Consider the following 57,103-nt stretch of genomic DNA (forward strand, 5'->3'; position numbering starts at 1 on the left):
TGCCTGGCATCAAGCCTGGCTTCATGCATGGCATCTGCCATAGCCCACCTCCAAAAAACAGTTCATGCCAGGCTGTATCGCAGCTCATTCGCGCGATGCCCAGGTGGGGGGCTCATGCCGGTTACAGAAGGGCAACGGTAGAAAACCGTTCTACCGCACAACACCGCCGATCGATCGGCGGATCGTGCTCGACACCTCCTGGCTCGCGCGTTGCCGCCCGGTGGTGTCGCTAGAGCATGCATACGAACGCGACTGAGGGGGCGAGTATGATCGTTTCCATCCGAGAGCTTGCCTCGCGCCTTGGTTGACTTCGAGATCCGAAGGCCTCCCGGCATGACATCCTGCGGCGCCACGCGACTGCCGTGACGTGACAGGCCTGCATATTAGAGCCCTACGCCCCGATTTCGGTGGCGTGCTCTGCTACTGGAACGGTAACACTGTCACCATCATCCCTGAGCTGAACAATGACATTGCCAGAGGCGTCCAACGTCATGCGGCTCCCGCGCGGCACAACTAGTGTTGATGATTGCTCATCCAAAAGGGCCGGGCCTTCGATCGATCCTGCAATCCCGAGTTCCGATCGTCGAAGAACTGGGACTTTAACCCAAGCGCGAGTTGCATCATCATACACGGGTCGATAGCGAGATCCCTCCGAGCGAGGAGGGTCTTCCATCCGACCAAGTTTCGCGGGTTCTCGTACTTCTTTCAGGGTTACACGGATGTTCATAATCTCAAGATCAAGATCGGGTATGATATCGCCGAAGATACCTTTATAGGTCTGGATGAACGCAGCGCGAATAGTTTCACGTTCGCTCTCGCTGTAGGGTCCAACGGGCAGTCCTGTTACCAGCTCCGACCCTTGGCCCACAAAGCGAATGTCGGCGCGGCGCTCCATCTGAAGTGTACTGTGCGGAGATCTGGCCTGCGCAATCACGCGCCTTGTGTCGTCTTCCAGGCGCCTGAAGGCTGCTTCGAGTTTCTCGATTTCCATCGATCCCAGCAGGGCGCCAAGCGTTCTCGAGCGATCAACACGCGCGGGTGCAATCAACAAGCCGAGTGCCGACGCGACGCCAGCATTCGGCGGACAGATAACCTGTTTGATGCCGAGACGTCTGGCGACGTCACAACCGTGCATCGGGCCGCCACCGCCCGTCACGATGAGCTTGTACTTAGTTATATCGTGGCCTCGCTCAGCAACATGGACACGCGCGGCGGCTGCCATCGTCTCGTTAACAATGGCCTGAATGCCATTCGCCACTTTGATGAATGGCATCTCTATGGCGTGCCCGACGCCTGTGAGCGCCGCCTCTGCAGCTCCGCGGCGCAAAACCATAGTGCCACCGGCAAAGTTATCAACGTCAATCGCCCCCGAAACAACGTTTGCATCGGTAACCGTTGGCGCAGTTCCGCCGTTCGGGTAGCAGGCGGGGCCAGGTCGCGATCCCGCACTTTGCGGCCCCACCTTGAGCATTCCTAGCTCATCAACATGTGCGATGCTCCCGCCGCCCGCACCGATTTCGATAAGCTCAACAGTCGAGATGTTCACCGGCAATCCGCTTCCTGGGGCGAACCGCTTCTGGCGAGCCGCTTCAAACTGATACGCGATCAGGGGCTCGCCGTTCTCAATCACGCCAAGCTTTGCAGTTGTCCCGCCCATGTCGAAGGCAAGCACATTGTCAAATCCGGAGCGTTTGCCGAAATACGCGGCCACCAATGTGCCAGCAGCCGGCCCCGACTCCAACAGTTCGATCGGCGTACGGCGCGCTTCCTCGATATGCGTCAATCCGCCGTTTGAGAGCATCATGAAAAGTGCTCCTGGTATTCCAAAGGCCTTTAGCTGCACCTCGAGTTCACGCAAATATTTGTCTGCAATGGGCTTGATATACGCGTTCGCGGCGGTCGTTGACGTTCGTTCGTACTCCCGGATTTGTGGGCAGACCTCGGACGAGATCGACAGTTGGACTTGTGGGAAATGCCGCTCGATTAGGCTCTTGGCTCGCAGTTCATTTGTCCCATTGGCATATGAATGCAAGAATGAAACTGCCAGCGAAGTGACGCCCCTGTCGAGCAGCCGGCGTGTTTTTATTAGAAGTTCGTCTTCGTTGAGTGGATGCTGGATGTGCCCGTTGAACAAGGTGCGTTCATTAACTTCAACGCGATCATCCTGCTCAATCAATGGTTTTGGCAATTTCAGAAATAGATCATACAGATCGTATTTAAACTCCCGCTGTAAGTCGAGCGTATCCCTAAAGCCGCTCGTTGTGATCAATCCGGTCCTTGCGCCACGACGCTCGATGAGAGCGTTAGTGAACAACGTTGTCGCATGGACCACGCGACCAATCTGATCGGGATCGGTGCCGCTGGCGTTAACGACCTGCTTTACGCCGGCGAGGGCTCCAATTGTTGGATCATGGGGCGTCGTCAGCTCCTTGTGTGCGACAACGCGACCATCATCAGTGCAATAGAGGACAATGTCGGTGAACGTGCCGCCAATATCGATACCAAGCGAGTACATATCGGATCTAACCCTTCTTATACAAAATCTTTGGCGCCATCGGCTTCGGCCAGCGCTTCCTGAGCGCGGATCGGAACACCAAATCCGCCAGCGCCAGGTGTGCGCAGCAGAACGCGGGCACCAAAGTCGATAGTGTGTTGTATCTTGGGATCAACCCGAACGGTGTTGATCTGGATCTCACCGGCAGCGCCGGGATCGCCGCCTGCTAAGCCATTCGCCACAGCTTCTGGCTTAGTTCGTTCAGCCATAAAGGAAATTATGGTAGGCCCTTTATTTAGATTCTCGAAGAGAAACTCCTGCCCAGCCCCCCCTGTGAACCGACCGCTGCCCGCTGTCCGCGATCGGATTCGGCGGTGGCAAATTCTGATCGGCGCGGTTCGTTCCAGCACCTCGACGGGCGTGGAGGAAATGTTGCTCGGCCAAGACAACACGCTTGCGCCGTCCGAGGCCGCGCTGGCCCCATAGCCTCCGTTCAGGAAGAATAAGTTAGCGAAAGTCTTTCCATCCTCTTTGACGCCGGCCAGGTTTACGCACCAGAGAGGTGAGCCGACGTCGGAGATGACTCTCTCCGGCACGACTTGTGACAGCGCACGCAAGACCATCGCCGGCAGGAAATGTCCGATAAGTGCGCGTGCCCCGCCCGCTGCGGGCGGCTTTGAATTAAGAATTGAGCCAAGAGGTGCATGAATATTGAGCGGTTCCAACGCACCGTCATTGTTTGGCGTGTCGGGCGTAAGAACGGCTTTGATTCCATAGGCAGTGTATGCCGTCGTATAAGCAGCGCAGACGTTGATGGAGCGCTGCACTTGAGGATCTGTACCTCGGTAATCAACCTCGATTTCATCACCATGAACTTTAAGCGCCATCCGCAACACGATGCTATTTTCAAATCCATCGCTGACGGCGGTGGCATGATAGACGCCATCCGGTATTGCGGAAATCGCACGCCGCATCGCGGCTTCCGTCCGACCGCGGATCTGTTGAGACACTTCGGAGAATGAACGGAGCTCCCACTCCTTTAGCAAAGAAATGAGGCGCACCTCCATCAGATGCAGTGCAGAAAACTGCGCATAAAGGTCGCCTACCGTCTGATCTGGCGTACGAACGTTCTGGCGAAGCAGGCTTTCAAATGTGCGGTTCATTCGACCCGCCTCAACCACCTTCATCATTGGGATTTGGAATCCCTCCTCGTACACCTCGCGTGCATCGGCAGAACGGATGCGTCCACCAATGTCAGGAGCGTGCGTGACCGACCCAGCGAACGCAACAATATTGCCATTCAAGAAAATGGGCTTGGCTACCGTGATATCGGGCAGATGGCCGGTGCCAAGCCAGACATCGTTGGTGATCAGGATATCGCCCTCGGAGAGGGTCTCATGTGGAAACTGTTTGAGAAAGCCACGAACCGTCCGCGGAACGGTACCGATAAAGGATGGAATGCTGTTAGCGGGTTGCGCTAACGAGCGTCCTTCGGCATCCATGAGAACGCACGCAAAATCATTAGACTCGCGAACGACGGATGAGAAGGAGGTACGCAGCAGCGTCGTAGCGGCCTCTTCAGTCAGAGAAATCAGCCTTCGCCAAATCAATTCAAGCTGGATTGCATCAAGCACGTGTCAGTCTCCTTGGAGCGCCCGCGGCCTTGCCCTACGGTCTTGCACTCGCCCACGAAGCGCTGCGCGACAGTCGCACCAGCTCGGGCATTCTGCGGGACATTAAGTCAGGCTAAACGCGTCAGCCAATTCTTCTTGCTGCACGCTCTATACGCGGGTGATATAGCATTGGGATTGTTTGGCGGGCACGTCGGCCCGCGAGAGTTGCCTAGCTCGATCCGAAATCCCGCTAGGGGGCTTACTCCGTGCAGTCGCCGCACTTCACGACATGGGGGTCGTTGTGCAGGAACGTTTCCTTCAAGCTACGCGTGAAACGCTGCGACAGCGATGACTTCACAAGATGTCCCGGAAAGATTGCGAACATCTTAACCGAGATTCTCGGCGAAATACGAACAAATCGAACGTTATCGGAAATAAGCGGTTTGATGTAGGGACTTACGACGCCGATGCCAAGGTCGGCGGCGGCGAGCGAACAGAGGATCGCCGAATAGGTGACCTCGATCTCGGACGAGGGTTTCACGCCGTGCTGCGCGAGTGTCTGACGCCACAAATCACTTAGATCGTCTCCACGATTGAGAGTGAGCAGCGTTGCCTCTTGAAAATCAGAGACCGCAACCTCCTTCTTCGAAGCAAGCGGGCTGTTTGCGCAGACCGCACATAGGGCCTCAGATTCGTCACACACCTCGATTTCGAACTCTCCTGTTCGGAAATGAGCTCCGCTCGTCGTCAGGCCAACATCATAAATGCCATTGAGGAGCCCGTCTCTGATCTGCAGCGACCCTCCCGTCTGAAGGTTGATGCTCACACCGGGGCTAGACTGCCGGAATGCCTTCATGATCGTTGGAATAACGCCCATAGCCAGGGACGGAGTGGCAGCGATGCGCAATAGGCCGGTGCCGGATGACCTGATACTTTCAGCGGCTTGCTGTATCGTTTCCAAGCCAAGATAGTGCTTTTGGACGATTTCAAAGAGCATTTTGGCTTCAGGGGTTGGAACCAAACGGCCCCGTCGATAATCGAACAGTCGAAATTTCACAGCGTCTTGCGCTTGCGCCAACAGCCGGCTCACCGACGGTTGCGTTGTATTTAGAATTTCGGCTGCGGCAAGCGTTGTCCCACATTGCATCATAGCCCGAAACGCATCGATCTCGCGGGAACTGAGCGCTCTAGCCATATGCCGCCCAAACAAATTTACATTTTAGATGCATAAGCCCGATTCGAATAAATCAAATGGTATTCTCGGCCATGCGTCAAGTCGTTCGACGGATGAACTTCAGCTCCCACAATAAGAAAGGCCGCGGCGCTTTGTTGCACCGCGGCCCTTTTGTATGCGCATTGAAAGGCTCGACAAAGGCGGCGCGCCACGAGATCTCTTATGGAACGCCTGTAGCTGGACGTTTCGTATTGACGTTTTTGGGATAGCGTAACCCGAGGTTTTCGCGAAGTGTCTTGCCGCGGTAGCTTTTGCGCATAAGTCCGCGTTCCTGGAGCACGGGGACTACCATCGACACAAAATCTTCCAGGCAGGTCGGCATGTAAGGGAACGTTATCATAAACCCATCTCCAGCTTCATTGTCGATCCAACGTTCCATCTCGTCGGCGATCTGGCTTGGAGTGCCACAGAAAATCTCGAATCCGCGTTCGTAGCGCTGTGCAATCTCCCTTAGCGTGAATTTACGCGATCGGATCATGTCCGCAAGTATATTGAAATAACCCTGATGAAGGTTTGAGGAAGTCGGGATCATCTGTTCGGGAACGAGTTCGTCCAGTGGCAGCTTCGACAGGTCGACTTCAAGGTCCGTACTGACATACGCGACCTTGGCTTCAATCGGCATCACACTGTTTAGTAGGCGAAGCTTTTCCTTCGCTTCTGCTTCGGTTGAACCGACCATCGCGCGGAAGCCGGCGAGTACCTTAAGTTCGGAAGGATCACGGCGGTACTTCGCCATCCTGCTTTTGATATCCTTGTAGAGGGACGCAGCCTCCTCAAGAGTTGCGCCCGTTCCGAAGACGACCTCAGCGGTTTCTGCGGCAAATTCCCTACCCACCGAGGACGCGCCCGCCTGGATAATGACGGGTTGCCCCTGCGGAGCACGTGCAATATTGAGTCCGCCTTGTACCTTGAAATGTTTCCCTTCGTATCGAACGTGGTGAAATCGGTTCGGATCGAAGTTCATAGCTCTTGCCTTGTCGAAGATGAAGGCATCATCGTCCCAAGTATCCCAGTAAGCTCGGACCACCTCCAGGGCTTCTCTGGCTCTGGCATAGCGCTCGTCGTGTGGCGGCATCGTCTTATAGCCATAGTTGCGGCATGAATACTGGTTTGCAGTCGTCACAACGTTCCACGCTGCTCGCCCTCCCGAAAGGTGATCGAGCGATGCGAATTGCCGGGCGATATTAAACGGCTCAGTGAAGCTCGCAGATACCGTGGCGCCGAGGCCAAGCTCTTCTGTGCTCGCAGCTAGCGCAGAGAGAAGCGTCAAGGGCTCAAGTACGTTTTGCCCGCGTGGCCATTGCGCCATTGCGTGGAGATTGTCGACATCAACGCCCGGACTGTCCGCTAGAAACATCAGATCGAAGCGGCCTGCTTCACATAGCTTTGCGAGCTCTGTGTAGTACTGAAGACTCAACGCCTTCTTTGGATCCGTATCTGGATGGCGCCACGCGGCACTTGCGCTACCGGCTGCATGTATGAGTGCGGCGAAAGCGATTTCCTTTGCCATTTCGTTCCTCAATTCCTCTCTGGTCGTATGTAGAGATGCTGCGTGTTAATCGAGCACCGCCGAAATGAACTCTTTGGTCCTTGCGCCCTTGGGGTGCATAAGAACCTCTCGGGCAGTGCCTTCTTCTGCGATTTGGCCTTGTTCCATAAAGATCACGCGATCTGCGACCTCGCTCGCAAATCCAAGTTCGTGCGTAACGACCACCATAGTCATGCCGGTGCGTGCCAATTCCTTCATCGCCGCGAGGACTTCGGCAACGAGTTCAGGATCGAGTGCAGATGTCGGCTCGTCGAAGAGCATAAGGCGCGGGTGCATAGCCATAGCCCGCGCGATGGCCACACGTTGTTGCTGGCCGCCAGACAGGCTGGAAGGGTACGCGTTACGCTTCTCGGATAAGCCTACGCGTGCTAGGAGGGCTTCCGCCTCACAAACGACGTCAGCCTTATTGCGCTTTAAGACACGCACGGGTCCCTCAATGACATTGTCAAGAGCAGTCATATGGGGAAAGAGATTAAATCGTTGAAACACCATCGCGGTCTTCGTCCGCTGGCGGGCGAGTTCCGCACCGCCTAGTGGCCGCAATTGCGACCCCACTTGGCGATAGCCCACGATTTCGTCGTCTATCCAGATATGTCCTGAGTCGACGGAAACCAGTTGATTAATACATCTCAAGAGCGTCGTTTTGCCTGAGCCTGATGAGCCGATCAAACACACTACTTCATTGGGCATGACGTCGAGGGAGACGCCGTCCAGAACTTGTAGATTTCCATACCGCTTCTTAACTCTTCTCATTGAGAGCAAAGGCTTGGTCATCGGACCCTCACGACAGATGTTCCCCGCGCGAACCGCCATTCGAGCAGCAACTGAAGCGGCGTGAGAATGGAGACAGCGAGGAGATACCAAGCGCCTGCTACGATCAGTAGCTCAATCACGCGCTGATTGACGAAGTACACGTTCTGTGCGCTGTAAAGTAAATCGGTGTACTGGATCACGCTGGCGAGTGACGTCATTTTTACCATTCCAATAAACTCGTTACCAATCGGCGGAACTATCACGCGCATTGCTTGAGGTAGGACGATTCTCCAGAGCGCGTGTAGACGGGTCATGCCAATCGACTGTGCCGCTTCGTGCTGGCCCGCATCAACCGAGAGGATTCCGGCGCGAATGACCTCCGAGGTATAGGCACCCTGATTGATGCCAAGGCCAAGCAGCGCGGCCCAAAAGGGCGTGATGACATCGACAGTCGGGGCCGTCCACAGACCGGGAATGCCGATGACTGGGATGATTAAGGCTAGATTATACCAAATCAGAAGCTGGAGGATTACCGGCGTCCCGCGAAAGAACCATTGGTAGCCAAATGCGACGATGACTAGGAGCGGATTATCCGACATTCGCATAATCGAGATAGCCAAGCCGAGCGCGACACCGACAATCATCGCCAGCACGGACAAGATCATCGTATGCCAGAAGCCCGCGAGAATTGTAGGCGCCGCTAAGTATTTGGCAACAACGTTCCATTCGATCTGCGCGTTAGCGAAGGCCCTTACAATAAGGACCAACAGACCAAGAACTAGTACGCCCATTATCCAGCGGCCGACGTAACGCGGCGGCACGATCTCGACCAACGACAGATCGGGCCGTGAAAAGAGAGTGGAGGAACCGCTGCTCGATCGTACAGGCTTGTTTGACACCGCGCTCATTTTCGCGGTTCCGAATTTAGATATACTTCCGAAATAGCGAGTTTGCTCAACTGATATCTAGCCAGGATCTTTGCATAAGTGCCGTCCTTAATCATCGCATCCAGAGCGTCGGCGATCGCGTCACGCAGCGCGACATCGCCCTTACGCACACCAATTGCCTTGAATTCTGGCGCGAAGGGCTCGCCGATCGTCTTGTAAAGGCCTTTGGACTCCGCAATCATGTAAGGAACCTCGACGAAGCCCTGCAGTGCTGCATCAATTCGGCCTTGCGTTAGCTGCAGCCGCGTATCTGGCGTTGATTCGGTGCCAATCAACTTCACAGCCGGCATTCCCTTCTGAACGCAGTCCGACTCGCTCTTTGCAAGCATCACTTTGTACCAAACAGTGGACCGAATGGCGCCGGCCCGCTTACCGCAAAGATCGGACAACTCCTTTAGCTGAGAATTGGAAAGTGCGTAGACCTGATAGAAATCCCTGAAGTAATCGACCATCTCCATAATGGAATGACGTTCAGGGAGGTCGCTAAGTCCACCCATGATGATATCGATCCGACCGGTCTGCAGTGACGGGATGTACTGCGCAAATAGCATTTCATTGAATTCGGCCTTGACGCCCAAACGTGCTGCGATTTCCCGGCCAATATCTACATTCATCCCTCTGAATTCGCCCGTCTCCGGATCCTTGAACTGCAGCGGTGGCAATGCATTGCTGAGACCCATGCGCAGGACTCCCGCCGTTTTGACTGCGTCGGGCACCTGGATCTCTGCTGCACTCACTACCCTCCAGGAGGCAATGGAAAGCCCTACAATTGCTGATAGGGCAACAACTTTCGCGATTTGACTGGTGAACCCGTTTACTCGCCACGGTCCCATCTATTTCTCCTCCCTATTGGTAGCCCTTGCCTTCAGGGGCACGTGTTTCACTCGGCCGCGTGCTGTTGAGGGTAGGAAATTAGACCTCAATGACGCGGCACCGACGTCTTCCATTGGCCAGCACGGCAAACCGCGAAGCGTGCTTGGGCTCGACACGGGAAGCTGGGCGGCAGTTTCGCAACTCGTAAAGTGTTGCTTTCCTGCCGCCACAGCTCGACGGTGCTAATTAGCAACGCTAAGGGGCGGGCTATTTTGGATCAAATTCATTCTATCAAGGTCAGTATGCATCCAAGGCATAGGCCGACCCTCAGCACAAAAAATGGCCCATGCTAGGACAAAACGCGCCATCCATTGATTGTGCGTTGCGGGGCCTCGCGAACCGCTGAGCGGCAGTCTCGATGGCGGTCTCCATTATTAGAGCTCCGGAGCGGGAAAGGGAGGTGCTCTTTCCGTGACACCTGCGCGATGGCAACGGCATGGGCGATGTCCTCGGAGTTGAAGTGTATCGAACGCACTTAAAGATGCTTGTCGCCACACGACCGGGCGAGATCTCGGTGACGCGAGCGCGAGATCAGTAAAGAACGGGGCTCAGCCCGCGAACGCGCAATACGCTGGCCTTGGTGGCATGATGGCTAGGGATGAAGAAAGCCAGGGCGTTCTGGAAAGGCGTAGTGGCCAGCGACCGACCAGACGTCAACCACGTAGCGGCGCGCATCGGCATTCTTGTCACGATCAGCCGTTTCACGTGCAGTGCCGCGCGCAGATTGACGTCGAGCAGCGCGTGGATTTCGTCAGACGCAAGGTCTAGGATGTTGCTACGCTGCGACTGACCGGCCTTGTTGACGAGAACGTCGAATGTGGTCGTACGCGCTAGCGCTCCAGGACGTCGAGATCGTTAATCTCGCGCCGACAGCCTCCGCATCCGGCTTGGCCGACAGCCTGGCCAGCGGCCGAACCTCGCGCTAGCGAGTAAATTAGAAGCCCTGAGGGCGGAAGCGGCGCCGAACCGTCGCAGCCCTGACTAACTCTACGCCGCCGGGAGAGCGAAGGAGAATATTGCCCCTCCCTCTGGTGCGTTGACAACAGTCAGTTCGGCACCATGTTCGCGCACGATTCCGTAGCTGATCCAAAGGCCGAGCCCGGTGCCCTCTCCAACGCGCTTGGTCGTAAAGAACGGCTCAAATATGCGACCTATGTTGTGCTGTTCGATCCCGGGCCCGTTATCGGACAAACGAATCAGGATCTCGTTCTGATTGCGGCGAGCCGATATCTTTAGCCGTGGCTCCTGAGTGCCGCGCGTCGCGTCAATTGCGTTTTCGACGAGATTTACGATAACCTGGTGGAGCTGCCCTTCATTCCCGCAAGTCCAAAGATCCGCCTCGATGTCCATGTGAATGTCGAGGCGAACCTGCTTCGTGCGGACTGCCCAGAGCACGGCGGTGTTGATCAGAGGCTCGATGTTGACGCGATCAAACTCCCCGAGCTTGCTGAGGGAAAGCCGGCGTAAGTTTTTTACAATTTCGCTAATGCGCACGGCGCCTTCCATTGTCCCGTCCAGGAGCGGGCCGAGATCCTCTAGAATGGCGTCAATGCGGAGGCTTTTCTTCAAGGCTGCAGCTTCGGAGCTTATCGATGTGCCGTGGACGGCATCAAGGTAGGATGTCAGCGCCGTGCGATAGCGCATCAAGGTGTGCACGTTTCCATAGACGAAGCTGATGGGATTATTAAGTTCGTGAGCGACACCGGCCACCAGTCGGCCGAGACTTGCCATTTTCTCCTGTTCTACCAATTGACGCTGCACTCGCTGTAGCTCCTGATGAGCCGTGTGCAATGCTTCATAGGCTCGGCGAAGCTCGCCGATAGGCCTTCCAGTCAGAACCACGCCAATGAAGCGGCCCCGATGGTCGTGTCGGGGCGAGCTGTTGATTGCGAACAGGTCTGAGCTGCCGCCTTCGGTCAAGAAACGGAGTTCGCCATCCACAACCTCGGACGGGCTCCGAGGCTTGAGGAGCGACATGAGCTTGGCGCCATCGGCAGCGTCAATGATGTCTGCCATCCTCCAGCCGACGATTTCGTCATTGGCGCGGTCAAGCGTGCGCTGTAAAGCGGAATTGACTTGCTGGATCTGGCCTTTCGCGTCGCAAACGATGAGGATATCAGAGACAGATTCGATGACGTTGGTGACAAATGCTTGAGCTTCCTCGAGCTCGGCATTCTTGTGTTCCAGATCGACCTCATAACGCAATAGGTCGGAATAAACCTCATCCATCTTGCGGATGACTTCGATCCAAGCGCCCTCACGCTCGTGGTCGAACTCGATAGCACCGCGATCGCTGATCAACTTGAGCAGCGAGTCGGATCCGTCAGGAGAATGCGTCGCCTTTGCCATTTTTTCTCAAATCATACCTGGACAGCTTGTTCCGCAGGCCTACCCGGGACAGGCCGAGCTCGCTGGCAACCCGGCTGATATTGCCCTCATACTTCTCCAGGGAGTTGATGATAACCGACTTCTCCAGATCCTCCACCCTGTCCTTCAGGCTCGCTGCGCCGTTCAGGTTCTGTATGACCCCCGTGGCGGTCCGCCTGCCGTTGCGCCGGCCGAGCAGCGTGGGAGCCTGCAATTCGTCCGAGTCAGCCAGCACGGCCATACGCTGGATCTCGTTCTGCAGTTCGCGCACGTTCCCTGGCCAAAGGTATTTGACGAAGCCCTCAAGAGCAGCGGAGGCAAAGCGCAGACCTGGCCGGTTGAAGGAAGTCTTGACTTGAGACAGTACTCCTTCTGCGATCAAGGGTATATCCATCGGCCGCTCCCAAAGCGCCGGCATGTGAACCGGGAACGCCGCCAGCCGGTAATAGAGATCACGGCGGAAGCGGCCCGCCTCCACCTCGGCCTCAAGATCCCGATTGGTGGCTGCCACCACACGGACGTCGACTTTCCTTACACGTTGCGCGCCCAGCGGACGGATCTCGCTCTCCTGCAGCACGCGGAGCAGCTTCACCTGAAACGCCGGCGAGGTCTCTCCGATTTCATCAAGGAAGATGGTACCGCCATCGGCAACTTCGAACAGACCGATGCGATCCTGGTAGGCGCCTGTGAAAGCGCCCTTCTTACACCCGAACAACTCGCTTTCGAGGAGCTCGTCAGGCAGCGCCCCACAGTTCTCAACGACGAAAGCCTTACCGGCTCGGGCTGAGCCGTAGTGGATCGCGCGTGCCAGCAGCTCTTTGCCGGTTCCGGATTCGCCCGTGATCAGCACGGAGATGTCGTATTCGGCCGCCCGCCGGCCGAGTTCAATGACCGCATGCATCGGGCTGTCCGGGGCGTGCACAATTCGGTTGAAGTCATAGAGATGCTTAGCTGCGCCGCGCTTGACCGAAACGACCCTCTTGATGTGCTCGGGCGTTGCTTTGACGTCGACCCCTGCGGTCTCTGTCTCCTTCTGAAGCCGATAGAGCTGGACCGCCTCCTTGACAATGTCGATCAGCCGGTCCGGCTGCCAGGGCTTCGTGATGTATTGATAGATGCCCGCCTCATTGAGCCCTGCGATGATGTCGTCCGATTCCGAATAGCCGGAGATGATCATGCGAACCGGATCGGGCCAGAGCTCGCGCACCCGCTTGAGGAAACTGACGCCGGATTCGTGCGGCATGCGCTGATCGCAGATGATGGCGTGGACGATCTCCCCTTCGAGCAGCTTTTCAGCGTCTGCTGCGCTGCCGGCGCAGAGTACCTCAAAATCCTCGTTGAGGACGCGGCGTAGCGCCTCCTGTGACCTGACCTCGTCGTCGACTACCAAAATAGTACCCTGGAAGCTCATATGCGCACCGCCATGCGGGTAGATTTGTCGAGCGCGCGAGGCGACCTATGGGGTGCGATTGTGAGTGGCGTGCGCGACTTCGGCACCTTGTGAATGAAGTTGTAGCGGGCGACGTGGTAACTCGGATCGAATCCGTAGAAATTAAGCCGCATCCGCCGCAGCTCCTCGTCGCGATAGGCCTGCAAGGGCTTGTGGGCTTCGTCCGCTGCGCGACGTCGCTGCTTGTCAGCAAGACGCGTCGCAAAGCGTTCATCCGCCGCCATGCTCGCGGCAAGGCTCATGAGGCGGCCCTCCGCCAGCTCCCCGCCCGACAGAGCACGATCGATGATGCCAAGGCGCCCCGCCTCTGCCACGCCCATCGGCAGGCGGCATTGCGTGATCCGGGTGGCGTTCGCTGCACCCGCGCGGCGCGGCAGCAGATAAGTCCAGTATTCCGAGCCGAAGAGATTGCCTATGTCCTTATAATGTGGATTCAGGACGACCTGATCGCTCGCCCAGACCTCGTCGGCAGCGAGACTTAAAAATACCCCTCCCGCCCCGGCGTTGCCGCGAATGACGGAAACGACGAGCCGATCGGTGGTCTCGATGACAGTGTGCGCAAGATCGTCGATCGCATTGATGTTGCGCCAAGACTCGTCCGCAGCGCTGTCAGCCGCCTCGATCTCGGCGAGGTGAATGCCGTTGGACCAGTAATCACGTCCACCGGTCAGGAGAAGCACCTTGGTTGGGCGGGCCAGCGCAGCTCGGTAGGCGTTCAACAACGCTTCGCAGTCAGAGGTCGCCATGGCGCCATTGTAAAAGGAAAACTGCAACTCGCCGACCTCGCCCTGCTCGCGATATCGTATGGGCGCATAGCCGCAATCGGGTCGGTACGGCAGGCGCATCGCCTGCTCCGCAAAGACCTTTGCTGCGGATCGTTTCAGGCTTTTCGGTACAAGCTGCCGCACATGGCCGATCCAGACGGCACCATCGACCGTGGCCCGGGCCAAGGCTCCATCGCAATGCGCCACAATGGTTCCGGGCACACCGGAGATGCCGCGCGCCTCGTGGGCGTCGAACAGCCTGACATCTTTGAAGAACAAGCTGTCGACCAAGCCCGGCATTCCGTCTGCACTGTGGATCTTGCGCAGGACGGTCTCGCTCGTGTCGTGCTGCCAATCGATCATCCGGTCGGCCTGCCGGCAGGGCCCGCGCACCCGAATGCGGGGATCATCGGCAGGCATCGGCGACGGTGTCGGCTGTCCGGCTTCGATTGCTGCAATGGCTTCGAGCACCGCCGCGACCGCGCACGTCGTGACCTCGTTGCGGTAGATGCTGGATTTAGCCGCGCACCGCATCGGGAAGGTTCTGAAAGCCCAGATCGGACCAGCGTCGAACCCGCCGTCGGCCTGAAGCACAGTCACGCCCCAATTGGAAACACCTTCCAGAATCGCCCAGTCGAGCGCCGCCGGACCGCGGTCGCCGGGCGGACCGGGATGGACGATCAGGCAGCGCACGCTACGCCAGACATCTTCGGGGATTGCGCGCTTGAGGAACGGCGCGATCACCAGATCTGGCTGATACAGCGCCACGCTTTCGCGCGTAACGTCGGGGTGGATATCCAGCTCGACCGAGACCTCGTGGCCGCCCTCCCTGAGCTCGACGTGGAGCCGTTGCGTCAGGCTGTTGAAGGAGTGCGTGAGAAGCAGGATGCGCATGACCGGCCTCAGCAGATCCTCGGCAGTTGTTCGCCCGACAGCCAGTCGACGATCCGGCCACCGCCAAAGCTCGTCGCCATCTGCACGAAATGGTGATCGTCGGCCACGGCCTCGCCGATGTCGGCCGCATCACAGCCGAGCGGATGCGCGCGCATCGTCGCGAGCACGGCAGCGGCCGCCTCCGGGGCCACAATTGCAACCAGCTTGCCTTCGTTGGCCACATAGAGCGGGTCGAGGCCCAGCAGTTCGCAGGCCGCGGCCACGCCCGGCTTCACTGGGATCGCCTCCTCCTGCACACGGAAGCCGAGGCCAGACTGCTGGGCGATCTCGTTGAGCGCGGCGGCTAGCCCGCCGCGGGTCGGATCGCGCATCAGGCGGATGCCCTCTCCGCCTGCGGTGACCATCTTTGCCACGAGATCATGCAGCGAGGCTGAGTCCGAGACGATCTCGGTCTCGAAGGCGAGGTTCTGCCGCTTCGACATGATAGCGACGCCGTGGTCCCCGAGCGTGCCGGAGATCAGGACGCGATCGCCGACGCGAGCCTTCTCGGCGGATAGATCGAGGCCATCGGGTACGACGCCGACGCCGGCGGTCGAGATGAAGAGGCCGTCGGCCTTGCCGCGCTCGACCACCTTGGTATCGCCCGTGATGATATGGACGCCGGCCGCGCGCGCCGCCTCGCCCATAGATTCCGCGATCATCTTCAGGTCGGAGAAGCGAAAGCCCTCCTCGATGATGAAGCTCGCCGAGAGGTAGAGCGGCCGCGCGCCGGCCATGGCGATGTCGTTGACCGTGCCGTGCACGGCGAGCGAGCCGATATTGCCGCCCGGGAAGAATAGCGGCGAGACCACGTAACCGTCGGTCGTCATGACCATGCGTCCGGCTGCGACATCGAAGGCCGACTGGTCATTGCCGCGCGCCAGCCATTCGTTGCCGAAGGCCGAGTGGAAAAGACCCGAGATCAGCTGTGCCATCGCGCGGCCGCCAGAGCCGTGGGACAGGTCTACGCAGCCGTTCTTGATGTCGAGCTTGCGTTGATGGGCCTTCATGATGCCCGCCTCTGCTGATGGTCGCGGAAGCGGCCATAGGTCCAGTGCGCAGCGCAGGCGCCCTCGGACGAGACCATGCAAGACCCTATCGGCGTTTCCGGCGTGCAGACCGTGCCGAACAGCTTGCAATCGACCGGTTTCTTCACGCCGCGCAGGATGGCGCCGCATTCACAGGCCGGATTGTCGGCAACGCGGAGCTCCTTCATGTCGAAGCGCGCTTCGGCATCGTATTTCGCGAAAGCGCGCTTCAGCTTCAGGCCGCTATAGGGTACCTGCCCGAGCCCGCGCCATTCGAACTGGTCGCGCAGCTCGAAAATGTCGGAGACCTCCTCCTTGGCGCGCAGATTGCCGTCACGCTTTACAGCGCGGCTGTACTGGTTCTCGACCTCGTGCCGGTTCTCATTGACCTGCCGCACCAGCATCAGGATCGCCTGCATCATGTCGAGAGGCTCGAAGCCCGAGATCACGACCGGCTTGCCGAATTCTTCCGCGAAGAACTCGTAAGGAGCCGTCCCGATAATAGTCGAGACATGCGCAGGTCCGACAAAGCCGTCGATCTCGACCCGGCCGATGTTGCGAATATCCGGGCTCTCCAAGATGTTCTGCATCGCCGGCGGCGTCAGCACGTGGTTGCAGAAGACGCTGAAATTGGCGAGCTGCTTCTTTTCGGCCAAACGGATCATGACCGCAGTGGGCGGCGTCGTCGTTTCGAAGCCGATGGCGAAGAATACGATCTGGCGCTGCGGATTCTCCTCGGCGATCCTGAGCGCATCGATGGTGGAATAGACCATGCGGATGTCGGCGCCTTTCGCCTTTGCCTTCAGCAACGAGGCGCCTTGCGAGCCCGGCACGCGCATCAGATCGCCATAGACGCAGAAGATGATTTCGGGCCGTTCGGCCAGTCGGATCGCCATGTCGATGCGCCCCGCCGGCAGTACGCAAACCGGGCAACCCGGACCGTGGATCATCCGCACGTTTTTAGGCAGCATGTCCTCCAGGCCATAACGCGAGATCGCATGCGTGTGGCCGCCGCAGAATTCCATGAAGCGATAGGGGCGCTGCGGATCTGCTTCGGACTGGATCGCGTTCGCAAGCCCGAGCGCGATCTCCTTGTCGCGGAACTCGTCGGCATACTTCATGGCATGGCTCCCAGGGCCTCGGCGCTAAGCTCGTGCAGCAATTCCAGCGTCCGTTGCGCCTCTTCCGGATCGATTTTGGTAAGCGCGTAGCCGACATGGATGATCACGTAGTCGCCGATGGCGAGATCCTCGATGAGCGCGACGGAGATCTCCTTGCTGACGCCGTCGATGGACACAATGGCCATGTCGTCAGGCAGGAGCTTTGTCACCTCGGCGGGTATGGCAAGACACATCAGGCGGTTCCTTCTAAGCCTTGGTGTTCGAGAAGTTGCAGCCCCGCGATCCAGGCCTGACCCAGGCTTAGGCCGCCATCATTCGGCGGCAGTTGGCGCGGCAAGAGCGGGGTGAGCCCGGCAGCGATGCAACCGCGCGAAATCCCGGTGCTGAGGCGGGCGTTCAGGAAGCAGCCGCCGCTCAAGGCGACGGTCTCAAGTCCGGTCTCACGAGCCGCTTGGGAGATCCAATCGACGCAAGCGGCAGCGAAGGTGCCGTGAAACAGCCCGGCCCCGTCGGTGGGATCCGGCGCATCGACCACCAGACGGTCGAGCAATGGGAGCAGCGACAGCACGCCATTCTCGATCACCCAGCCGCCGGACACAACGCGCGGCTCGCGGACCCGCGCCTCTAGCTTCATGGCAGCCTCGCCTTCGTAGGTTTGTACGGTGCAGACCCCGAGCAGCCCTGCGGCCGCATCGAACAGCCGGCCGGCGCTGGTCGTCGTGGGCATACCGGGTTGTTCGAGCAGAGCCGATAGGCGCGCGGCCTGCGGCTGTGCCGCAAAGCGAGACGCAATCGCATCGCCGCGCCGAAGCGCGTGCAGCACGCTGGCGGCCATCCGCCACGGCTCGCGCGCGACCCGATCGCCGCCCGGCATCTTCAGCGGCGCCAGATGCCCGAGCCGCCGGAACCGCGCGCCTTCACAGGCAAGCAGTTCGCCCCCCCAATTGCCGCCGTCGCTGCCGTAGCCGAACCCGTCAAGCACTAAGGCAAGCACCGGACCTGCGATGCCATGCTCCGCCATCACCGAGGCCGCATGGGCGTGATGGTGCTGGACCGCGATCAGCCTGGTCCCGCGTGCCTCGGCGAAACGGGTCGATGCCATGTTCGGATGCAAGTCGTGGATCAGGGCGACAGGCTCGACGTCGAGGGTAGACAGCAGATGGTCCACAGTTTCCTCGAAGAATCGGATGCCTTCTGCGGTGTCGAGGTCGCCGATGTGCTGGGAGACAAAGGCCTCGTTGCCGCGCGTCACCGCCACCGTCGACTTCAGCGCTCCGCCGACGGCAAGCAGGGGCGCCACCGAGCGCGCAAGCCGGACAGGCTCCGGGACATAGCCTCGCGCACGCCGAATGAACTGGGGCCGTCCGGCGACCACCGCAGCCAAGGAATCATCGGCGCGGGTGACGATGTCGCGGTCATGCGTGACGATGAGATCGGCGATGCCGGCAAGTCGTTGCTCCGCTTCGCGATTATCGATCAGCAGCGGCTCGCCGCTGAGATTGGCGCTGGTCGCGACAATCGCCCAGCTCTCGCCGACCGGCGCATGCGCCGCATTCAGCGCATCGAAAATCAGGTGGTGAAGCGGTGCGACCGGCAGCATGATGCCGATGCGCGCCAGCTCCGGCGCGATTGACTGCACAAGGCGCCCGCGCGACGTCAGCAACACGATCGGCCGCGGCCGTGACTCGAGCAGCGCAAGTTCGACAGCGTCGGCCTCGGCGAACTCGGCGACTGCCTCCAGCGTACCGACCATGACGGCGAAGGGCTTCTGATCGCGCTGCTTGCGCAGGCGCAGTTGCCGCACGGCCGCATCATTGTGAGCATCGCAGATGAGCTGATAACCGCCGAGGCCCTTGATCGCGACAATCTTGCCGCCCGCGACGGCGGCGGCGATCTCGGCGATGCCATGGCTGAGCCGCGGCCCGCATCGCGGGCACGCAATCGCCTCGGTATGGAAGCGGCGACTGCCGGGGTCAGCATAATCAGCGGCACAGGCTGCGCACATCGCAAAGCGCTTCATTGCGGTGGCCGGACGATCATAGGGCAGCCGCTCGGCGATGGTGTAGCGCGGACCGCAATGCGTGCAGTTGATGAAGGGATAGCGGTGGAATCGGCTTGCCGGATCGAACAGCTCGCTCAGGCATTCCCGGCAAGTCGCGGCGTCCGCGACGATGCGCGTCGACACCCTACCCTGCTCGCTGGTGCGAATCGAGAACTCCTCGGTGGCGGCGGCGCCGATCGGCTGAACCGAGATCTCGTCGATCCTGGCAAGCGGCGGCTTTTCCAGTGGCAGCGCGGCGACGAAATCGGACGCCCGCTCGCCTTCGACTTCGATAAGAACGCCGTTCGGATCGTTGGCGACGAAGCCGCCGAGGCGATAGCGGGTGGCGAGACCATAGACGTAGGGACGAAAGCCGACGCCCTGCACGGCGCCACGCACATGCAGGCGCAGCCGCTGTCCGTCCCGCGCTGTGGCCTTGTCGCTCATCCTCACTCCGCTGCCGTCATCTCGGCCGGCTTCGCCTTCGAAGCCCGCTTGCGGAGCCAGGCATAGAAGGCCAGGAAGCCTTCGCCGGTGCGCGCCGACACCGTCAGCACCTCGATCCTGGGATTGACCCGCCGCGCATATTCGATGGTCCTGGCGAGGTCGAAATCGAGCACGGGCGCAAGATCGATCTTGTTGATCAGCATAAGCGCGGAGGCAGCGAACATGTCCGGATATTTCAGCGGCTTGTCCTCGCCTTCGGTGGTCGAGAACACCACGATCTTGCAGGCTTCACCGAGGTCGAATGCCGCCGGACAGACGAGATTACCGACATTCTCGATGAACACGACCCCACCGTTCAGCCAGGGCAGCCGGTCATAGGCTTCACCGACCATGGCCGCGTCGAGATGGCAGCCCTTTCCGGTGTTGACCTGGATCGCCGGCACGCCGGTTGCGCGGATGCGCTCGGCATCGTTGGAGGTTTGCTGGTCACCCTCGATCACGCCGATCGGGAAACTGTCCTTCAGCTCACTGACGGTGCGGACTAGCAGCGAGGTTTTGCCGGCTCCGGGGCTCGAAACCAAGTTGAAGGCGAGCACGCCGTCGGCACGGAAGCGAGCGCGGTTGTCGGCGGCGAGTCTGTCGTTCTTGCCGAGAATATCGCGTTCGATCTGGATGATGCGATCGCTGCTCATGCCCGCGATCTGTTGGCCGGCGGCGTCTGCACTGCAGTCGAGCAGGCCCGTATCGCCAGGCCCATGATCGTGGCTTCCGTCGTGATGGTGGTGGTGATGGTGACCGGGGCCATGGTGGTGATGATGACCTCCATGAGCGTGCTCGTGATCCTGATTATGATCATGCGTATGTTCGTTGGACGCTTTGCCGTCGCTGCAGCCGCAGACCGTACACATCAGTCGACCTCCAGTTCCTTCACACGCATCTCTTCGCCGCCGGTGACCTGCAATTGATAGCTGCCGCAGGATGGACACGGCTCGTAGCGCTGCTTGATCTCGACGTTTTGCGAGCAGGCCATGCACCAGGCCGTGCCCGGCGTCGCGATGATCTCGAGTCTTGCGCCTTGCGCGATGGTCCGCGCCGCGACGGCCTCGAAGCAGAATTGCATTGCGTCCGGCGCGACATGGCTGAGCGCACCGATCTCTAAACACACCGCCTTCACTCGCAAGAACGAGCGCTTGCGCGCCTCTTCCTCGACGATCCCGATGATGCCCTCGCACAAGGCCATCTCATGCATGGCTGGCCTCGCGGAAGCTGACGCTGAATCCGACGCAGGGGTCGAACGCCCCGACAAGTGTCCGCACCGCGTCTTGGCCCTGCCGGCCGGCGGAGAGGAGCGCGCCCTTGAGGCTTCGCACCAGCGGTCCGCGTTCGTGAAAATTCCACTCGGTCGGAGCGATATATTCGAAGCCGACGATACGTCCTTCCTCATCGAGCTTAACCGCGTGATGGAGCCGGCCTCGGGCGCATTCCACTGCCGCTGCGCCCCGGCGCTCGCCGAGCCGATAGCTCGCAACGACGCCATTATCGGGAGCGTCCCGCCTGGCGTCCAGCCAACAGGTGAGCCGGGCGATCTCGTCGATGCGCGCTCTCACGCGCGCGGCGCCGCTAGCACTTAAGGACAAAATCTGTTCGCGCTGCGCCCGCCGCGCCCAGACGCCCGTTTCCGGAACCTTCCCGCAGAGTTCCGGCGCTTCGGAATAAGCCGTCCCTTCAGCCATGAGGCGCGTCACGATCTCAAGATCGTCAGCGGGGGTCAGAAAGAATTGGTCGGCCGCCGGCAATGACATCACCTCACGATCGCAGCGCGTCAGATAGGTGGAAAGTACGCTGCCTGGCGCCGGAGGCTGGTGTTCACCCGAAACTCCGAGCGCGCGGAGCGCAGCCTTGACGTGTGCAATGACATCGCGGCGCACGGTATCTGGCACGGTTTCAACCGCACCACTGAGAGTGGTGCTCGCCTGTATCATGCTTCGCACTGCGGGTGCGCTCTCCTGATCGAGTTCGAGGCCTGCGACGAACAGGCCGCGTATCAATTCAGTTAAGCGCTCGGCGACAACGGCCGTGAGACGATGCATCGCTATCGGCTTGATCGTCTCCAGCCCCTGCGCCGCCTCGATTGCTGAAAGGAAGGCCACTTGGTGGGCGACCGAGCATAAGGAGAACAGGCGCGGCAGCACAGGGATGAGCGCGCTTGCCGGCTTTCCGGCAAACAGCCTCGTCAGGGGAGGCCGGCTCCGTGGCCGGATAGCAACGTCCGAAATTGTGGTACCAGTGAGCCACACCATTATGTCAATTTCGTTTCGAAAGGGGCGACTCATCCCGGCCGCTCCGTCAAGGTACCGCGCAGGAAGCTCCGACGATCAATCGGGGTCGTCGGTGGTTCGCGCCGGCGGACCGCCTCCTCGCTGTCGGCCGGCAGCATCAGCTCGGCAAGAGCGGCGTCAGCCGTTGCTCGCGCCGATGCCATGTCCGCAAATTGGAACATTGGCGAGAACAGCGAGCAGCTAGCGATGCGGCCCATTTGCACCTCGCTGAGGGTAAATTCGATATCACCGGCTGGAAAGCGAATACGCACGGTCGCGCCCGACCTATCCCCAGCGGCGCTCGCCGGCATCACCACGTTCATGAACCAAGGAGTGACCATGATGCCGACAAACGTTCCCTCGAAGCGACGGAAACCAATGGCCTCAACATCGAGGGCCTCGTTGTAGATTGGCAAATCGCGCATCGCGCGCTCGCCGATCTGGCGATACATTCCTGCCAATAGCTCGCCCCATGTCACCGCGTCGGCGTCGCTGGGAGAGCTTGGCGCGCTGGCAGTCATGTTTCGATCGCCATGAACTTCGATTTCGGGGCGTCGCAGTTGGGGCATCGCCACTCCTCCGGCAGAAGTGAGAACGGTGTGCCGGGTGCGATCTGCGCCACCGCATCACCATCGGCCGGATCATAGACGGTCCAACAGATGCCGCATTCAAGCCGCGCAGCCTCAGTGACGTCTTGGCGCACGCCAAAGTTCTCAAAGGCGCTCATTTGAAATATGCCTCAATGATTTCTTGGAGCCGTTCGGCGGAATCCTCGAAATCTTCGTCTGCAGCAAGCGCAACCGTGGGTACCCCGCCAACTTCCAGCGTGTCGAGGATGATGGTGTCCATGGCGTTGAAAAACTGCACCGACCAGACATTGCGAATGCCAGTCGACAGCACCCGACAGGTGCCATAGCCGCGCGAGACAAGCTGGATCGGCCCGTTCCGAATAGTCTCCTGCAAAAAGCTCATATCCACCGGGCTCATCGGCAACAGAGTGAAATTGATGATCTGCGAGCGGATGCCAGGACGCCAGGCTAGCGCCCGCTCGCGGATCTCGGCGAGCACCGGTAGGACGTTCATGGCGCCTTCAGGGGCCTGTCCGATTTCGAAATCGGCGGCTGTCAGATCGGCTGCTGCGCGTCTGACGATCTCGGGAACAGCGCCTACTTCAATATATTCGGAAGCCGCGTCAGTTTCGATCCTGACACGCCAGATCCCTGCGAGCACCGATTCTTGAATCTGCGCCAGCGATCCGTCCGGCAGCGCTACGACGCCGCCGACCTCCCCCTCGCCGAGAACATCGGCGACGAGCTTGCTTTCGAGATCGTTGAGATTGCCGAGCCGGAACAGTTGCGAGGGTGCGTCCGCCCTTTGACCTGCAATGGCCTCCGCGATGTTGGAGAGCAGCGTGACGGCTTTGGGGCAGTTCTTAGCGAGCTCGACACTGTCTAATGTTGCGAGTCTTGCGAGTGCGCCGGCCGCCGTCAGGCTGCCACTTGAGGCATTGAGACTCTCTTCTCCGATAGGGAACACGCTGACGGGTTGCTCGGCGCCTTCCGGCGCATCCCAGAATCCGACCTTCATAGCTCGACACCTTTTGCGCGATGCTGGGGAACAATGGTAACGGCAATGGCTGCGCTTTGCCCGCGCGGGCGGTCGATCAGCTTAGTGATGCGGTCGACATAGACTGACCAATCCTGGATCTTGGCGATCAGCCCCAGCGTCTCGCCCTTGGCCACGAAGATAAGGGTCGGCTGCACTCGCACCCCGAAACGTTCGCCAAGCGCCTCTTCGGCATGGGGTGCAATGATCGCGGCGCGCAGGCGGCCTCCGAACGCCGTAACCAGCTCAGGCAGCACTACGGCGACATCAATGGCCTCCGGAAAACGGTTGGGATTACCCGCCGATAGCAGCACGGCGACAGCACCGGCTTGGTCGGCATGTTTAAGAAAATGATCGACGGTCGCGACATCGACCTCATTGAGGCCATGCCGACTGAGATCATGCCGTCCTACCTGGAATTCCATTTGACCTCCCAAAACAGACTTATCTTTCTGATCGGGATAGTGTTAGCAAGCTGCGTGCCAGGGACAGTCAGGATTTATGTAGTTGAATTCACTGATCTATTTTCAACGCCATCAAGCCGAGTGGATGCGAATGATAAGCTACTTTCCACTACAAACGAAAGCCTTCTTTCCAGACTAGAAACTTGTCTTCCGGCGAGCACCTCGGCCAGCGGCTGAGGTCAGCCGGCCAAGTCATTCTAGGATGACAACCCGCTTAATCAGTCAGGAGGTGCGCAGGCAATTGCGGTTCGCGGTCGATCAGATCGGCGAAGAAGCAGTCGAAATCGTTGCCGTCGAGCGCTGCACCGAGACCGTCGATGGCAGCCGCAATCAGGCACGCTTCTTCTTTCTCAAGTAGGCGGATCGCCGTGTCGATGTAGACCAGCACGTGGGCACCGGCCGGAGGATGCGAGAGCAGAAGCACGGAGACGCGGCGTTGCTCGCCGCGAAACTCGCACAAAGCCGAAATTCCATCGGTCTCGACGATAGTCATCGGCAGTCCAAGGCACATCCGTCTTCTCCGGCACGCTCCGGCGGTCAGGCCGGCCGCATCTCGTAACTCGCATGGTCGATGTCGTTGGCGAGCAGGCGCTCGGAGTCTGCCAACGGCGTATCGCGCAGCTTCACCTCGATGCCCCACTCGGCCAGAACTTTGCAGGCAAGCTCGATGGCCGGTGCGATCTGATCGCGTACGGACGCCGTCAATGGACCTCCCCAGTCTTCGAGATCGAGCGGTTGGCAGCCGATCAGGACGAGGTGCTTCGGGCAGCGGCCGAGCAGGTCGGCTGCGCTGATCACCTCCTGGAAGCCGGTTTGATGCAGACTCATCTTCTTCGCGCCGGTGAAGCGTGGCACCTCGTCGCCGCGCACGAGCTTCAGCTTGCCTGGCGGCAGACCATAATCGATGGCATCGAACACGAGCAAGCGATCAGCGTCCTCCAGATAGTTGACGAGATAGAGCCCCTGCGTTCCGCCATCGAGAATCGTGACATTATCAGGCACGGCGTAGCGGCGGTGGAAGTCCTCCACCGCGCGCACGCCAAAGCCTTCATCGGCCCACAGGATGTTGCCGATGCCGAGCACCAAGATGTGGTCGTCGTTTGGGGCGTTCAACATCGAGATCGTTCCAGTTTCAGTCACGGAATTGCCGTTCGCCCGAGATCATCGAGGAGATGATACTCTGGCGTGACATGATGTCCTCGCGGATCGCAGCGTAGATGTGTACCATCACGAACACGACCAGCGCCCACATGCCCAGATGATGCCAGGTGTGAACGTCCTGGCTGTTCGGCCAGATCGAGAACACCCAGCCGAACAGTTTGTGCTGCCAGCTATCGATGCCTTCTCCTTCCGAATAGAGCGCAAAGCCGGTCACGATCATGAAGGTCACGAACAACGTGAAGCCCGTGAACATCGCGGTCTGCGCCAGCGGGTTGTGCCCGACATACATCTTCGGCTGACGTTCCAGGAAGGCGTACCAGCGGATCTCGTGCCAGACTTCCTTCCAGAATTGCCGGCGATGCACCGGCAGATAGAAGATCTGCCGGGAATGGTGGTTGCCGGTGAAGGCCCACAGGATACGCGCGAGGAAGAACACCGCGAGCACCTGCCCCGCCGCGAAATGGGCGAAGCGCATATAGCCCATCACGAAGTTGGCCGACGCCTCCCCCTCGACCGCCGGCAGCGGCGTCCCGATCAGAAACCCGGTGACCATCAGGATGATGATCGAGAACGCGTTCACCCAATGGCAGATGCGCACCGGCGCTTCGTAGACATAGACGGTGGGCCGGCCCACCGCATGCTCGCCAGCAGCATCGGCCGCGATCGCCGTCAGGTCCGGCTCGCTTTCCACCGGGGGAGCAATTGCATCCATCATGGCCGCCTCCTACCTGACCTTGACCTTGGCGAGTTCCTGGCCGTCCGGGCTCATGACGTGCGTCGAACAGGCAAGGCACGGATCGAAGGAATGGATCGTGCGCAGGATCTCGAGCGGCTGCTCGGGATTAACCATCGGCGTGTTCATGAGCGAGGCTTCGAACGCGCCGATGTTGCCTTGCGGATCGCGCGGCGAGCCGTTCCAGGTCGTCGGTACCACGCACTGGTAGTTGTCGATCTTGGTTTCCTTGATCTTGATCCAGTGCGCGAGCGCGCCGCGCGGGGCCTCGGTGAAGCCAAAGCCCTTGGCTTCCTTCGGCCAGCTCTCCGGTTTCCACTTGTCGACATTCGCGGTCGAGCTGTCGCCGGCTTTGATATTGGCAACGAGCTTGTCCTGGAAATAGCGCATCTGGCGTCCGGCCCAAACAGATTCGAGCGCGCGCGCCGCGGTGCGGCCGAGCGTCGAGAACAGCGCCGACATTGGTAGATCGAGATCCTTCAGGAATTTGTCGACGGGATCCTTGAACTCCGCCTTGTTCTGCGCATAGCCGACGACCCAGCGCGCGAGCGGGCCGACCTCCATGGCATGTCCCTTCCAGCGCGGCGCCTTGATCCAAGAATATTTGCCGCCTTCGTCGAGCTGTTCGATCGCGGTCTTGGTACCCTTTGCATTGGGTCCGAGTTCGTAGTTCGGCTCCGTGATGCCATCCCAAGGATGAAGGCCCTTGGTTTCGTCGGGATACTTGTACCAGGAGTGGACCACGAACTCCTGGATCTCGTCGGGATTGGCGTGATCGACCGGAAGCACCTCGGAGAGATTGCCGTTGATGATGGCGCCTCGTGGCAGCTTCAGGTTCTTGGCTGAATAGTCGTTGGCATGTTCTGGCACGTCGCCATAGGCGAGCACGTTCTGACCCGAAATGCCTCCACCATAGAGCCAGTCCTTGTAGAACGAACCGATCGCGGCCACGTCAGGCAGGTAGACCATTTCGTTGAATTCCATGATGCGGTCGATGATCGAGGAGATCAGGTTCAACCGCTCCATGTTGATGGCACCGACAGCACCTGTCCCATCTACGTTGATCGGACAGGGCACGCCGCCGACGAGCCAGTTTGGATGCGGATTCTTGCCGCCGAAGATGGTGTGGATCTTGACGATCTCCTTCTGGAAATCGAGCGCCTCCAGATAATGCGCGACCGCCATCAGATTGGCCTCGGGCGGCAATCTGTAGGCTTTGCTGCCCCAATAGCCGTTCTTGAACGGACCGAGCTGTCCGGACTCGACGAACTTCTTGAGCCGGGTCTGCAGATCCTTGAAGTATCCCGGCGAGGACAGCGGCCAGCTCGAGATCGACTGGGCTAGCGTTGATGTCGCGCGCGGATCGGCCGAGAGTGCGGAGACGACGTCGACCCAATCGAGCGCATGCAGGTGATAGAAATGGACGACGTGGTCGTGCACCTGAAGTGCGAGCTGCATCAGGTTGCGAATCGAGTTTGCGTTTTCGGGGATGGTGATCCCAAGCGCGTTCTCGACCGCGCGCACCGAGGTCAGCGCGTGCGTGCCGGTGCAGACGCCGCAGATCCGCTCGGTAAATGCCCACGCATCGCGCGGGTCGCGGTTCTTCAGGATCACCTCGATCCCGCGCCACATCGTGCCGGTCGATACGGCATTGCGGATCACGTTGTCGGCGTCGACATTGACCTCGACCCGCATGTGTCCCTCGATGCGGGTCACGGGATCGACGACGATGCGTTTGCCGGAATTGTCGAGATTGAAGCCGTTGGGAGTCTGGATACCCATGATCGTTTCTACCCTAATGTGTCTTTTGATCAGCTGTTGTGGCCGGCGTCTTCGCGCTTGCTGGCAAGCCGCTTTACCGCAGTGACGGCGGCGTGCGCGGCCACCGCCGCACCCACGGCGCCCGCTGCCGCCATGCCGATCTGATCGGCGTTTTTCTCGATGCCGAACTGCTTGATGTTGGTGAGGCGATCGTAGAACGAGCCCTTGTCCCAAAAGCCGTCCTCTGAGCAGCCGATGCAGCCGTGTCCCGATTGGATGGGGAATGAGACCCCCCCGTTCCAGCGCACGGTTGAGCAGGCGTTATAGGTCGTTGGCCCCTTGCAGCCCATCTTGTAGAGGCAGTAGCCTTTGCGCGCCGCCTCATCGTCCCACTCCTCGACAAACTGGCCGGCGTCGAAATGCGGGCGCCGGTAACACTTGTCGTGGATGCGCTGCGAGTAGAACATCTTAGGCCGGCCCTGGCGGTCGAGCTCGGGCAGCTTGCCGAAGGTGGTGATGAAGGTGACGACGCCGGTCATCACTTCGGCGATCGGGGGGCATCCCGGCACCTTGATGATCGGCTTGTTGGTGATGACCTTGTCGATCGGTGTGGCCTGGGTCGGATTGGGCTTTGCCGCCTGTACGCAGCCCCAGGACGCGCAAGCGCCCCAAGCGATGATCGCCATCGCGTCCTCGGCCATCATCTTCAGCTTTTCGACGAATGGTTTGCCGCCGTCGATACAGAACATGCCGCCCTCGTTGAGCGGCGGATTACCTTCAACGGCCAGAATGTACTGACCTTTATGCTTGGCACGGGTCTCCTCGAGGATCGCTTCCGCCTGATGGCCCGCGGCCGCCATGATCGTGTCATCGTAGTCTAGCGAGATCATCGACAGCACCGCATCCTTCACCAGGGGATGCGCGGAGCGGATGAAGCTCTCGGAGCAGCAGGTGCATTCGAGACCGTGCATCCAGATCACGGGCACACGCGGCTTGGTCTCGAGCGCATTGGCGATGCGGCTCGCCGCCAGCGGGCCGAGGCCGAGGCTCGTCGCGGTCAGGCTGCAGAACTTGTGAAAGCTTCGACGCGTGATGCCTTGCCGCCTGATCACGCTGTAAAATGTTTCCGTCGCCGTGCCCATAAATCCTCCCGCCGTCAGCTTTGGCTTTCAATGACGCTTAGGGACAGCAAGAAGCAGGCCAACTGCGTGGCGCAAAATGAAATTAGAGGAATGTCAAAAGGTTGCGAGATCTGAATTGTGCAAGACGCGAAGATCGAGCGGCACTGCACGAAAGAAGCGGAAACAATTCGATTTGCAGGCGGTAACGAGGTTTACGCCGCCGAGCCCGTTTCAATGCGCAGTGCACACCATGCAAGGATCGAACGAGCGCACGACATGCTGAACCGCAACGGAACGTGCGCCAGCCTCGCCCACATCGGTGCCGACCAGCGCCTGTTCCAGAGGGCCTGCCACGCCGAGGGAATCGCGCGGTGAAAAATTCCAGGTGGTCGGCGCGATGATCTGGTAGCGCTCGATCTTTCCACCGCGCACCGCCACCCAATGCCCGAGGCTGCCGCGCGCGGCCTCGACGAGACCGACATATGCCCCGTCGGGCATCTCCTGCGAGGGAGCACAGAACGGTTCCGAAAGTCGTAGCGCGCGGGTCCACTGCTCCATCGCAAGTGCGATGCGCGCAGTCTCGATCAGCCGGGCGATCACACGGTTGCGGACATTGGTGCCGCTTGGGGCGACGAGATCGGCTATCAGCGCTTGCCCGGCCACGGTCTGGCGCGCAATCGCCCCGACCTCGACCGGCTGGCCCGAAAGCCGCGGCGCCTTGCACCAGCTATAGGCGCCTGCCTTGTCGGGATCAGGTACGGTGTTGCTGTGCGCAGGATCGGAGGAGCAATCCCGCATCCATGCATGGGAAACGTCCTCGCTGATCTGACTCAGCGGCAACGGCTCCACAACCATGTCTGGACCAACAATGCCGCGCGGGAACAGTCCGCAATCGGCGCCTTGATAGGCGCCATAGCTCATCAACACGCCCGGTCCCTTGCCGAGCTCACTGAGCGCGAGGCTGTCGGCAAGCCTGAGGAAATGAGCGAAATCACCGCTGCGCCCCGCGCGCCAGCGGTCGAGCTCGTCTGCGGTCGAGAGCGACAGCATGTTCTCTAGAGTATCGGCGAACACTGTACGTTCAAGGAACGTGCGAAATGAGGTCACGATCGACAACAGCCGTACGCGCTCGCCGAGTTCGATCGCGCGCGTCGCGCCGCCCGGCTGGAAGGCAAGGCTGTGTGGCCATTTGCCAGCAATGATTCCCATAGTCTCGAGCAGCCGCGCCCGCGCCGGCAGCGCATCGCGCGCCGCACTGCCGCGGGTGGCCGCAAAGCGCTCGCGAGTCTCCTGGTACCAATCCTGCGAAGCGTAGGCTTCACGGGCGAAGTCAGGCATGAAGAAGATGTAGAAATGCGTAAGATGATCGGCGGCATTCTCTGCCGCGTGCGCGATATTAGTGGCGAGCAGACCGTTCGGCGCCGCCTCGGTTCCCATCGCATGGCGAAGCGCGGCAGCGGCGGCGACCGACTGCGAGACCGAGCAGATGCCGCAGATGCGCGGCGCCAACACCAGCGCATCAAGCGGTGGCCGCCCCTCCAGAATTTGCTCGAACCCGCGATAGAGCGGCGCCGTCACTTCGGCGCGCTGGACCCGGCCGCTTTCGACGTCGAGGCGGACTTCGAGATCGCCCTCGACGCGGTTGAACGGGCCGATCGTAATCCTCGTCATGGCGTGCGCTTGGCCGTGGTGCGGCCGGGCGGCACCACCACATGATCAGCGGTCGCATTCAGCCTCACGCGCCGCGGAGTCGCCGATTTCGACAACGCCGCGAGCGCGACGAACCAGGCTTTTGGCATGTCGGTCGGCAAGCCGACTGGGATGCCGGCAAGCTTGGCGGTCTCCAGGAAATTCTGCGCGTCTTCGAAGCCAGGTGACGTGCAGGCGATGCAGGCATAACCGCCCTTCGTGCAGGAACCGCCGCCGTTCCAGGAGCGCTGGTTGCAATCGCCGACAGCCTGAGTCGCCTTGCAGCCGAGATGCTCCATGAGGCAGCCGCGCTCGGACATGGTTTCGGCGCTGGCCTTGAACTCATAGAACTCGTTGCGGGAGCAGCCGTGATGAGCAAGATGGTTGGCAACGAATTTCGGTCGGCCATAGGTGTCGAGGTCAGTCGCTGACAAGTCCTTGGACGTCAGTGCCAAAATGGTTTCCATCATCCAGCCCGGATGCGGCGCACAGCCAGCCACATTGATCACCGGCAAGCCGAGCCGGGAGCGGAAGCCTGCGCCGAGCGCGCCGCCAGCATCGGCGCCCTCGAATTGCAGCCCGACCGCGTCGGTTGGATTGGCGCCGGCGGCTGGCACCCCGCCATAGGCGGCACAGCTTCCGACCGCAACGACATAGTCCGCCCGCGGCGCGAGATCTAGCATCCAGTGGTAGATCGAGCGGCCCGTGCCCGCGAGCATGTTGAAGCGGCCGCTATCGTTCGGGCCGCGGGCAACGGAGCCTTCGAGGAGCAGTAGGTCGAGCGGCACCCTGCCCTCGCGCACGGAGTTGAGCACCTCGGCCGCTTCCTCGCCTGTCTCCTCGCTGACCGAGGGATGCCACAGCAGGTTGATGCCGAACTGCCTCAGTTCGTCGAACCAGCCGGAAGAGCCGCTTTCGAGGATCGACATGGTGCAACCGCCGCAGCTCGCGCCTTGCAGCCAGAGCAGGTTGGTCATTCCGTTCGATTGGCTCATCACTTGCCCTCCAGCTCCACCAGCTTCGGCCGACCCGGCTCGAATGGCAAGCCCTCGGCGCGAAGGAACTCAGTCATGATCGCCCGGCGCGCCTTCATGTTTAAGGTGCCTCTGGCGGATCCGGTGCGTGATGATCCAAATTAGACCGACGGCAAATGGTACGAACAATGCTGTCGCGAGTGACGGCTCGACATGCAAGCCGCCGTCATGTGCGCCCTTAGCGAGGTAGCCGAACAGGCTGACGACGTAATAGCCGATCGCCGCCACGGAGAGGCCTTCGACGGTGCTCTGCAGGCGCAATTGCAGCTTGGTGCGCTCGTTCATTGAGCGCAGCAGGTCACGATTCTGCTCCTCCAGTTCCACGTCCACCCGCGTGCGCAGGAGATCGGCGGCGCGCGCTAGCTTGATCGATAAGTTGGCCTGGCGGTCCTCCATCGCGGCGCAGGTGCGCATCGCCGGCGCCATCCGCCGGGCAAGGAAGGACGACCAGGTCGGTCGCCCTCCGATCTCGCTTCCTTCGATCACGCCAAGGCGGGCCTGCACGATGTCGTAATAAGCCCGGCTCGCGCCGAAGCGGAACAGGCTACCCGCTGCGCCGCGCTCCAATGAGGCGGCCAATGCGGTCAGCTCCGTGAGGAGGTGATTGTTGAGCTTGAGGTCCTCGGCGCCCTGCATCTCCTGGAGCACTTCGACCAGCCGCCGCCCAATGTGATCGACCGAGGGCGCGAGCTCGAGCGCGGCCGGCAGGCCGAGCAGCGCCAGCGTGCGATAGGTCTCGATCTCCAGCACGCGCTGCACAAGAGCGCCAAGCCGGCCCGGCGACAGGCCGTCGTTGCAGATGAGAATGCGGACAAAGCCCTGCGCATCCGCACGAAAGTCGGAAGCGACGACCGCAGGGCCGCTGCGGACTGTCGCCATTGCGAGGCTGCTCTTATCAAACAGCTCCTCAGCGCGCGCGACGGCCGCTTCGGTCTGCTCCACCTCGAGCCTCACCGCCACAAGCAGCTGTCCCGTTTGCGGCAGTGCCCGGATCAATGCGGTAAGTTCGTCACCGATGGGAGCGAACGCCAGCGCGGATGCCTCATTACTCCAGATCCAGGTGAAAGTCGTGAATTCGGAATGCTGTTCCCAGCGTAGCGAAACTGCTCCGATTGACACCTGGTGGTGCTTAGCCGACACCTCGGGTGCCGCCAAGCCCTGCGCGGTGCAAAAGCCTACAAAGGCCTGCCGGTCGGCGGCCGCCGCTTCTCCCTGGCCCAAAAAAGCAAATCGCAGCACTGCGAGAGGCGCGGAGAGCCGCGTGAACGGACGCGCATGCACCTCACCCAACACTGCACCGCGTTGCGGGTGCAACGCGAATCCGGCCAGATCCAGACCATGCTCCATCGACGATCCCTAGGATACCGGTTTGCCCACGCGAGGGTGCCGGCTTGTCCGTTGACTAGCGCAGGTCTCTGGCACTTGCGCAATGGTAGTCGCAGGCGTCTCGCATTGCGAGCCAGACTACGCCGCGACGACGTTGGCCATGAAACGGTCAAGCTCCGCGCGCAGGCGGTGGCTCGCCTCGGTTAGTCCGCGCGCTGATTGCAGCACGGCGGAAGCCGCCGAGCCGGTCTCGCTTGCTTCGCGATTGACCTGCTCGAGATTGGATGACACCTGCGCGGTGCCAGAGGCCGCCTGCTGCGCGCTCTGTGCGATCGCCTGTGTCGTCGCGGTCTGCTGGTCGACGGCGGACGCGATCGAACCCGAGATGGCGGAGATATCGCCAATGATGCCGGCGATCGACTTGATCGCGGCAATCGAATCTCCGGTCGCTTGCTGCATACCTTCGACGTGAGAGCCGATCTCCTCCGTCGCACGGGCGGTTTGGCTTGCAAGCGACTTCACCTCGGCTGCGACGACGGCAAAGCCGCGGCCCGCCTCTCCGGCGCGGGCTGCCTCAATGGTGGCATTGAGCGCGAGCAGATTGGTCTGCTCTGCGACCGCTGTAATCAGCTTCACGACATCACCAATCCGGTGCGAGGCTTGCGCGAGCGTCGCGATGCGGGCGTCCGTGCTCTTGGCCTGGGCTACCGCATTACCGGAGATCGCATTCGAGTTGCGGACCTGGGTGCGAATATCATTGATCGACAGCGACAGCTCCTCGGCCGCCGAGGCGACCAAACCAATGCTGCTCGACGATTCTCGCGCGGCGCCGACCACCGCGTTGGTCAGGCCCCCTGTCGCCTCCGCATTGCGTGACAGCGTTGATGCTGCTGCTTCGAGTTGCTGAGCAGAACCCGAAATGCCGTTGACGATGTCACCCACCGCGGCCTCAAAGCCGCCAGCGAATTTAGCGAGCTCAGCGCGCCGCAGCTCGGCCGCCGACCTGTTACGCTCTTCGATCTCCGCAGCTTCGCGTTCGGCGCGCTCAATGGCTTGCCGCTTGAAGCTCTCGACCGCGCCAGCCATCTTGCCGACCTCGTCGTGCCGACCGAGCCCCGGCAGCACGATCTCATAGCGGCCGTTTGCCAGCTCGATCATCGAGCTGCACATCGCGATGACAGGTTTTGCGATACCGCGTCCGATCGCAAAGGAGAGCACGAGGCCAATTGCAATCGAGGCGAGCGCAAGGGCAACCACTACCGATTGACCGTGGATGATTTGCACCGCGGTCTTTTTCTCGGCATCAGCCTGCTCCGCCAAAGCCACTCGCTTCAGAGAGGCGGCCGCCCCGGATAGTCCGTGACGCAGCTTCCACATGTCCGCCATCAAACGATCGATCTCTTGGCCTGCGGCCTCCACTCGGGCGAACCCATCTCGGTAAGACGCGACGAGCTCGTCGAGCGCCTGTCCGCCGACGTCCGGCGAGCGACGCTCTCGCACGATCGCACCTTTAAACCCTTCTATTCTCTGTAAGACGTCCCTCGCGAGGACTTCATCGTGGAGCTTCAATTCTGTCGTTACGAGGCGATCGATCGTATCGAAACGCTCAATGATATTTTCTGCTTGAGCGCCCGGCGCCTTCACCTGATCGAGCGCGGTCCGGATGACGTGCGCCTGTCCGCCCATCGTGGCTGCCGAGCGATCGATCCCGGCGCGCAGCGCCAACACTTTGTTGAAGGAATCGGTATAGGCGCGGTAGGCTTCGAACAGTTCCTTTATCGACTGCTGCCAGCTGAGAGTTGCAGTCTCGGTTTTGGCTGCCGTGATCGTTCGCTCGAGCAAGCGTCGCGCCTCTTCCGCGGCAGCTTCCGCCTCCTTTATGCCCGTCAGGGCGTAATAGCGCGCGTTGCTCTGGTATGCCGAGAGCGAGCTGTCGATTTCGCGCGCATAATCCGATTCCGACATGCTGATACGATAAACGTCGAAGCCGTCGAGGATCGCCTCATAGCCAAACCAGGCGCCCGCCATGGTGCCCGCCGACAGCAGCAGAACGATAGCAAATCCCATCATGATTTTCAGGCGAATTGACAGGTTGGCGATGACTGGCTCGCTTTTCGGCAAGCTCATGGCCGCTGCATTCATCCGGCCCTGTGTCTGGAAGACGCCTGCCCGGCGCGATGCGCCGCCGCGCCGAATGAAGCTCAAATCCATATCGCAAATACCCGGTTCGCTGGAGCTGGAAATGAGCAAACGATGTGCCGTCTCTCCTAATCATCGGTAAATTGCAGCGAGCTGCCGCGCAGCAAGTGTCGTGCGCCGGGTAAGGAAGCTCGCTGCTCATGCAGGGAAAAAGACCGCGAACCCACGTGGATGCAGCGGAAAATAGCAAAGAGGTTCAATAAAGATATGAAAGCAGGATTTCCACCTGCGGTTAAAGCGGGTTTCCAATTCTTCGTTGCGTAGGGCCGCTGAAGCGTGAAGAAAAAAATTGCAGGGCGGTGATTTCGCGCCGGCATGCGCGCGATATTCTCGATGGCATGCGCTGATTCGTTTGTTCGCTGCGTCGAATCACTCTCAATGCAGGAGCATGCGATGACGAAAATCTCGGAGATTCCGGGTACGCTGGACGCCGTCGGCGCCGTCGGCACGGATCGCCAATCAATCTATGTCTATGAGGCACCGGTACGGATCTGGCACTGGTTAAATGCGCTAACGATCTCTCTTCTGGCCGTTACCGGTTATCTAATCGCCTCGCCGCTTCCCTCGATGCCTGGTGAAGCTAGCAATTGGTACACGATGGGCTACATCCGATTTGTTCACTTCGCGTCGGGACAGGTGCTCGCCTTCGCGTTCCTTTATCGCGTCTACTGGGCGTTCGTCGGCAACCAGTATGCCCGCCAGTTGTTCGCGTTTCCGATCTACAACCGGATCTGGCGCTGGGGCCTTTTGTACGAGCTGCGATGGTACCTGTTCCTAGTGCGCTACCCGAAAAAATACGTCGGCCACAATCCTTTGGCCAATACTGCGATGTTCTTGTTCGTGATTGTGATGATCCTGATGATGCTGACCGGATTTGCACTTTACGCTGAGGGCGAAGGTCGCGACAGCTTATGGTATGCGCTGTTCGGCTGGTGGTTCTCGATCTTCCCAAACAGTCAAGACGTGCATACAGTGCACCATCTCGGCCTCTGGTTCATTGTGACTTTCGTCATCCTGCATGTATATGCTGCCGTGCGCGAGGACATCGTGTCGCGTCAGAGCATGCTATCGGCCATTATTACCGGCGAACGGACGTTTCGCGACTCGCGACCTGACTGATATCAGAATGTGCCCGCTAGGGTCACTCGGACGGTCAAGGGTTCGACCGGGTGAAGCACATAGTCCATCACACCAATGGCACAGACTGGCGCAGGGGCGGCATTGGCGGCACAGAGATTGTAAAGTTTGTCCGTCTTCAGCAGGGAGCCATAGGCATAGGTGATCTGGTTCGCCTTGCTGTTGAGGAGGTTGAGCAAATCGAGCTGGAGGCGCCAGCCCTTGTCGGTGCGGTAGCCGATCCGCGCGTTGAAGATGCCGGTAGGTTGCGATCGGAAGGCGTTGTCTTCCGTCAGCGGACTGGAGGCGAGATAGCGCCAACGCAGGGCGCCGAACCAGCCCGTCTTCGCGCCGAGCGAGATGCCGGCGGACGCCATCATGGTCGGTGCGTTAGGGATATAGTTGCCGGGCGCGTTGCCGATCTGCGCGGCGGGATAGCCGGCGAGTGAGGCATAAACCTCCGCCTGGTCGCTGTCGTAACCGCGAAAGCGCGCATGGGTCATCGCGAGATCGGCGTCGACGTCAATCCAAGACCGTGGGCGGTAATGGTTGGTCCATTCGAATCCATAGCGGCGGCTCGCGCGCGCCGTCGTGGTATCGCCGGCATCGCCTGAGAACAGGATCTCGGAATCCTGGTCGAGGACGAAGAGGCTGAGCGAGGTGTCGAGATCCGGGACGATCCTCGAACGCACGCCGACCTCCGCGCCCCTGGTGCGGACCAGCAGCGGCGAGCGCGGCAGCTTTGTCCCGGGATCGCTCGGATCTTCCGTCGTCGTCGCACCCCGCGCGTCGTTCGAGTGCATGCCATAGCCGGCGCCGAAAAAGAACTCGGTCTTGTTAAAGGGACCGACCACGATGCGAAGCTTGGGACTTCCGATCGTAGCGTTGGCATGGCCTGAGTTGTTCGCATCGAACAGCGACGTCACGTCGGCCGCGTAATAGTCCCCGCGCCAACCGACCGTGGTCCTCAGCCAGTCCGAAAAGTGCAACGTACTCTCGGCGTAAGCGCCGATGCTGCCTTCCCCGACCTTATCGCTGCGTACGTTGGACAGGAAACTGCGCCGGTGGGTGTCGGTGAGCGCGAGATCGATGGCGTCGTAACGGGACTGCAGGCCGAAGGTCGTCTGCATCGGCAGCCCAGCGAATGAGCCATCCATCGTCCGTGCGATGTTAGCGCCGGCCATTAGGCGGCCGTCGTGCTGGTGAAATTGGTCGCCGACAACGGGATTGGCCAGGAAATAAGTGAAGTTATTGTAGAGATCGAGCTCGCTCTTGACGACATAAGCGTTCGCCTTCCAGGCCCCGGAATTATCGCTCTGCGCCACGCGCGCCGACAGGGCAAAACGGTTTGCGTTGCCGCCGTCAGTCGGGTCTTCAGATCCAAACCGATCCATCAATCCGTCCGTCATGGCGCGCTGCGGCACCTGATCGGTCGAATTCCATCTGTTGGCGTAAGCCATGCCCGTGACCGACACGCCGTCGGTGGCCGTGCCCTGACTGTAGCGCAAGAGCCCATTGAGCTTGCGGAGGTTGTCCGGGTTGTCCCAGGGGCCGTTGTAGGTCCCAGCCTCGCCGGCGAGGAGCAATGTCCCATCGCCGAGCCTCGTCGAATCCATGCCGAGGAAGCGGCGATATCCAAAGCTGCCGGCGGTCATCTGCGCTAGCCCCTTCACCGTGCGGTCGATCAGGCCGATATGCACGGCGCCGGCCGAGGAGAAGTCGCCTTCATCGGCGAAGTAAGGCCCCTTCTTTACCTCCATGGCGGCGATCGCTTCAGGAATCAGCCAATTGAGGTCGGCATAGCCCTGGCCGTGGGCGTGAGTGCGCATGTTGGCAGGCACATCATCAACATAGATCGCGAGATCCGTGCCATGATCGAGATTATAGCCGCGCAAGAAGTACTGGTTCGCTTTGCCCTCGCCGGAATGCTGCGTCACAATGAGCCCCGGTACAGCTTCGAGCACTTCGCCCGGGCGCATCACGGGCCGCGCGTTGACGTCTTCGCCTGATACTGTGATCTGGCTTGCCATGCTCGACGCGGGAGCCAAGGCCGCGCTGCTCTTGGCCGATACCGCTGAGGCTTGCCCGCCCAGCTGGCTACTGGACCCTATGCCGAGCGCTCGATCCGAGCGTGGCGTTGGAGCTCTTCGCGGTCGCCGTGGGATCTCCTCACGAGTGACTATGACTGCAGGCAAGGTGTAGCTAGTCTGGATATTGTCTCCAGAGCTAGGTTCAGCGTCGATCATGAGGGCGCAGATGCTTAGTGCTGCAATGCTCGTCCAGCGGGCAAAGACGGCAGGCTTCGAGCGGCTCGACAGCATCGCTGCAGCCGCTAAGTCGCGCGTGATGTCGGCAAGGCGGTTCGAGTGGTCTTTCCCTTCCATGCAACGCGATACAGCAGGAGAGATGCTAGCCAGGCGAGAGCGAACAATGACATCACGCCGAAGCCTAAGATGGCTTGTGATCCCTTGAGGCGATCGACGAGGCTCGAAAGGGCACCCGTGAGCTCAAGCTGATCGCTGATCAGGCCAAGCGTTTCCACGCTGCCGATGAACAGCGCAATCGCGACTGAGGCACCTGTGATTGTCAGATTGTACCAAAGCTTTCGGGCCGGATCGACGAAAGCCCAGCGATAAGCGCTGGCCATAAATGCTGAATCCAAGGTATCAACCAGGGACATTCCGGCAGCGAAAAGTGCAGGAAAGACTATGGCCTGCCAGAGCGACAGGCCGCGCGCAGTCTCAGAGGCAGAGAGGGAGAGCAGGCCAATTTCGGTCGCCGTGTCGAAACTTAATCCGAACAGGAATCCGAGCGGATACATGTGCCAGCTTTGCGTCACAATTCGGAAGATCGGGCCGAGCAAATGCGAAAGAAGACCGCTTCCGGCTAGGGGCGCATCGAGTAATTGTGCACCGTAGACGCCGCTGGCCTGCGCTGCACGCATTGTGCGCCACAAGTTTGCGAAGATCGCAAAGTTGACGGCGGCCACGCCGAGCAGGAAGACGGCTGAAACCGAGGTTCCGAGAAGGCCGCCCAAGTTTTTGAGCAAACCCTCTCCGCCGAGGGTCATGACGCCGGCGGCAAGCAGGATCATTGAAGCGAGAACGATCGTGGAATGGCCGAGCGCAAAGTAGAGACCTGCAGTTTCGGAGGCGCGGCCGGCATGCATCAGCTTCCGCACGACATTGTCGATTGCCGCAATATGATCGGCATCCACGGCATGGCGCAGACCGAACACCCAAGCGAGCAGCGCGGTTGCCATTACCGACGGCTGACCGGCGAACAGCGCAACGGCCCAGCCCCAGGCTGCAATGTTGGTCAGCGTCAGCCCTGCCAGCAACAAGACAGTTCTCAACTTAAGGCCTTTCAAGAGGCCACTTCGTGACGTGACCTGCCCCATGCGGCGCCACTCCCCTGGTATGATCTTTTTGTCGAACTCTCATACCCTGAGCAATATTCAGGCCAAGTAAGACCATGGCGTAAAAGGGCGCCAAGCGATTGCACTTGCAAAAGAATCCCTGTCGATAGCGAGTTACGCCTTAAAATAGGCGATGCCGCTCGCAAACTAACTAACCATATTCGGCAAGGTACTTCCCATCCCTGAAGAAACGTATTCGTAGTTCAGCAAAGGCTCGCAAGGGCGCAACTGGCTTGGCCAATGGTCCGCCGTGCTTTGACCGGATTTTCTTCAGCTTTGAGGCTTGAGCGGGCCGCAGCAGAGACTGCTGACAGGTGAATGTGGCTCATCGGTGGTTGCAAAGTTCTCATTTGCCGGCCGCTTCCGCCTCACAGCAGAGTGACGCCAAAAGCAAATACATCGAGAGCTTTTGGGGGGAAGGCGTGTTTTACCAAGGCGAAATCGCGTTCGTGCCTATCGGGCAGCGCGGCCTGAGCGCGGATGGCCATCCCCAGAAGACACTCATCTGTTCGTTCGACAGCCCTCCGACGGTGCGGCAGTCGACGTCCAGCATGGGTAACCGGTCGACGCGCCGAGGCAAAAGCTCCGGGGCCACCTTGGCGGCTTAGGATTGCTCAAATGAAGAGGAGGAAGGCATGAAGTTCAGGACATTGTTGGGCGTGGCCGCTATCCTTGCGCTCACAGGTGTATCGGCTCCTGCCGCTGATAAGGATGCCGCCGACATTGCTGTCGAAGCAGCAAAGAAATATGCGGGCACGACGATCAGTATCGTCTGGGAGGCGGGCCTTCAATCGCTCGACCCGCTCAACTATTCGGGTCCGAAATGGGAGAAGCTCACTGGCATCAAGGTGAAGGTGGTCGAGGTGCCGACCGACCAGATGTTCACCAAGATCATGCAGGATTTCAAGTCGGGCGCCGGGGCCTATGACGCACTGAACGTCATTCCATCCTGGATGCCCGACCTGGCCCGGGCCGGAGCGCTCGAGCCCCTGGACAAATATGTCGACAAGTTCGGCTATCGCGACGAGTTGCAGGACATCGCCGCAGCCTATCGCGACAACCAGATGCAGTATGACGGCAAGATCTTCGGCTTCCCGGACGACGGCGATGTGATGCTGCTCTACTACCGCAAAGACATTTTCGAGGATCCGAAGATGAAGGAGGGGTTCAAGGCCAAGTTCGGCTACGAGCTCGCTCCGCCCAAGGATTGGAAGCAGCTTGACGACATCGGACAGTTCATCACTGACAAGATGGCGCCCAAGGTCTATGGCGCCGGCTTCTTCCGAACTGCGCCTTATCCGCAATACATGTTCCAGGAACGTTTCCGCATGGAGGGCGGCAAGTTCTTCAATGCCGATACGATGAAATCGACGGTGAACAGCGATGTCGGCCTGAAGGTCTTCAAGCAGATGTTGGCCGAGAACAAGTTCATGCCACCAGGCGTGGAGCAATGGAATTTCGTCGACAACTTGGCCGCGTTCCTCCAGGGCACCACCGCCATGACGATCTCCTGGCCCCCTTATGGGCGTTGGGCCGCCGGCTACGGCTCGGGCGAGGAAGCGCTGAAATGGGTACCCAAATCGCAAGTCGCCGGCAAGGTCGGGTATGCGCTCACGCCCCTCGGTCGCCCGGAGCTTGGCGTCGGTTTCGACCTGTCCGTCTCGGCCACGAGCAAGAACAAGGAGGCCGCTTATCTCTTCATCCAATGGCTGAACAGCAAGAAGACCAGCCTTGAGCGCGTGCAGCTCCCCTATACGCTCCGCGATCCCTTCCGCCTGTCGCACTACGCGAGCGAGAAATACCGTGCGCTCTGGCCTGATGCTCCTGCCTATCTCGACACGATCAAGACATCTGGCGAGAAGGGCCTGCTCGATCTCTCCCTGCTGCAGCAGGACAAGTACGACGAGGCGATGACCAAGGCCATTTCGAGCCTCTGGGCCGGCGAAGATCCGAAGACCATTCTCGACCGCATGGCGCAGCAGTTTGATGCCATCACCGAGAAGGTGGGCATTGAAAACCAGAAGGCGGTTTATAAGGTCTGGGCAGCAAAACCAGGCGCTTATCCGCAATAGTTGGCTTGGAGGGCGCGCGGGAGGCACCGCCTCCCGTGCGGCGCGATTCCTGGATTGATGATGACGTTCTCTTTAAGCTTTAATGGCACTGAACATCGCCGCCCGAGCCGGCTCGGGCGTGTGCTCGAGGACCGCCTACCCTATCTCATCGTTGCGCCCGCAATATTGGTTCTTCTCCTCGTCGGCCTCTTTCCCCTCATCTACTCGTTGATCGTGAGCTTCCAGCGCATCACGATGACGGACAATGATACGTCTTTCGCCGGCTTGCTGAACTATGCGGAGTTGTTCAGAGATACCCGTTTGTGGGCATCGCTCGGCCACACCGCGATCATCACAGCAATCGCCCTGCCTCTCGAGCTACTGATCGGCTTCCTGATGGCGCAGCTCTTCATCGACCGCATGCCCGGGCGCCAGCTCTTCGTCGCGCTCTTGGTGCTGCCGACGGTGATCTCTCCGATTGTTGCTGGTGCGACCTGGCGCCTGTTGTTCGACGTCCGCTTTGGTCCCATCGGTGAGATACTCAGCTTTTTCGCCGGCGAACCGATCCGGATCCTGTGGACCGTCAACCCTGCTTACGTCTATCCGGCGATCATCATCTGCGAAGTTTGGCAGTGGTCGCCGTTCATGTTTCTGCTGCTGCTCGCTGCGTTGTCCAATGTCGATCAGTCTCAACTGGAGGCTGCTGAGATCGATGGGGCATCGTATCTGCGCGTGCTTCGCGCGATCATTCTGCCGGCGATCGCGCCCGTGATAGCTGTTGCATGCCTTATCCGCGGCCTCGACCTCGTGCGCATCTTCGACATCATCTGGGCCCTCACCGAAGGCGGGCCGGGCTCGATGACCGAGACGATTTCACTCTACACCTATGTGCAGGGCTTCTCGCAATTCGAAACCAGCTACACCGCCGCGATCTCCTTCCTGGTGATTGCGCTGCTCACTCTCATTACCACGCTTGTCCTCAAGCGCATGGAGATTGCGCGATGAGGCTGATGAAGCTGCCCACCAGGAAGGGGCGCGTTCTGGTGCTACGCTATATCGGCGCCGGCGTCGTCACTTTGCTGTTTCTATTTCCGGTTTATTGGCTGTTTATGATTTCGTTCAAGACGCCGGACGAGATCTATCACGTGCCGCCATTGTGGATGCCTGGGCAGATCCAGTTCTCGAATTATTATGTCCTATTCAAGGATGGTGACGTCATGGCCATCCTGAACAGCCTGATCGTCGCCGGCGTTAGCTCCGCCATTGCCATCATTCTTGGTACCCTATGCGCCTACAGCCTCGCCCGCTTCGGCACGGGTGGCGAGAACCTTGCGATGTGGATCATTTCCCAGCGCATGATCCCGCCGATTGCGGTCGTCTTCCCGATCTTCCTCATCTACGTCTATTTCGGTTTGGTTGACGGCTACTTCGGCCTGATCGTGCTCTATACCGCGTTCAATCTGCCCTATGTCATCTGGATGATGCGGGGTTATATCGTTGATGTTCCGCTCGAGCTGGAGGAAAGCGCCCTCGTCGACGGACTGAACCGATGGCAGGTCATCTGGAAAGTCGTCTTCCCGATGGTGCGCCCGGGGCTCATGGCGACTTCGGTCTTTACTTTCGTGTTCGCCTGGAACGACTTCCTCTTCGCGCTGGTGCTCACGCGTACCGAAGTGATCACTTTTCCGGTCATGCTGACGCACTATTTCGGTGGCCAGTCGAACTTCTGGGCCAAAATCGCGGCGATGTCCGTCCTGGGGACTTTGCCGATCTTCGTCGCAGTTACGGTAATGCAGCGCTATCTCGTGCGCGGCATCTCGCTCGGCGCCGTCAAAGGTTGAGGAGATTAGAGTGGCCGACGTCAAGTTGACCGGAGTGCACAAATACTACGGTAACGTGCATGCCGTTCGGGGACTAGACTTAACCATCAGCGATGGCGAATTCGCTGTGCTCGTGGGTCCGTCAGGCTGCGGCAAGAGCACGCTTTTGCGGACGATCGCCGGTCTCGAAGATCCGGACGACGGCACGATCGCGATTGGCGGCGCTATCGTCAACGATCTGCGTCCGCGCGAACGCAACATTGCGATGGTCTTTCAGAACTACGCACTCTATCCCTATTTAACCGTCAATGAGAATATCGCGTTCGGCCTGCGCGCCCGCAAGACGCCAGAAATCGAGATCAGGAAGCGGGTCAGCGAAGCCGCCGAGATGCTCGGCATCGGCAATCTCCTCCAGCGTTATCCACGTCAGCTCTCCGGTGGACAGCGTCAACGCGTCGCGATCGGACGGGCCATCGTTCGCAAGGCGGATCTTTTCTTGTTTGACGAGCCGCTCTCGAATCTGGACGCCCAATTGCGTGACGAAATGCGAACCGAGATCAAGCGTCTGCATCACGAGATCACCACCACAATGATCTACGTTACACACGATCAGGTCGAGGCGATGACGCTGGCGGATCGTATCGTGCTGCTACGCGATGGAAAAATAGAGCAGCAGGGAGCTCCACTCGAACTGTTCGAGCGGCCGCGAACGGGCTTCGTGGCGGGCTTCCTCGGCTCTCCTTCGATCAATCTCATACCGGCAACCCTGACGGCGATGAATGGCGGGCTTTCTGTCGTTTTCGGTTCCGGAGAGTCCCTGACTGTGCCGCCTGCGAAGGCCACTGCCCTTTCTAGCGTGGCGGGACGTGAGGTCATTGTCGGCATTCGGCCTCAGCATTTCGGCCGAGCCGGCGACGGACCATTGCGCGATGGGGTGGTGCCCTATTCAGCGGTCGCCGATCTCATCCAGCCTACAGGTACTCGTACCTTCACGACCATCAAGATCGGCGGAGTAGACGCAGTCGCGGAGCTGCAAGCACATGATGTTCAGAGCCATGGCGAGCGAATCCAGCTCGCCATCGACCTCAATCGGATGGTGCTGATCGATCCGGCCACAGGCTCGGTCATCGCCTAAGCGCAAGAGTTCGCAAACCCAACAACGGGATGCAGGGGGAAAAGCATGGCATCGAGACTTTTTGCTAGCGGAATCGGAGCGCCCGAGGGGCCAATCTGCCTCCCCGACGGATCGATGTATGTCACGGAGATGTCCGCATCGACGTTGTGCATCACGCGGCTCGATCAGCGAGGCAATCGCAGAGTGGTTCGCGCGACGGGCGGCCGCCCGAACGGACTGACGACGGACGGCCACGGCCGCATCTGGATCGCGGAAGCGGGCCTGCGGGCGCTGATTTGCATCGACCAAGCCGGAAACGAGATCCGGCGCATGCAGGGCGAAGGCGCCGATCGCTTTCTATTTCCGAATGACCTCTGCTTCGGCCCCAACGGACTACTCTACATGACTGATTCAGGCATGGCGGCTGAGGATTTCATCAACGGGCAGGCCTTCGTCGAGGGCTATATGGACCTTGATTGGGACGGCCGCGTCTACGAAATCGATCCCGCGGCCATGAAGGTCCTTCGCGTCCTCGATCGCAAGATCCGATTCACCAACGGGATTGCTTTCGGGCCCGACGACCATCTCTATGCCAACGCATCGTTCACAGGCGAAATCTACCGCTATGACGTACTCGGCAAGCCAATGCCTGAACGTGTTGTTTTCGGCAATGTGCTGCAGCCCGACTCCAATCCTGACTTCAAGGGGCCCGACGGGATGGCTTTTGGCACCGACGGCCGGCTCTATTGCACAGTCTATAATCAGAAGAACGTCACTGTGCTCGACCGCGGCGGCAACGTCGTGGACCGGCTCATGCTGGATGGGCCGCAACCGACAAATTGCGCCTTCACGATTGAAGGCAAGAAGTTGCGCGTGACAGAGGTCGGCAAGGGCCAGGTTGAAGAGCTCGATGTGCCCTGCGAAGGGGTGCCTCTACATCTGCCTAAATTCGGTTAAGGTTGGAAACTCGTTTCCGGTCGGCACGCGGCACTTGGCACAGAGCAACTAGCTGGTGCAGGCCGCAGATGAGTTGGCGGCAGCTCGCGGTCTTAGCATTTCGCGACGGCGCGCCTGGGGCGGATACATACGAGCATGAACAGTTCAAAACAGGAGCTAAGACAAGTGGGGCCGCTGGCTTGCCGAGGATTATGGCCACCGGCCCCGGCGTCAGCTACTTGAAATTGCCCTGCCCCAGGTGCAGTAGCGATAGCTGACAGGCACGAGATGGCCCGGCGGCGGCTCCTCCGCAAATCTCGGCTGCAGTTAACGTAAATGGCAGGGCGCGAGGTGATGTTATGTTTTGTTTTGGTCAGCATGGCGGTGCCGCCAGTTGAAGTGCCGTGATCGTCGCCCACCAGGACGGCCTATGTCGCGGAGCCGCGAACGGAAGTTGGGCAATTACTCGTCCGGCTACGACGCGAGTTGAGTGATTGGTTAGGTCGGAACTCCTTGCGAGCCGTTAGTTGATCGCGAGCGGAGCTCAAACTCTAGCTCTGTCAGCTTTTTGATCAGCTGCTCAATAACCGCCTCGTAATCAGAACGCGTGAGTGAGTTCACGCCACGGGAGGCGAGCTCGTGCTGCAGGATTGTTGCCATCACGGCCTTGACGCTCATAGGACCTCATCTGAAATGATTTCGCATCAAATCTCAAACCAAGGAGACAATCAACAAGGAGGAGGATGGAGCTGGAAGTGTCGCTGCATTCCGATCGATTATCAGCCCCAGGGATGCATACGTACCCAAAAGACTTTGAGCCTGGATATTCGATGCTCCTCCACCAGTTGGCCGATTTGCTGACTCCGCTTCCCGTCTTTGCTTTATGAGCTGGTCAAAAAGCCACCATCAGCTAGCACGAGAGCAGCTCTTGTGGTAATTGCAGTCCATAGGTCCATAGTTTGTTTTTGAAGAGTTTCATTTCGAGGACGATTTGTTCGTGACGATGGTTGCCGTGCTTTGCCAATTTGCATCCGCCGATTGCGTTGATAAGATCGTGACGAGCTCTGCATTCGACAGCACGCTTACTTTCCAGGGCTGCGTTATGAACGGCCAGACAGGGCTGGCCCAGTGGAAAGAAGCGCATCCAATTTACCGCTCAGATACTTGGCATATTCAGCGGCACAAATGCATGCCGGGAGATTACAATATCGCTCACCACAAAGCGTAGAGATCAAAGAAGCTACGCAACGCCCGCCACCGCGGTGTCAGCGAGAGCGTATGCGGTTCATCTAATGTCCCCAGCGCAACGCGCGGACGGGGCTTGCCGGGGCTCTGTTCGCTCGGAAGCATTTGAGCTAAGCCGAGTGGCTACAGGACGAAGAAAGTACAGCGAGAGGCCAGGGTTCCGTTCGCAAATCCTCTTTAATGCGTCGGCCTTGATCCAGAAAAGCTCCAAATCGCTGGCCGCTCGAGCAGATTGCGTGCGGCGGCGTCGATCCACGGCGAACAGCCCAACCTCACCAAAAACCTCTCCTGGATACAAGAGCTTGTCTATTTCGGGAAGCTCGACTTGTCCTGATCCGATGAGATAGAGTGCATCGGCGTGATCCCCTTTCTCGAAGATTGTCTCTCCAGCCTTGATCCGCTGTGTGTGCATGAACGGCTGAAGCCAGTTCGGAGAAAGATCTGTATTAGCGGCGAGCTTGGCGCGGCGTAGTACCAAGACCATGCGGACGAAGTAGGCAGCGTTTAGTGGAAGCAAAATAAAGTGCAGAATCAGCACAGGGTAGATACCGGCGCCAGTGGCATAGACGATGAATGCGAGATTGCTGCAGATGGCGACGGCCCGCAGAGTCAGCATGGTGTGCATGCAGAATGTCACGAGGACGAGCGAAGAGGCCAGATAGCCACAAGCTTCTATCCACGTCATGGCAGCCTACTTTGCTGCTTTAGGCGCAATGAATCACCTGCAAAGCGCGGGCCAAGCGTTCATCAGAAGACGAACGGCTGACGTACCGCCTCAGCCGAGCCGGAGCCTGCTTCGCTCTGTTGGTTATCCAAGGCTGCACGCCGCGCATATGAACCAGTTCACACGCTGATCGGGGCGCTTCGCTTCGCCAGCGTTATAAACTGCTGCCGGTGCCAGCAAGTTCTATCCGCTCGCGTCACTTAAGGTGGCAGCCGATCGCGGTCCGGTCACGGGACCGGATAGTCTTATTTCAGGAAGCCGATAGACAGCCAGGGCACCGCGGCGACGATCAGCGTGCCAATGAGCAGCGCAATCATGTATCCCACGATTGGTCTCATACCGTCGTCCGGGTTAATGCGGCTGATAGCGCAGGCCGCGTAGTAGCCGACCCCAAACGGCGGTGCGAACAGGCCGATGCCCATCGCGAGAACCACGACCATTGCGTAATGGACATCGTGGACCCCAACCTGCCGCGCGATCGGGAACAGGAGCGGACCGAACAAGACGATGGCTGGGATCCCCTCCAGCACGCTGCCTAGAATCACGAAAGTTACGATCGTCACCGCTAGGAAGACGGGGACACCGCCGGGAAGGCTGGTCATGAACTTGGCAAGCGAGGCTGAAAATCCCGACTGGGTCAGCGCCCAGGCCATTCCTGTCGCGGCGCCGATGATGAGCAGAATCGCGCCCGACAGGGAGGCCGTCTCGACCAGCATAGGATAGATGCGTCGCCAGTCGAACTGGCGGTAAATGAGGAGACCGGCGCAGGCCGAGTACAAGATGCCGATGGTCGAGACCTCCGTTGCCGTTGCAACGCCTTCGACGACGGCGGTCCGGATCACGAAAGGCAAGGCGATCGCAGGAAGAGCAATGACAAAGGCTCGGCCGATCTCCCGCCCAGTCGCCCTTTTGACGTGAGAGAGGTCCTCGCGCCGGTAGCGCCACCACACGATCGCCCCGAGCATAACTGCGAGCACCACGCCCGGGAGCAATCCGCCGGTGAATAGCGCGGAGATCGACACGCCCGTCACCGAGCCGATCGTGATCAGAACCAGCGACGGCGGAATCGTTTCGGTTTGCGCCCCCGTGGCGGCCAGCAACGCAACGAGGTCGCCGGGTTTGGCGCCACGCTGCCGCATCTCGGGAAACAGCACAGGGGCCACGGCCGCCATATCTGCCGCCTTGGACCCTGAGATACCGGAGACCAGATACATAGCCCCGACCAGGACGTAGTGCAGCCCGCCGCGGACGTGGCCGAGGAGACTTGCGAGGAAACCGACCATTGCGCGAGCCATGCCCGTCATCTCGATCAGCAGGCCCAGGAAGACGAAAAGAGGCACGGCGAGCAGGATCAGATGGCTCATCCCTTCATCCATCCGCCCGATCATCACTACGTCCGGCGTGCTCGTCGTAAGCGTGAGATAACCCACGGTGGCGAGACCGAATGCAAAGGCAATCGGAACGGCGGCAAAGACCATCGCACCGACAACAAAGACGAAGAAGATCAGAAGGTTCAGATTGCCGAGCGGCTTAAAAACCGGCGCGAGCAGCACGAACGCAAGGATGAGACCGGCGACGATCGCTAGAGAGGCCAACAAGCTGCGTAGATTGGCAATTCGGCAGAGCCGGAGGGCCGCGGCGATCAGCATCAGCCCAATTCCGATCGGTAGCGCCGCCGCACGCCAAGTGTTGATGATCTCCAGCGCCGGCGTGGTGACGAAGGCCTCGTCGGCGGCAAATTCATAGGCCGGCCAAACGACGAGCAAAAGAAACGCCAGCGAGGCTGCGGCCGCCACCACGTCCAAAAACGCACGCACCTGGGCACTGAGCACGCCGACGATGGCTGTCATACGCATGTGCTCGCCGCGCTGGAAAGCAATGACGGAGCCGAGCATGGCAAGCCAAAGGAAGAGAATACCGGCGAGTTCGTCGGACCAGACGATGGGGGAGCGGAATACGTATCTGCCTACGATTCCTGCGGCCAGGATTGCGACTTCGGCCAGGACGAGTAGCGCGGCTGGGACCGCGACGAGGTGGCCCAACATCGTGTTCGCTGTTACCGCCCAATGTCGGGGACCCCGTTCAGTCGAGGCGGTCGCTCCACCGTCATCAGCATGTGGAGCGTGGCTCACGCTGCTCATGACAGCTGACCCGCCGCTTTTTCGAGCTGCGACCACGCCTCCTCGCCGAATTTGCCCTTCCAGTCGGAGTAGAAGCTAGTCTTGGACAAGGCTTGTCGGAAGGCGGCGCGATCGACTTCGATAAATTTGAGACCTTTGGCCGACAGATCGGTGCGCAAGGACTGGCTGAGCTTTGCGATATCAGCCCGCTGATCGACGGCGGAGCGATCTAGTTCGCGGGTCACGACCTCCTGAACATCCTTCGGTAAGCGCTCGAATGCGCGCTTGTTGGCGAGGATCCAGTATCCGTCCCAAACGTGCCCGGTCAGGCTGCACGTGCTTTGCACTTCGTAGAGGCGGGCGGTTGCAATGATCGGCAACGGATTCTCCTGGCCGTCCACGACTTTGGTCTGTAACGCGGAGTAGACCTCGTTGAAGTTAATAGGCGTCGGGCCGGCTCCAAGCGCCTTGAAAAGCGAGGTCAAAAGCGGCGCCGGGGGGACGCGGATCTGGAAATTCTTTAGATCGTCAGGGCTGCGGATCTCACGTCCGGAAGAAGTCACCTGACGAAAGCCGTTATCCCACGCTTTGGAAACCGCCATGATCGGAGTTTTGGCAATCTGCGTCCGGATGTAGGTTCCGAGATCTCCGTCCATAGCTTTCCAAACGCTATCGTAGTCAGTAAACGCGAAGCCGGTGTTCACCAGGCCCGCACTTGGGACCAGGGTGGCGAGGATCGAAGAGGACTGATTAAAGAATTCGACGCCGCCGCTGCGGACCTGGGTCATGAGCTCGGTGTCGGACCCGAGCTGGTTGGCCGGAAACAGCCTGATCTCGAGCCGGCCACTGGTAGCCTCTAGAATGCGTTGGATGGCTTCCTGCGCGCGGACGTTCACCGGATGCGTCGGATCCTGGCCGGTTGCAAATTTATAAACGAATTCGGCCGCAGATGCCGGTCGAGTGAGAATTGCGCAGAGAGGTACGGCCGTTGCAGCTTTCAACAGGGAACGCCGGCTGATATCTCTGCGTTTCGATACGCTCATGTCTTCCTCCTCGTTCTATTTACCTAGCGGTGGCGATCTCAGCGCAGGCGGCGCAGCCGTTCCGCTCATTCGTGTGCCCGCGTCTTGAGTGCCGGCATTTGGGCAAAAGCCAGCGTTCGCCGCTGCAAGGTGCGGCGGGCAACGTTGAGTACAGCTTGTTGGACCTCAGCCCAGCGGCGCTAAAGCCACTGTTTGATTTGCCTTGCGACCTCTGCGGTGGAAATCCCGTAACGGTCGTGCAGCGTTGGAAGCGCGCCGGCGTCGAGAAATTCGTCCGGCAATGCGATCTGGCGGAAAGGCGGATGTGCCCCAGAACGCAAGAGGAGTGCGGCAATTGCTTCGCCGAGGCCACCAATGGTCGTGTGATTTTCGGCAACGACGACAAGCCGTGCCGGCTTGCTGGCCTCACGCAGGATAGTCTCTGCGTCGAGGGGCTTGATGGTTGGAACATGCAGCACCGCTGCATCCACGCGGTCATCCTTCAAAGCTTGGACGGCCTCGAGTGCCCGCATGGTCATGATGCCGGACGAGATGATCAGGACGTCCTTGCCATCACGGATCAGCTTGGCCTTTCCAAGCTCGAACTTATAGTCGTATTCATCCAGAACGACAGGCACCTGGCCGCGCAGCAGGCGCATGTAGACTGGACCTTGATGCGCGGCTATGGCTGGCACCACCTGCTCGATTTCACTGGCATCGCAGGGGTCGATCACCGTCATATTTGGCATGGCCCGAAACAACGCGAGATCCTCGGCGGCTTGATGACTTGGGCCATAGCCCGAGGTCAGGCCGGGCAAGGCGCAGACGATTTTCACGTTGCGGTCTTCCTCCGCAATGGTCTGATGAATGAAATCGTAGGCGCGCCGCGATGCGAACACGGCATATGTCGTCGCAAAGGGCATGAAGCCCTCTGCGGCGAGTCCGGAGGCTGCTCCGAACAAAAGTTGCTCGGCCATGCCCATCTGGTAATAGCGGTCTGGAAATTCCTTGGCGAAGATGTGCAGGTCGGTGTATTTGCCGAGATCGGCGGTCATGCCGACCACCTCTGGCCGGCTCCGTGCCAGTTCGACGAGTGCATGTCCGAACGGCGCTGGCTTCGTCTTTTGGCCCTCGGCCGCAATCGAGGCGATCATGGCAGAGGTGGTTAGGCGCGGCTTGCCCGCTTGCGGTGCTGATCTGACGGTCTTCATGCCTGCCTCCCGGCTTCCAGCGCGGCAAGGGCAAGTTGCCATTCGTGCTGCTCGACGCGAATGAAATGGTTCTTCTCGCGCTGCTCGAGGAAAGGAACGCCCTTCCCCATGAGGGTGTCGGCGACGATCATTCGCGGCTTCGGCTCGGGATGCGACTTTGCACGGTCGAATGCTGCGAGCACGGCATCGAGATCATTGCCATCGATACGTTGTACGAACCAGCCGAATGCCTGGAGCTTGTCGACCAAGGGTTCGAAGGCCATGACTTGCGTCGAGGGACCGTCGGCCTGCTGGTTGTTGACATCGACAATGCCGATCAGGTTGTCCAGCTTGTAGTGGGCCGCCGACTGGATGGCCTCCCACACGGAGCCCTCGTCGAGCTCGCCGTCGGAGAACAAGGTGTATACCCGCGCCTCGGACCTTTTGCGTTTGAGGCCAAGGCCCATGCCGACAGCAATGCTGAGCCCGAGGCCGAGCGAGCCACCCGACATTTCCATTCCGGGCGTGTAGGAGGCCATGCCCGACATTGGCAAGCGGCTCTCGTCACTGCCATAGGTCTCAAGCTCTTCCTCGGGGACGATCCCCGCTTCTATCAAAGCCGCATAAAGCGCAATAGCGTAGTGCCCGTTTGAGAGCAGGAAGCGATCGCGTTCCTCCCAGGTCGGATCCTCCGGCCGATAGCGCATCGCGTGAAAGTAAGCCACGGCGAGAACGTCGGAGATATCGAGCGCCTGAGCGATATAGCCTTGGCCCTGAACTTCCCCCATGCGCAGCGCATTGCGGCGAATGTTATAGGCGCGGTCCGCCAGCTTGGGCGTGTTGGTCAACGTTTTGGTCGGCGCTTCCATCGATCTGGACCTTCTCTTGCTGGCTCAGTGGATGAGCATGCCGCCATTGACGTCGATCACGGCACCAGTGACGTACGCGGAGAGATCGGAGGCCAGAAAAGTGTAGATGCCGGCGACATCTTCTGCGGTGCCGAGACGATTGAGTGGAATGCCTTCCAGAATTTTCGCACGCATTTCATCAGTCAGCTTGCCGGCCGTGATATCGGTGCCGATCAGGCCAGGCGTGACGCAGTTGACGCGGATGTTGTCAGGACCGAACTCGCGAGCCATGGCCTTGGCTAAACCAAGAACGCCGGCTTTCGCTGCCGAATAGTGTGGTCCCCCAAAAATTCCGCCGCCACGCTGGGCCGACACCGACGACATGCATGCGATCGATCCGGACTTCCGCGCACGCATATGCGGGATCACGGCCTGGGAGAGGAAGAGAACGCCTTTGAGATTGACGTCTTGAATGCGATCCCAATCGGCGGCTGATATGTCCAGGAGCTTCACCGGCTGGGTAATGCCGGCATTGTTGATCAGTATATCGATACCACCGAATGCCTCGACCGCGCTTGCAACTGCCCGCTCGCAGGACGATTTGTCAGCGACGTCGCAGCGCAAACCGAGGTGTTCCTTGCCAAGAGTGGCTGCTGCCCCTGCCGCGGCTCCGGCATCGATATCGAGGATTGCGACCCGAGCGCCCTCGGAGGCAAACCGCCGGGCGGTGGCGAGCCCGATCCCCCGCGGCGAGGCCGCGCCCGAAATGATGGCTGTCTTCCCGCTGAGCAGCATCAGTTCCTCCCGCAAATTGTTTTCCTTGACAATGCTAGGAATGACCCTCGCTCTCCGCGCCGACAAGCGCACAGTTGTCATGGGTCGATGAATCTGGTTCACTTATGCGATGCTCTCGAATGTTCCGATATCGGCAATTCGCGCCTTTGAGGCGGCGGCCCGCACCGGATCGTTTCGCGATGCGGCGAATGAGCTTCACCTGACGCCAAGTGCAGTCAGTCATGCAATCCGTAAGCTGGAGGACACGCTCCGGACCGTTCTCTTCGAGCGCAGTGCACGCGCGGTGCGGCTCACGCCGGCCGGCGAGAACCTGATGCGACATACCGGCGCTGCATTCGATCAGCTCCGCCGCGGCTTGGAGGAAGTCGCTGCTCGTGGTCCGCAGTTGGTGCGGGTTCACTCCGCTCCGAGCTTTGCAGCGCAATGGCTAACGCCACGACTGGCGCAGTTTCTTGCAGCCCATCCGAAGCTAGAAGTTCGCTTGGCTGCCAGCACAGACTATGCGCGTTTCAGTAACGATGATTTCGATGTCGACATCGTTTACGGTCCGCCGAGGGCGGAGGGCGTCGAGATTGTTCCTCTGCCAGAGGAAACAGTCACTCCCCTATGCTCCCGGAAGCTTGCAAAATCAATCAAGAAGCCGATCGACCTCCTGGATCAGACATTGATCCGTTCAGACGTGAAGCAAGTTCAATGGCATCAGTGGTTCGCCGCCAATGGATTGGAAGCTCCAGCGATTCACGGCATGAGATTCGATCGAAGTTTCCTGGCGATTGCAACCGCCGCCGAAGGACTGGGAGTAGCCTTGGAATCAACGCTTCTAGCGGAGCGCGAATTGGCTAGCGGACGACTGGTTGCTCCATTGGCCGGCCGCGCAACCGATATTCGATACGTCGGTCACAGGCTAATTTATCCGCGCGCCAGCCGGCAACGCTCGGCGGTGCGCGCTTTTGCCGATTGGATCGTCGCCCAGCTCGGAGGCGAAGCTAGCCTTTCCTCCCAGTAAGTATCGCTCGTTGCCGCGATGGTTTGGCTATCCGAAAAAGTGAGGATGGGCCTCGTCAGAACGGCCATGCGCGGTGGCTTATCGCAACAATTGTGTGACTGCGAGAGGGACGAGCAAAGACGTAACCAGCGCGTTCAGGCTCATCGCAATCCCCGAGAACACGCCCGCAACCTCGTCCACCTGAAACGCTCGCGCGGTACCAATGCCGTGCGCGGCGATGCCCGCGGCAAAACCACGCGCACGAAAATCAATGATACCACTCCAATTCATCAATGGCGTGACAATGATCGCTCCCATGATCCCCGTGAGGATCACCGCGACGGCGGTCAGAGAAGGGTCGGCGTGCAGTGTTTCGCTGATCCCCATTGCGACCGCGGCTGTCACGGACTTAGGCGCAAGGGACAGTACAACATCGCGCGGCAAGCCTGCAGCTTTCGCAAGCAGCACAATCGACGCGGCCGCTGTGACCGAGCCCACAACGAGGGCTGCCAGCATTGGCACGATCGAGGCAAGGACGATCCTGCGGTTCTCGTAGAGCGGGATAGCGAGCGCGACTGTGGCTGGGCCGAGCAAGAAATGTACGAACTGCGCTCCGCTAAAATAGACCGGATATGGCGTGCTGGTCACGAACAGAAACACGCCGATGATCCAGACCGCGTGGAGAACAGGATTGGCGAGCGGATGTCGGTGGAGGGCAAGCGACAGCGCTTCCGAGACTGCATAAACCAGTAAGGTGATCGTCAGCCAAAGCAGAGGCGATTGCGACAGATAGACCCAGAGCGAGAATGCATGGTCCTTCATGGCGCCTCATGACCGAACAGCCGGCTGACCAGGCGAAACGTTAGCACGGTCGCGAGAAGGGTCACTACGACGGAAAGGGCAAGAATCAACACAATTGCTATCCCATGAGCATAAATGAGATCGAGTTTTTCCACGACACCCACGCCGGCCGGGACAAACAGGAGAGACAGATTGTTGAGCAGCCCCCTGCTGGCAGTCTCAACGCCGCCGTTTCGCAGCGGTCCTTGAGCGATGATTGCGAAACGGTCACGGACGAGCAGCAAAATCAACAGCAGCAGGAGCCCGACGACCGGACCAGGCAGCAGCAGGCCGAACCCGCGCGTAATGGCCTCTCCGATCAATTGGCAGAGGAGGATAAGACCGAGACTTGCCAGCATGGGGCACCTGAGTAGCACTTTCACACGAGGAGAAGCTGCCGGAAGCTCAATTTTGTTGATTCTTGAGACCGGCGCTGCCCTCCTGCGCTGCAAAAAAGATAACGATTGATAGCCATCTCGATTTGCCGATGGAGCGTCATCGCGGCTGAACACCGGGGCTTGCCTACGACCGGAAGGGTAACTTTGATTCCTGCATCGACAAAGGTCTTTCTCAAGCTTTCCCTCTGCGCGTCGGACATTGGTGTGTCGCTGTACTCCTCGATCCGCCAGATGATCGCCGTGGAGACGCACACCCGCTGGGCCACTTCCTTGACGGACCAGTTCAACAGGCCGCGGGCGGCACGCAGATGCCTGCCGCTGAGGCCCTCATGCCAGCGATACAGCCCGTCTGCTCGCTGCAAGCGGCATTCGACTAAAAAGGCTGTGCGGTTTCGACCGAAACCGCCCATCCGCGCAGAGCTGCCTCGTGGTCGTCAGGCAATGTAAGCTCCTGGCCGGAGTTGCAGCCGGGCTTGGAGCATCTCGTGCACGACCATGCGTAGAGCCTCGCCGCAGTCCGGATCGACATCAAGATGGCTCGACAGACGTTTCAGGGCGAACGGACTGTTCTAGCAGACAGCAACGCGTACGTTGTTTGTCGCGCCTATTTGTCCGAATGGGAGGCCAAAGACCACGACGGCCAAGTCGCCGGACCGCACATAGCCTTCCCGTTGCGCTGCCACGGCCGCGATCCGGGTTATTTCTTCATGGCCGGAGGGATCGCTGGCCACGACACTATGGACGCCCCACAACAGGCACATGCGTCGCGCCACAATGTCGTCTGGCGTCAGAGCAAGAACGGGGATCGGTGGTCGTTTGCGCGAAATGCGGGCTGCGGTCGTCCCGCTCGCCGTGAAGCCGATGATGGCTTTGGCCTCGATCGTGGCGGCAAGATCTGCGCCTGCCGCTGCGACAGCGTGTGGAGGGGTAATCTCTTCGTCGACTTGCGCAGCCCTGATCAAGGAGCGATAGAGACGATGTTGCTCCGTACTCCGGATGATACGATCCATCATGGCGACGGCTTCGGCCGGATAAGCGCCGTTTGCCGTTTCGGCTGATAGCATCACAGCATCGGCTCCATCATAGATGGCGGTCGCAACATCGGAGGCTTCCGCGCGCGTCGGCGTCGGCGCTGCCACCATGGAATCAAGCATTTGGGTTGCGACGATCACGGGCTTTGCGGCCATTCGGCAAGCACGAATGAGCTCTTTTTGTCGGCCAGGCACGTTTTCCGGGGGAATCTCGACCCCAAGATCGCCGCGGGCGACCATGAGGGCGTCGGACAATTTGATGATATCATCGATGTGATCAAGCGCCATTGGCGTTTCGATTTTGGCGACGAGGCCGGCTGCCTCACCGATTAGAGCTCGTGCCTCAATCAGGTCTGAAGGCTTCTGAACAAAGGACAAGGCAACCCAGTCGACGCCCAGCTCTAGGCCGAAGACGAGATCGTCAC

General features: G+C 59.9%; 51 protein-coding genes and 1 pseudogene (1 of these 52 cut by a window edge). 8 read left to right on the forward strand and 44 right to left on the reverse strand.

The features are described 5' to 3' along the window. Positions 1–391: 391 nt before the first annotated feature. The 31 genes and pseudogenes from RPS27_RS02070 to RPS27_RS02215 all read right to left on the reverse strand — a co-directional run bounded on the left by RPS27_RS02070 (position 392) and on the right by RPS27_RS02215 (position 35,076). Positions 392–2,515: a hydantoinase/oxoprolinase family protein gene (locus RPS27_RS02070; RefSeq protein WP_128929537.1), complete on the reverse strand. Its 2,124-nt coding sequence runs from the start codon at positions 2,513–2,515 to the stop codon at positions 392–394. A gap of 17 nt (positions 2,516–2,532) precedes the next feature. Further along, on the reverse strand, positions 2,533–4,128 hold the full coding sequence (locus RPS27_RS02075; protein ID WP_128929536.1) for a hydantoinase B/oxoprolinase family protein: 1,596 nt from the start codon (positions 4,126–4,128) through the stop codon (positions 2,533–2,535). Positions 4,129–4,366: 238 nt separating this feature from the next. Continuing rightward, positions 4,367–5,302 carry a LysR substrate-binding domain-containing protein gene (locus RPS27_RS02080; RefSeq protein ID WP_128929535.1) on the reverse strand — a complete coding sequence of 312 codons (936 nt, stop codon included), beginning with the start codon at positions 5,300–5,302 and terminating at the stop codon, positions 4,367–4,369. Positions 5,303–5,501: 199 nt separating this feature from the next. Further along, positions 5,502–6,851, reverse strand: coding sequence for an LLM class flavin-dependent oxidoreductase (locus RPS27_RS02085; RefSeq protein ID WP_128929534.1), 1,350 nt, complete (start codon positions 6,849–6,851; stop codon positions 5,502–5,504). 45 nt (positions 6,852–6,896) lie between these two features. After that, the gene (locus tag RPS27_RS02090) at positions 6,897–7,664 is read right to left on the reverse strand and encodes an amino acid ABC transporter ATP-binding protein (RefSeq protein WP_128929533.1); all 768 of its coding nucleotides are present in this window, start codon (positions 7,662–7,664) and stop codon (positions 6,897–6,899) included. Continuing rightward, a complete protein-coding gene (locus tag RPS27_RS02095; protein WP_128955168.1) occupies positions 7,661–8,551 on the reverse strand; it encodes an amino acid ABC transporter permease in 891 nt (296 codons plus the stop codon). Before RPS27_RS02095 ends, RPS27_RS02090 begins: the two co-directional genes overlap by 4 nt. Continuing rightward, positions 8,548–9,423, reverse strand: coding sequence for an ABC transporter substrate-binding protein (locus tag RPS27_RS02100; RefSeq protein WP_128929531.1), 876 nt, complete (start codon positions 9,421–9,423; stop codon positions 8,548–8,550). The genes RPS27_RS02095 and RPS27_RS02100 overlap by 4 nt, the downstream gene beginning before the upstream one ends. Before the next feature lie 571 nt (positions 9,424–9,994). Beyond that, positions 9,995–10,285 (reverse strand): annotated as a pseudogene (locus tag RPS27_RS39590) (hypothetical protein); the annotation flags it as partial. Positions 10,286–10,450: 165 nt separating this feature from the next. Beyond that, positions 10,451–11,812 (reverse strand): sensor histidine kinase, encoded by a 1,362-nt coding sequence (locus RPS27_RS02105; RefSeq protein ID WP_128929530.1) that lies wholly within the window; start codon positions 11,810–11,812, stop codon positions 10,451–10,453. Beyond that, positions 11,787–13,241, reverse strand: coding sequence for a sigma-54-dependent transcriptional regulator (locus RPS27_RS02110; protein ID WP_128929529.1), 1,455 nt, complete (start codon positions 13,239–13,241; stop codon positions 11,787–11,789). Before RPS27_RS02110 ends, RPS27_RS02105 begins: the two co-directional genes overlap by 26 nt. After that, positions 13,238–14,938: a hydrogenase maturation protein gene (locus RPS27_RS02115; RefSeq protein ID WP_128955167.1), complete on the reverse strand. Its 1,701-nt coding sequence runs from the start codon at positions 14,936–14,938 to the stop codon at positions 13,238–13,240. Before RPS27_RS02115 ends, RPS27_RS02110 begins: the two co-directional genes overlap by 4 nt. Before the next feature lie 8 nt (positions 14,939–14,946). Further along, on the reverse strand, positions 14,947–15,987 hold the full coding sequence (hypE, locus tag RPS27_RS02120) for a hydrogenase expression/formation protein HypE (protein ID WP_128929527.1): 1,041 nt from the start codon (positions 15,985–15,987) through the stop codon (positions 14,947–14,949). Next, positions 15,984–17,126 carry a hydrogenase formation protein HypD gene (hypD, locus tag RPS27_RS02125; RefSeq protein WP_128955166.1) on the reverse strand — a complete coding sequence of 381 codons (1,143 nt, stop codon included), beginning with the start codon at positions 17,124–17,126 and terminating at the stop codon, positions 15,984–15,986. The genes hypE and hypD overlap by 4 nt, the downstream gene beginning before the upstream one ends. Continuing rightward, the gene (locus tag RPS27_RS02130; RefSeq protein WP_128929525.1) at positions 17,123–17,359 is read right to left on the reverse strand and encodes a HypC/HybG/HupF family hydrogenase formation chaperone; all 237 of its coding nucleotides are present in this window, start codon (positions 17,357–17,359) and stop codon (positions 17,123–17,125) included. The genes hypD and RPS27_RS02130 overlap by 4 nt, the downstream gene beginning before the upstream one ends. Then, positions 17,359–19,614, reverse strand: a complete 2,256-nt coding sequence (gene hypF / locus RPS27_RS02135) for a carbamoyltransferase HypF (RefSeq protein WP_164933597.1) — start codon at positions 19,612–19,614, stop codon at positions 17,359–17,361. Before hypF ends, RPS27_RS02130 begins: the two co-directional genes overlap by 1 nt. 2 nt (positions 19,615–19,616) lie before the next feature. Further along, on the reverse strand, positions 19,617–20,522 hold the full coding sequence (gene hypB, locus RPS27_RS02140; protein ID WP_128955165.1) for a hydrogenase nickel incorporation protein HypB: 906 nt from the start codon (positions 20,520–20,522) through the stop codon (positions 19,617–19,619). Next, positions 20,522–20,863: a hydrogenase maturation nickel metallochaperone HypA gene (gene hypA / locus RPS27_RS02145; protein ID WP_128929522.1), complete on the reverse strand. Its 342-nt coding sequence runs from the start codon at positions 20,861–20,863 to the stop codon at positions 20,522–20,524. Before hypA ends, hypB begins: the two co-directional genes overlap by 1 nt. Continuing rightward, positions 20,856–21,947: a nickel-dependent hydrogenase large subunit gene (locus RPS27_RS02150; RefSeq protein WP_128929521.1), complete on the reverse strand. Its 1,092-nt coding sequence runs from the start codon at positions 21,945–21,947 to the stop codon at positions 20,856–20,858. The genes hypA and RPS27_RS02150 overlap by 8 nt, the downstream gene beginning before the upstream one ends. Then, positions 21,944–22,453, reverse strand: a complete 510-nt coding sequence (hybE, locus tag RPS27_RS02155) for a [NiFe]-hydrogenase assembly chaperone HybE (RefSeq protein WP_128929520.1) — start codon at positions 22,451–22,453, stop codon at positions 21,944–21,946. The genes RPS27_RS02150 and hybE overlap by 4 nt, the downstream gene beginning before the upstream one ends. Next, positions 22,450–22,659: a rubredoxin gene (locus RPS27_RS02160; protein ID WP_128929519.1), complete on the reverse strand. Its 210-nt coding sequence runs from the start codon at positions 22,657–22,659 to the stop codon at positions 22,450–22,452. Before RPS27_RS02160 ends, hybE begins: the two co-directional genes overlap by 4 nt. Further along, positions 22,656–23,519, reverse strand: coding sequence for a hydrogenase expression/formation protein (locus tag RPS27_RS02165; protein WP_128955164.1), 864 nt, complete (start codon positions 23,517–23,519; stop codon positions 22,656–22,658). Before RPS27_RS02165 ends, RPS27_RS02160 begins: the two co-directional genes overlap by 4 nt. Beyond that, the gene (locus RPS27_RS02170) at positions 23,516–23,962 is read right to left on the reverse strand and encodes a hydrogenase accessory protein (protein ID WP_128929517.1); all 447 of its coding nucleotides are present in this window, start codon (positions 23,960–23,962) and stop codon (positions 23,516–23,518) included. The genes RPS27_RS02165 and RPS27_RS02170 overlap by 4 nt, the downstream gene beginning before the upstream one ends. Before the next feature lie 253 nt (positions 23,963–24,215). After that, positions 24,216–24,512 (reverse strand): HypC/HybG/HupF family hydrogenase formation chaperone, encoded by a 297-nt coding sequence (locus tag RPS27_RS02175; RefSeq protein ID WP_128929516.1) that lies wholly within the window; start codon positions 24,510–24,512, stop codon positions 24,216–24,218. Between the two features lie 26 nt (positions 24,513–24,538). Next, positions 24,539–25,117, reverse strand: coding sequence for a HyaD/HybD family hydrogenase maturation endopeptidase (locus RPS27_RS02180; protein WP_128955163.1), 579 nt, complete (start codon positions 25,115–25,117; stop codon positions 24,539–24,541). 16 nt (positions 25,118–25,133) lie between these two features. Beyond that, positions 25,134–25,877 carry a Ni/Fe-hydrogenase, b-type cytochrome subunit gene (gene cybH, locus RPS27_RS02185; RefSeq protein WP_128929514.1) on the reverse strand — a complete coding sequence of 248 codons (744 nt, stop codon included), beginning with the start codon at positions 25,875–25,877 and terminating at the stop codon, positions 25,134–25,136. A 9-nt stretch (positions 25,878–25,886) separates the two neighbouring features. Further along, positions 25,887–27,677, reverse strand: coding sequence for a nickel-dependent hydrogenase large subunit (locus RPS27_RS02190; protein ID WP_128929513.1), 1,791 nt, complete (start codon positions 27,675–27,677; stop codon positions 25,887–25,889). A 29-nt stretch (positions 27,678–27,706) separates the two neighbouring features. Beyond that, positions 27,707–28,798, reverse strand: coding sequence for a hydrogenase small subunit (locus RPS27_RS02195; protein ID WP_128929512.1), 1,092 nt, complete (start codon positions 28,796–28,798; stop codon positions 27,707–27,709). 210 nt (positions 28,799–29,008) lie between these two features. After that, the gene (locus tag RPS27_RS02200) at positions 29,009–30,448 is read right to left on the reverse strand and encodes a nickel-dependent hydrogenase large subunit (protein WP_128929511.1); all 1,440 of its coding nucleotides are present in this window, start codon (positions 30,446–30,448) and stop codon (positions 29,009–29,011) included. Beyond that, positions 30,445–31,461, reverse strand: coding sequence for a HupU protein (locus RPS27_RS02205; protein ID WP_128929510.1), 1,017 nt, complete (start codon positions 31,459–31,461; stop codon positions 30,445–30,447). Before RPS27_RS02205 ends, RPS27_RS02200 begins: the two co-directional genes overlap by 4 nt. Before the next feature lie 69 nt (positions 31,462–31,530). Beyond that, the gene (locus tag RPS27_RS02210) at positions 31,531–32,847 is read right to left on the reverse strand and encodes a DUF3422 domain-containing protein (RefSeq protein WP_128929509.1); all 1,317 of its coding nucleotides are present in this window, start codon (positions 32,845–32,847) and stop codon (positions 31,531–31,533) included. A 117-nt stretch (positions 32,848–32,964) separates the two neighbouring features. Next, a complete protein-coding gene (locus tag RPS27_RS02215; RefSeq protein ID WP_164938218.1) occupies positions 32,965–35,076 on the reverse strand; it encodes a methyl-accepting chemotaxis protein in 2,112 nt (703 codons plus the stop codon). A 342-nt stretch (positions 35,077–35,418) separates the two neighbouring features. Here RPS27_RS02215 and cybH (RPS27_RS02220) point away from each other — a divergent pair, with 342 nt between their 5' ends. Next, positions 35,419–36,144: a Ni/Fe-hydrogenase, b-type cytochrome subunit gene (cybH, locus tag RPS27_RS02220; protein WP_128929508.1), complete on the forward strand. Its 726-nt coding sequence runs from the start codon at positions 35,419–35,421 to the stop codon at positions 36,142–36,144. Between the two features lie 2 nt (positions 36,145–36,146). Here the strand turns inward: cybH (RPS27_RS02220) and RPS27_RS02225 are convergent, their stop codons facing one another. Continuing rightward, on the reverse strand, positions 36,147–38,171 hold the full coding sequence (locus RPS27_RS02225; protein WP_128930141.1) for a TonB-dependent receptor: 2,025 nt from the start codon (positions 38,169–38,171) through the stop codon (positions 36,147–36,149). Between the two features lie 302 nt (positions 38,172–38,473). Then, positions 38,474–39,541: a HoxN/HupN/NixA family nickel/cobalt transporter gene (locus tag RPS27_RS02230; RefSeq protein WP_128929507.1), complete on the reverse strand. Its 1,068-nt coding sequence runs from the start codon at positions 39,539–39,541 to the stop codon at positions 38,474–38,476. A gap of 653 nt (positions 39,542–40,194) precedes the next feature. Between RPS27_RS02230 and RPS27_RS02235 the strand changes: the two genes are divergently transcribed. From RPS27_RS02235 to RPS27_RS02255, 5 genes are all read left to right on the forward strand, one after another. Continuing rightward, positions 40,195–41,631, forward strand: coding sequence for an ABC transporter substrate-binding protein (locus tag RPS27_RS02235; RefSeq protein WP_128955162.1), 1,437 nt, complete (start codon positions 40,195–40,197; stop codon positions 41,629–41,631). A gap of 57 nt (positions 41,632–41,688) precedes the next feature. Beyond that, positions 41,689–42,615, forward strand: a complete 927-nt coding sequence (locus tag RPS27_RS02240) for a carbohydrate ABC transporter permease (protein WP_128969536.1) — start codon at positions 41,689–41,691, stop codon at positions 42,613–42,615. Then, positions 42,612–43,451 (forward strand): carbohydrate ABC transporter permease, encoded by an 840-nt coding sequence (locus RPS27_RS02245; RefSeq protein ID WP_128929504.1) that lies wholly within the window; start codon positions 42,612–42,614, stop codon positions 43,449–43,451. Before RPS27_RS02240 ends, RPS27_RS02245 begins: the two co-directional genes overlap by 4 nt. 10 nt (positions 43,452–43,461) lie before the next feature. Next, complete coding sequence (locus RPS27_RS02250) at positions 43,462–44,565, forward strand: ABC transporter ATP-binding protein (RefSeq protein ID WP_128929503.1); 1,104 nt, start codon at positions 43,462–43,464, stop codon at positions 44,563–44,565. A 114-nt stretch (positions 44,566–44,679) separates the two neighbouring features. Further along, positions 44,680–45,501 (forward strand): SMP-30/gluconolactonase/LRE family protein, encoded by an 822-nt coding sequence (locus RPS27_RS02255; protein WP_232995569.1) that lies wholly within the window; start codon positions 44,680–44,682, stop codon positions 45,499–45,501. 477 nt (positions 45,502–45,978) lie between these two features. On the opposite strand, the gene RPS27_RS02260 is transcribed toward RPS27_RS02255, so the two are convergent. Continuing rightward, the gene (locus RPS27_RS02260; RefSeq protein WP_128929501.1) at positions 45,979–46,158 is read right to left on the reverse strand and encodes a hypothetical protein; all 180 of its coding nucleotides are present in this window, start codon (positions 46,156–46,158) and stop codon (positions 45,979–45,981) included. Between the two features lie 319 nt (positions 46,159–46,477). Between RPS27_RS02260 and RPS27_RS02265 the strand changes: the two genes are divergently transcribed. Next, a complete protein-coding gene (locus RPS27_RS02265; protein ID WP_128929500.1) occupies positions 46,478–46,708 on the forward strand; it encodes a hypothetical protein in 231 nt (76 codons plus the stop codon). Between the two features lie 57 nt (positions 46,709–46,765). Here RPS27_RS02265 and RPS27_RS02270 read toward each other — a convergent pair whose 3' ends face one another. The 6 genes from RPS27_RS02270 to RPS27_RS02295 all read right to left on the reverse strand — a co-directional run bounded on the left by RPS27_RS02270 (position 46,766) and on the right by RPS27_RS02295 (position 53,424). Then, on the reverse strand, positions 46,766–47,350 hold the full coding sequence (locus RPS27_RS02270; RefSeq protein ID WP_237864935.1) for a cyclic nucleotide-binding domain-containing protein: 585 nt from the start codon (positions 47,348–47,350) through the stop codon (positions 46,766–46,768). Positions 47,351–47,694: 344 nt separating this feature from the next. Continuing rightward, positions 47,695–49,590, reverse strand: coding sequence for a TRAP transporter large permease subunit (locus RPS27_RS02275; RefSeq protein ID WP_128929498.1), 1,896 nt, complete (start codon positions 49,588–49,590; stop codon positions 47,695–47,697). Continuing rightward, entirely contained in the window at positions 49,587–50,612 is a 1,026-nt protein-coding gene (locus tag RPS27_RS02280; RefSeq protein ID WP_128929497.1) for a TRAP transporter substrate-binding protein, read from the reverse strand. The genes RPS27_RS02275 and RPS27_RS02280 overlap by 4 nt, the downstream gene beginning before the upstream one ends. 179 nt (positions 50,613–50,791) lie before the next feature. Continuing rightward, a complete protein-coding gene (locus RPS27_RS02285; RefSeq protein WP_188637396.1) occupies positions 50,792–51,802 on the reverse strand; it encodes a transketolase family protein in 1,011 nt (336 codons plus the stop codon). Then, positions 51,799–52,650, reverse strand: a complete 852-nt coding sequence (locus RPS27_RS02290; protein WP_128929495.1) for a transketolase — start codon at positions 52,648–52,650, stop codon at positions 51,799–51,801. The genes RPS27_RS02285 and RPS27_RS02290 overlap by 4 nt, the downstream gene beginning before the upstream one ends. 24 nt (positions 52,651–52,674) lie before the next feature. After that, positions 52,675–53,424, reverse strand: coding sequence for an SDR family NAD(P)-dependent oxidoreductase (locus tag RPS27_RS02295; RefSeq protein ID WP_128955190.1), 750 nt, complete (start codon positions 53,422–53,424; stop codon positions 52,675–52,677). Positions 53,425–53,533: 109 nt separating this feature from the next. Here RPS27_RS02295 and RPS27_RS02300 point away from each other — a divergent pair, with 109 nt between their 5' ends. Next, positions 53,534–54,430 carry a LysR substrate-binding domain-containing protein gene (locus RPS27_RS02300; RefSeq protein WP_128929493.1) on the forward strand — a complete coding sequence of 299 codons (897 nt, stop codon included), beginning with the start codon at positions 53,534–53,536 and terminating at the stop codon, positions 54,428–54,430. A 78-nt stretch (positions 54,431–54,508) separates the two neighbouring features. Here RPS27_RS02300 and RPS27_RS02305 read toward each other — a convergent pair whose 3' ends face one another. The 4 genes from RPS27_RS02305 to pyk form a co-directional block, all read right to left on the reverse strand. Next, positions 54,509–55,231, reverse strand: coding sequence for an LrgB family protein (locus tag RPS27_RS02305; RefSeq protein ID WP_128929492.1), 723 nt, complete (start codon positions 55,229–55,231; stop codon positions 54,509–54,511). After that, positions 55,228–55,608: a CidA/LrgA family protein gene (locus RPS27_RS02310; RefSeq protein ID WP_128929491.1), complete on the reverse strand. Its 381-nt coding sequence runs from the start codon at positions 55,606–55,608 to the stop codon at positions 55,228–55,230. The genes RPS27_RS02305 and RPS27_RS02310 overlap by 4 nt, the downstream gene beginning before the upstream one ends. A 20-nt stretch (positions 55,609–55,628) precedes the next feature. Further along, on the reverse strand, positions 55,629–56,009 hold the full coding sequence (locus RPS27_RS02315; protein ID WP_128929490.1) for a helix-turn-helix domain-containing protein: 381 nt from the start codon (positions 56,007–56,009) through the stop codon (positions 55,629–55,631). Positions 56,010–56,216: 207 nt separating this feature from the next. Next, positions 56,217–57,103 carry the 3' portion of a pyruvate kinase gene (pyk, locus tag RPS27_RS02320; protein WP_128929489.1) on the reverse strand. Its footprint extends 526 nt past the window's final position, so only the last 887 of its 1,413 coding nucleotides appear in the window; the start codon falls outside the window, past its right edge — the gene reads right to left on this strand; it ends in the stop codon at positions 56,217–56,219.

This window comes from Bradyrhizobium sp. WYCCWR 12699 (genome assembly GCF_032144035.1).
Classification (GTDB): Bacteria; Pseudomonadota; Alphaproteobacteria; order Rhizobiales; family Xanthobacteraceae; genus Bradyrhizobium.

What these genes read in the sequence shown, in the direction of transcription:
- RPS27_RS02240 (WP_128969536.1), top strand. Translation starts at nt 41,689, where the DNA reads ATGATGACGTTCTCTTTAAGCTTTAATGGCACTGAACATCGCCGCCCG.
- RPS27_RS02245 (WP_128929504.1), top strand. Translation starts at nt 42,612, where the DNA reads ATGAGGCTGATGAAGCTGCCCACCAGGAAGGGGCGCGTTCTGGTGCTA.
- hypB (WP_128955165.1), bottom strand. Translation starts at nt 20,522, where the DNA reads ATGTGTACGGTCTGCGGCTGCAGCGACGGCAAAGCGTCCAACGAACAT.
- RPS27_RS02260 (WP_128929501.1), bottom strand. Translation starts at nt 46,158, where the DNA reads ATGAGCGTCAAGGCCGTGATGGCAACAATCCTGCAGCACGAGCTCGCC.
- RPS27_RS02275 (WP_128929498.1), bottom strand. Translation starts at nt 49,590, where the DNA reads ATGAGCAGCGTGAGCCACGCTCCACATGCTGATGACGGTGGAGCGACC.
- RPS27_RS02175 (WP_128929516.1), bottom strand. Translation starts at nt 24,512, where the DNA reads ATGTGCCTTGGACTGCCGATGACTATCGTCGAGACCGATGGAATTTCG.
- RPS27_RS02210 (WP_128929509.1), bottom strand. Translation starts at nt 32,847, where the DNA reads ATGGAGCATGGTCTGGATCTGGCCGGATTCGCGTTGCACCCGCAACGC.
- RPS27_RS02300 (WP_128929493.1), top strand. Translation starts at nt 53,534, where the DNA reads ATGCTCTCGAATGTTCCGATATCGGCAATTCGCGCCTTTGAGGCGGCG.
- RPS27_RS02225 (WP_128930141.1), bottom strand. Translation starts at nt 38,171, where the DNA reads ATGGCAAGCCAGATCACAGTATCAGGCGAAGACGTCAACGCGCGGCCC.
- hypE (WP_128929527.1), bottom strand. Translation starts at nt 15,987, where the DNA reads ATGAAGGCCCATCAACGCAAGCTCGACATCAAGAACGGCTGCGTAGAC.
- RPS27_RS02165 (WP_128955164.1), bottom strand. Translation starts at nt 23,519, where the DNA reads ATGAAGGTCGGATTCTGGGATGCGCCGGAAGGCGCCGAGCAACCCGTC.
- RPS27_RS02090 (WP_128929533.1), bottom strand. Translation starts at nt 7,664, where the DNA reads ATGACCAAGCCTTTGCTCTCAATGAGAAGAGTTAAGAAGCGGTATGGA.
- RPS27_RS02190 (WP_128929513.1), bottom strand. Translation starts at nt 27,677, where the DNA reads ATGGGTATCCAGACTCCCAACGGCTTCAATCTCGACAATTCCGGCAAA.
- cybH (WP_128929514.1), bottom strand. Translation starts at nt 25,877, where the DNA reads ATGATGGATGCAATTGCTCCCCCGGTGGAAAGCGAGCCGGACCTGACG.
- RPS27_RS02105 (WP_128929530.1), bottom strand. Translation starts at nt 11,812, where the DNA reads ATGGCAAAGGCGACGCATTCTCCTGACGGATCCGACTCGCTGCTCAAG.
- RPS27_RS02230 (WP_128929507.1), bottom strand. Translation starts at nt 39,541, where the DNA reads ATGGGGCAGGTCACGTCACGAAGTGGCCTCTTGAAAGGCCTTAAGTTG.
- RPS27_RS02255 (WP_232995569.1), top strand. Translation starts at nt 44,680, where the DNA reads ATGTATGTCACGGAGATGTCCGCATCGACGTTGTGCATCACGCGGCTC.
- RPS27_RS02200 (WP_128929511.1), bottom strand. Translation starts at nt 30,448, where the DNA reads ATGACGAGGATTACGATCGGCCCGTTCAACCGCGTCGAGGGCGATCTC.
- RPS27_RS02235 (WP_128955162.1), top strand. Translation starts at nt 40,195, where the DNA reads ATGAAGTTCAGGACATTGTTGGGCGTGGCCGCTATCCTTGCGCTCACA.
- RPS27_RS02170 (WP_128929517.1), bottom strand. Translation starts at nt 23,962, where the DNA reads ATGGAATTCCAGGTAGGACGGCATGATCTCAGTCGGCATGGCCTCAAT.
- hypD (WP_128955166.1), bottom strand. Translation starts at nt 17,126, where the DNA reads ATGAAGTATGCCGACGAGTTCCGCGACAAGGAGATCGCGCTCGGGCTT.
- RPS27_RS02070 (WP_128929537.1), bottom strand. Translation starts at nt 2,515, where the DNA reads ATGTACTCGCTTGGTATCGATATTGGCGGCACGTTCACCGACATTGTC.
- hypA (WP_128929522.1), bottom strand. Translation starts at nt 20,863, where the DNA reads ATGCATGAGATGGCCTTGTGCGAGGGCATCATCGGGATCGTCGAGGAA.
- RPS27_RS02270 (WP_237864935.1), bottom strand. Translation starts at nt 47,350, where the DNA reads ATGCACACCATGCTGACTCTGCGGGCCGTCGCCATCTGCAGCAATCTC.
- RPS27_RS02110 (WP_128929529.1), bottom strand. Translation starts at nt 13,241, where the DNA reads ATGAGCTTCCAGGGTACTATTTTGGTAGTCGACGACGAGGTCAGGTCA.
- RPS27_RS02085 (WP_128929534.1), bottom strand. Translation starts at nt 6,851, where the DNA reads ATGGCAAAGGAAATCGCTTTCGCCGCACTCATACATGCAGCCGGTAGC.
- RPS27_RS02095 (WP_128955168.1), bottom strand. Translation starts at nt 8,551, where the DNA reads ATGAGCGCGGTGTCAAACAAGCCTGTACGATCGAGCAGCGGTTCCTCC.
- RPS27_RS02290 (WP_128929495.1), bottom strand. Translation starts at nt 52,650, where the DNA reads ATGGAAGCGCCGACCAAAACGTTGACCAACACGCCCAAGCTGGCGGAC.
- hybE (WP_128929520.1), bottom strand. Translation starts at nt 22,453, where the DNA reads ATGACTGCCAGCGCGCCAAGCTCTCCCAGCGACGCCGACGCGGTGACA.
- RPS27_RS02080 (WP_128929535.1), bottom strand. Translation starts at nt 5,302, where the DNA reads ATGGCTAGAGCGCTCAGTTCCCGCGAGATCGATGCGTTTCGGGCTATG.
- RPS27_RS02295 (WP_128955190.1), bottom strand. Translation starts at nt 53,424, where the DNA reads ATGCTGCTCAGCGGGAAGACAGCCATCATTTCGGGCGCGGCCTCGCCG.
- RPS27_RS02160 (WP_128929519.1), bottom strand. Translation starts at nt 22,659, where the DNA reads ATGAGCGCCTTTGAGAACTTTGGCGTGCGCCAAGACGTCACTGAGGCT.
- RPS27_RS02285 (WP_188637396.1), bottom strand. Translation starts at nt 51,802, where the DNA reads ATGAAGACCGTCAGATCAGCACCGCAAGCGGGCAAGCCGCGCCTAACC.
- hypF (WP_164933597.1), bottom strand. Translation starts at nt 19,614, where the DNA reads ATGAGCGACAAGGCCACAGCGCGGGACGGACAGCGGCTGCGCCTGCAT.
- RPS27_RS02115 (WP_128955167.1), bottom strand. Translation starts at nt 14,938, where the DNA reads ATGCGCATCCTGCTTCTCACGCACTCCTTCAACAGCCTGACGCAACGG.
- RPS27_RS02310 (WP_128929491.1), bottom strand. Translation starts at nt 55,608, where the DNA reads ATGCTGGCAAGTCTCGGTCTTATCCTCCTCTGCCAATTGATCGGAGAG.
- RPS27_RS02150 (WP_128929521.1), bottom strand. Translation starts at nt 21,947, where the DNA reads ATGAGTCGCCCCTTTCGAAACGAAATTGACATAATGGTGTGGCTCACT.
- RPS27_RS02130 (WP_128929525.1), bottom strand. Translation starts at nt 17,359, where the DNA reads ATGTGTCTTGCCATACCCGCCGAGGTGACAAAGCTCCTGCCTGACGAC.
- cybH (WP_128929508.1), top strand. Translation starts at nt 35,419, where the DNA reads ATGACGAAAATCTCGGAGATTCCGGGTACGCTGGACGCCGTCGGCGCC.
- RPS27_RS02195 (WP_128929512.1), bottom strand. Translation starts at nt 28,798, where the DNA reads ATGGGCACGGCGACGGAAACATTTTACAGCGTGATCAGGCGGCAAGGC.
- RPS27_RS02280 (WP_128929497.1), bottom strand. Translation starts at nt 50,612, where the DNA reads ATGAGCGTATCGAAACGCAGAGATATCAGCCGGCGTTCCCTGTTGAAA.
- RPS27_RS02305 (WP_128929492.1), bottom strand. Translation starts at nt 55,231, where the DNA reads ATGAAGGACCATGCATTCTCGCTCTGGGTCTATCTGTCGCAATCGCCT.
- RPS27_RS02205 (WP_128929510.1), bottom strand. Translation starts at nt 31,461, where the DNA reads ATGAGCCAATCGAACGGAATGACCAACCTGCTCTGGCTGCAAGGCGCG.
- RPS27_RS02180 (WP_128955163.1), bottom strand. Translation starts at nt 25,117, where the DNA reads ATGTTGAACGCCCCAAACGACGACCACATCTTGGTGCTCGGCATCGGC.
- RPS27_RS02100 (WP_128929531.1), bottom strand. Translation starts at nt 9,423, where the DNA reads ATGGGACCGTGGCGAGTAAACGGGTTCACCAGTCAAATCGCGAAAGTT.